This window comes from Pedobacter sp. MR2016-19 (assembly GCF_014947265.1).
Taxonomy (GTDB): Bacteria; Bacteroidota; Bacteroidia; order Sphingobacteriales; family Sphingobacteriaceae; genus Pedobacter.
On the sequence record NZ_JADCNK010000002.1, the window covers coordinates 1 to 57,671 of the forward strand.

The following is a 57,671-nucleotide window of genomic DNA, read 5'->3' on the forward strand; positions in this document are numbered from 1 at the left end:
CTAATACGTTAGAAAGCGTATATAGGACGTCATTCCTGTTTTTTTCAGGCCACAGACCTGATGGTTACTCGCAATGACGACCATTATATTGTAGTCTGTCTATGATGGCGTAATGGATTGCTTTTATTATTTCGATTTAAGCATTCCCCTAATTGCTTATTTTAAAGTTACATCCAGGTAAACAGAATGACGGCCATATGTTTCATAAAATGGTTTAAAAACAACGTTGTCAATCGTGAATCTTAGCTGCTTTGGATCACCCTCAATGGTTTTGCTAATGTCTTGTGCATTTAAGGTGATTTTACGCCATTCTTTTCTTGCTTCTGGTTCCTGGGCAGCAAGCAGTATGGGGCCATAAAATAAGCTGGCTATGTTCTGCTGGTCCATAACCGGATCAAGGTGGAATTGGAATGGCATTTTTAATTCTATCATATCGCCGTCTTTCCAATTACGGCTAATTTTCAGGTAACTGCCCGGGTTGGCCTGGAGCTTTTGTTCTTTACCATTAATTTTTACAAAAAAACCTTTAGTTGCCCATCCCGGTACCCGTACATTGAGGTCAAATTTTCCACTCCCTTTAATCGTTAGTTTGGTGTGGTCTTCTTTTGGGAAATCTGTTGTTTGTTCTATTCTTATATTGCGCGCTTTCCAGTCTAGTGTAGAAGGGATATACAGATTAACGTAAAGCGCCTGGTTATCCTTGCTTTTAAAATAAATTGAATTTTGTAATTTGGTACTGCTCTCTAATGCTGTACCGTTACAACAGGTAAAGCCTTTCATGTCCGGATTGCTAAATTGTTTAACAGAACCTGGTCTGAGCGGCACGTGATAGGTATTTGCCGGACTTTTTTCGGCAACTGATGCCAGGATATGATTGTACAGGCCACGTTCATAATAATCCATCAACTCTGCCTTTTGGTCGAAGAGGAACAGATCGCCTGTTAACTTAAGCATATTGTAGGTCGCACAGGTTTCATTCTGGCCCCCTTCAGAGAAACCATTTTCATACAGTGTTGATGGCTGGGCAGTAAAACACTCGGCATTAGCCGGATTACGTGCACCTGCAACACCTCCGATACTATACATGTATTCATTCACCATTTTGTGCCAAAAATTATCTGCCACTTTGTAATACTCAGGATTGTTGGCAACACGATACATTTCTATACTTCCCACCACCTGTGGGATATGTTGATTGGCATGCAACCCACGGAAATTGTCGACATTTTTCGCCAGGCCATTCGAATGTGCGGTATCGCCAAAGAATACTTTAATGTTATCAAATAATTGTGCTGTTTTAAGGTAGCGCTGTTCGCCAGTGATGCTGTACATGCGGGCCATTGACTCGTTCATTCCGCCAAACTCGCCGGCAATGTAGGTGTTCCACATCTTGATGAGCGTTTCTTGTGGCAACTGGCTTAAACGGGCATATACCCAGTCGCTCATGTTTACCGCTATTTTGAGGGCCTTTTTATTGCCACTTACTTCGTAAACATCAATTAAGCCTGCCAGGATTTTATGCAAGGTATAATAAGGTGCCCAGATCTGGTTATTCTGTCCGCCGTATTTAGCTCCTTTTTCCAGCATGATAAATTGATCGGGAGGGTAAGCGCTGATAAATCCTTTTCCCCAGTTCCAGTAATCGGTGCGGATGCCCTTATCGCTAAGGTCTGAATCAAAATCCGATTTGCCGGCTCCATGCGGAACAGCTGTAGGATCGGATACATATGGGCCGCCAGGGTTTTGTGGCTTTCCCGATAACATGGATAACTCGTAAAGTGTATTGATCATATCGTCCATCTTTTTCGCGAAATTAGCGTGGAGTGCCTTATCATAGCCTGTACCGGCATAAGCCTGTGCAATGGCAGAAAGATAATGGCCTGTAGCATGCCCTCTTAATTTAGTATCCTGACTATCCCAAACACCTAAGGGTTCTGCACCTTGAGGTTGTTTTTGACCAAAAGCATGGCGAAACATATACAAAAAGGAATTTGGATCGGTTTGAGCTAATGTTCTGATAAATTTATCACGGTTTTCGATAAATTTAGTTTCGTGTCCATGCGCATCGGTTTTAAGTGAAACCTGGTCCAGATGAAAAGCTTCCAGATTTGAAACCGGAGTGGTCTGCTCTTTTGACGCATTTATGGTAACAAATGCCTTTGGTTTAAAATCTGTTCCGGAAACCCGTCCGGTTACAGTATATTTTCCCGGTTTGAGAACAGCCGTATTGTCTATGTCAGAAGGCCATAACACCCGTACTTTTGGGCCTTTCAATCCGTTCTTGTAAGTCCCCTTAAGGTAACCTGGTAATCGCGGTAAATTCCCAACTGCTGTTTCTATTTCAATATCCTCAACATGCGTGAGGTAACTATTGTAAAGCTGTGCCTGGTTTCTATTAAAATGTGGAAGATCGTCCTCGCTTTTACCAACATTCACCGCAGTCTGCTGCGCGCCTTTCTGCGAATTGTTGTAAATTCCAGCAATCTGTCTGCTGGTAAGTGGAATGCGATAAATGCGGAAATCGTGCAACATGGCATTAAGATAGGGTGCGCCTGCCAACATCGATTTTCCGATATAGAGCAGTTTTTTGTCTTTTGATTGCTGATCAAATACGGCCGTCAGTTCTTGTGTGATATCTTTTGCTTCGGCTACAGGCTTGCCATTTACATAAGTGCTCATTGATTTTGAAGGCGCATCAATGACTACCGTAAGATAGACCCACTTGTTCATTTCGATGGCTGCCGAAACCGCTTCTTTGCTGTTGCGCTCATTCGTTTTTAGCTGCGCCAGGAAACCTTTCCGGATTTTGGTGCCTAGGGGTGCTGCAAAAAAATGTTTGCCGGCATCCTTTCCGAAATCAAAAAACGATTGTCCAACCTGGCCCGACCGTAAGTAGATCCATCCGGATATGCTGAGCGATTCTACATCAGCCAGTGCCTCTGATGGGATTGTAATAAAGGAATTGTCGTTCCCGGAAAGCGATAAAACCTTTCCAAAACGATTATCATTAACAAACTCGGGGTTGGTGCCCTGAAATTTGGCATGCAGATTATTTCTTGACCAGTCTTTTAAATCTCCATTAAAGATATACCGTGCACTCATTCCTGTTTCACCGATGCCATCAAGGATCTGGTCCCCATTTTGTGCAAGAACCGTGTTACTTGCCGCTGTAAAAACAGCAAGATATAGAATGGAGCGGAGCACTTTGTAAATTTTCATATTTAAGCTATTATCAATAATGAGGTCGTATCATAAAATAAGTTTTCCTGAGCGTTGTTACCCTGCGCTAAACCTTTACTGAGTTTGGCGATGTATCGAAATACCTCAGGTGGTGTTATGGCAGGTCTATCAGCTAGCGATGACAATTCTATATGATGATGCTCCCCGTAAATGTATCTGTTTATGCTATTTTTGGTTCATAAGGTTTTTTGCCGATCACCTTAATGAAGTTTAAAAGGTTATTTCCTAAAGATAAAATTAAGCAAAAGTAGTAAGGTATAAAGCGCTATAAATTGCAGGTATTGTGCATATTTTAACCTTATTTTATAATGGGGATCCAAAATTATTACCTATAGCGGTGTGAATTGATTCCCTTTGATCTTTTTTGTATCGTGTTATTCAGACTGCTATTTCCAGATACCAATAGTACTGAAAAATGCTTCAGGTTGATCTTCCACATTTATTACTAAAATATTCCAGGTACAAAAGGTTAAAATATTGATACTATACATTAATATACAACGGTAATCTGGGGTTTACTTCGTCTATATTTACATGCAGACCTATAAAGCCGTTTCCTAAAATTTGAGGTAACACTTAACTATGAAGAAAAAATATCTAAAGCCATTCATTTTATTCCTGTTGTGTTTTACTTTTCAAATCGTACTGGCGCAATCTGCAAAGGAGGCTGTGCTACATGGAAATCCAATTATCCCGGGTTATTTTGCAGATCCAACAGTAAAGAAGTTCGGAGATACCTATTATATATACGCTACAACAGATGGTAACGGTGGTGGTTTCGGTCCTTCTCAGGTATGGACATCTAAAGATTTTGTGAATTGGACCATGCAGGATATGAACTGGCCAACCACGCACTACTACTGGGCGCCAGATGTAACCCAGGGTGCTGACAGTAAATACTATTTGTATTATTGCCAGCCTGTTGAGATTTTTGGTGCTTCATCTGATACTCCTGTTGGTCCCTGGACATCGCTATTGCCTAAGGGTAAACCGATTGTATCTAATTTTATGGTGCCAAATGTGATTACGCTTGATGGACAGACTTTTAAAGATGATGATGGCCAGTATTATATGTATTGGGGCACCTGGGGCATTTATCCCAACCATGGTTGTGGAGTTGGTCTTTTAAATAAAGATATGAAATCCTTTTCCAGGCTGGCGCAGATTCCCAATACTGATGCAAAAGAGTTTTTCGAAGCACCCTTTGTGTTTAAAAGAAAAGGAATTTATTATTTGACCTATTCCTCTGGTTATTGTGAGGATGGCACTTACAGGGTTCAATATGCAACTGCAACCAACCCGATGGGGCCTTTTAAATATGCCGCTAATAACCCGATTTTATCTACAAATAAAGACGGAACGGTGCACGGGCCGGGGCACCAATCTGTATTGCAGCAAGGTGATGATTTTTACCTGGTTTATCACCGGCATAATAATCCGCATAATGATGGCGGTTACCACAGGCAGGTTGCAGTTGATAAAATGCTGTTTGATGATGAAGGGAATATACTGAAGATTTTACCTACACATACCGGAATTGGTTATCTGGCGAAAAATGCCAATCCACATCCAAATTTAGCACAAGGTAAAAAAGTGTCTGCATCCTCCAGCTATGATGAAAATTTTAAAGCAGAATTTGCTTTTGATGATGACAATGGAACATTATGGAAAGGTAAAAGTAATGTAGGGCCTGCCTGGGTGCAGGTAGATTTGGGAAAAACAGCGCATGTTAAAAGTATCCATACGCAGTTTGAATATGCCACCTGGTACTATCAATATAAGATCATGTATTCGGTTGACGGGAAAACATGGAAAACATATGCCGATCGCAGCAGAAATACACAACATGGGAGCCCAATGATTGATTTCGGAAATATTAAGGCGAGGTATCTTCGCACAATGGTTTTACAGACGGAATATCCGGGATTGAATAAAGCGATATGGAATATTAAGGTTTTCGATGATGCGGAATATCATCCGGTAATGAATACCAAAATTAAAAAATGGCAACCTTTAAAAGCTTTTGAACCAAAAGGTTTATTGGTAGACCTGGCATTAGATAATCTCCGTACGGGCGCCGTTATAGCAAGCGTTCAAAATAAAGGAAAGTTGGGAGGGGATTTTGTGGCTGGTGGAATAACTAAACCCATTACCTCCATGATTGGAGGCAAAAAAGCATTGATTTTTACTGGTCAGGAGCGCTTATCTTCATCAGTTCCTGCACCACAGTCACTGCTTGGAAACAGCAGTTATAGTGTAAGTATGTGGGTTTTAAATCCGGAGATTGATAAAGAAGAAACCATTATTTCGTGGACAGGGCGGGGAGGGGTTAATTTAAGTAATGCTGCTGTTGGTTATGGGAATAGTAAGACTGCCGGCGCAATAACCCACCTGGGATGGGCAGATTTAGGATATAAGCATTTGCCAAAAGCTAATGAATGGCATCTGATCAGCATTGTTTTTGACGGTACAATGGAGCATATCTATGTTGACGGGGAATTGGATAGGAGCGAAAGAAGGATGCTTTTTATCAATAAGCTCAAACATTTTCTAATCGGCGGAAATGAAGATGGAAGTGCAGGATTTTCAGGTGCATTGGCTTCATTAAAAATTTATGATGTGCCGCTAAGCCATGAAGAAATTAAAGCGACCTATCAAAAAGGGCTACGCAATAATACCGCGCTATATGTAGAGGCGAAAAATCTCGACTATGGCAATCTAAATAAATGGACCAACAACGGGGCTGCTTTAGGGGAACTTGTAATTAGGGGAAAGGCAGAAGTTGCTGATGTAAATGGGAAAATAGCGGTGGTGTTGCACAGTAAGGGTAAATTGCTTCTTAGCAATGAAATGTCTGAAACACCAGATTTTTCAAAACCTTTTTGCGCCATTTTTTCATTGTATTCGCAAGCCGGATCAAAAGCAGATTTATTTTTCGGCAAAGGAAATAAAACCGCCAGGATAGCGGGAACCGGAAAGTGGCAGCAGGTGATCTGTACTTATTATAAAAGGAAATTCAAGGTTTTTGTAAATGGTAAATTAGCCGGAAATATTGATTCCCCTAAAAGGCAAAAAGATCAGCGTATTTTAATCGGATCTGCAACGAAAGGAACTTCAGTAGCCATATCTTCAATTTCTGTGTTTAATTATGGCCTTGATGATAGCAGTTGTAAGACGGAATTTAATTTTTGGAAACAGACACTAAATAACCACCTCACAAATGCATCATTCGCCTCTAAACCATCAGCTGTTACGCCAAATATGGTTGATATGGCTGCGGATAAACCAATGTTGCCGGGTACCAATTTTGAATACCTTTTTAAACGTGATGGGGATGAAAATGCCCAAAAATGGTTAAGGTCTTCAGTTTATACTGATTTTACTGTTGCGCCAGAAAAGCACTATACTTACACCGTAAAGGTTAGAGATAACTTTGGCAATGTTACCAAAACCTCTTTGCCTTCCGCCGTTACAACAGATTCTACACTTTTTGTAATCAGAAAGCAAAATGGAGCGGCATTATCAGTTCCGGCAAGAGCAGATGGTTTGAAAGGAACTTCCTGGTACGGTTTGATGGGAAATGCGGACACCGTTGCCCAGCATTCCGGGGCATTGAAGTTGGTCTCGCACAATACATTTTGGGATGGATCAATGGCAACAGGGCCATTTGCTTACAACAAAGTGGAAGGCGATTTTACTGCCGAGGTAGTGCTATCGGATATGTTAGGGCTGAACCAAAAGAAAACTTATGGTGCAAATGAGGCCGGTATAATGGTCAAAGAACCATCAAGTAAAGCTAAGCTTGTACAAAATGGCGTTATGCCAGGCTGGGGTGTCGGAAACATCGTAACTGATTTTAACTCGGGGGAACGCAAACAGTTGAATAACCTAGCGGGATGGGCTTTTTATCGTCATTTACAAATACAAAGGCAGGGAAATCTATTTTTTATGCGTGGCAGCCATGATGGAAAGGCCTGGGTAAATCTTCCCGGCAGTCCGATCAAAAGAGATGATATGAGTAGCGGAGTTTTAGAGGTGGGCGTTTATCATGCTACCTATGGTGATATTTCTGGTTATGCATCATTCAGTGATTTTAAGATCATCCAAAAGAAATAAAAGAGACAAATAAATAATTGTTATTGAGAGTGGCTGACCAAATTTGTCGTTAAGTTAAGCGCCGCGGTTGGTCAGTCTGAGCGTAGTCGAAGACTTCCTGAGATTTTGATAAATTGCAAATAAATGCCCTTCGACTACGCTACCATAGACAGAATCTATCAGTACGGTCGTAATTCTCGCGCAGGCGGGAATCTTAAAGCGCTTGTATTACGATTATTCATAAGTTTCCCTTGTTTCAAAGGCATTCATGAGCACTCTGTGGTTCCCAATCAAGTTGGGAATGACGATTCCTCGCAGCCTATAATCTATAATCCGCTAAAAAATCTTTCATTCATGTTGATTTTAAACCATAAATTACCCCTCAGGGTGATATCTTTTGAGATTTATCCCTTAACTTAATGACATTTACCCGAAGGCTTTGCGAAGCAAAATCTTTTAAATTTGATTTCAATAAATAGTACAAAGATCTCTCCACTCCGCGTTGCTCCGGTCGAGATGAACGCCCATTCTATTGTAATCTGTCAATGAAGCCTTAAAAACGGCCATGTTGTAAACAGAAAACCCAGGACCGTTTTTACACGACCTGGGCCTCATCATTGTTAACTTAACTAACTAAGGTTTTTTCGTAACTGAGGGTATTTGGATCGCTACGGTATAGCTGCCTGCTGCTAAAGCCTTGAAACCAAAAAAAACTGGATTGGCATTTCTGTTCTCTACAGTAAATCTTGCGGGGATCCGGTAATAATTTCCGGTTCCGTTGGCGCCATCTTTAATCGGAAAGCCGTTAGGAAGATCAAGGAACTCCCATTCTAATGCAGAGGATGTTCTTACAAGTGGAAAATAGGGGTTCATCTGAGAAAAGTTACCTCGATCGCCTCTGGTAGTTACCTGTCCGGCAGAAGGATCAAAAGCCGCACCATTTTTGTCTAAAAATACAAACCTGATCTTATTAGGGCCTTTATTGTCGTATGTAACGGTTATGGGCAAGTTTATCCTGTCGCTGAAGCCTGTTTCAGCATCCGGATCAGAGGTGGTCACAAACGGTCCAGCGTCCAGGGCAAAATACGTCTTTGGCAATAGCTGTATCCTGCATGCATTTAAAATCTGGCGGGTACCTTTGATGTTGCTCACCTCCACATCAATTACATAATTGCCGGTAGCAACAAATGCTGTTGCCTGGGAGAGTGATATTCTTCCCCCAATTTCACTCACCTCCAGGGGTAAAGCTGGTTTAAGTGTGATTTTTTTATTTACCAATGCAACGGTTGAATCTGCACTGGTAATCTGACCAAGAAACTGTTTAATCGTAAACTCTTTTGTCATTTCGGGGGCCGGCTGCCCGGTATCTGAGTTCCTAACGGCAAGAAGTTTAACCTTTACCGGTCCGGTGGTTCCGTCTAATTCAATCGAGTTAGAATTTGTTACATTTCCCTGGGTAGCAATTAAAGGGTTTGGACTGTAAAACATATAGTCGCTGATGAAACCCTTTTCCACCTTTTTACAACCGAAAAAAATGCCGGTCAAAGTTAGCGCAGATATGGATGAAATTAATAATATTTTCTTCATGATTTTTACCTGTTATGATTCCACGTTAGAATCTGATGAATGTATGGTTGTTGCTCAGCACATGTAGCATGCCGCCAGATGATGGTTCTATATCGGTGGTCTGGCATTGTGCTTTAAGGTCTACGTTTGGATCATTGGGCTGTGCAGTTACATTTGGCGGATCCAGACTCCCCCTTACCCTGATGTAATAAAGATAATATATCGGTGCTGATGACCAGGATTCAGAAGGTTTTGGTTGAAGAATGCGTTGTACCGCCGTTTTTGTATTCGCACTATTGGGTACCACAGTGGCCTCCATGGGTGTAGATGCAAGGGTAACGCGGCTTTTTGACATGTATATACGCAACGAATCAGCAGTAATGTCTTTATACATATCCGTTAGCGTATAGTTATTGTTTTCATTAATTAACCTTACTGAATCTCTTTTTATTTTCAGGTACCTGTTTATTGAATAGTTAGTTGGTGCAAAAAATGTGGCCGTTTCGTCCACTTCATTTTTCAGATTATAGTGATCAATCACCATAATCAACGTATCAAACAGATGATATTTATGTTGCTTTAAATATTCATAGGTGGTTAATGGTGATTTAGCATTACTCAAACCCCCATCAGTAAGGTAACTGCTTTTTTTGCAGCTGTTCAGGTAGATCAACCCGAAACAGCCGATTATAAGATATATTAATTTATGCTTCATGTTTTTATAGCTTGGAACTCCAAAAAGGGGTTTGTGTTAATTTTTTATTAATAACCATCAAGGCTGGATCAAGTGGCCAATAGTATTTACCTGCATCAAAATCTGATTTATTCATTTTGTTGTCACCGAAATTCATTATCCCGGTTTGTCTCCCCAAGCGTACCAGGTCATAAAACCGGTGACCCTCTAAAAAGAGTTCTCTGCCTCTTTCTGCAATTACCTCAGCAAACAGATCCGCATCGTTACCTGACCAGGCCGATAAACCGGCTTGGCTACGTACTTCGTTCAGCACTGTTCTTGAAGATACATTTTCACCCAATGCAGCCAGTGCCTCAGCTTTTAATAATTTAATATCAGCCAGGCGAAAAATGATGATATTGTTATGAGCTATCGGTATTACCACATTCTGTCCGTTTGCATAAGTAATGTTCGAATACTTAATGCAGATCGGATCTGTAGAACTTGTCAAAGCAAATGCATTTTGAAACCTTTTATCTGACTGATCACTGAAAAGTGCAGTTAAAGTGGTTTTATTTAAGGTGAACAGGGCATTATCCGTTCTGGTGGTCAGGTAGGGAGCCTTTAAGGTGAAATTGGCGATTCCGCCGGTACTTCCTTCATTCTCATCACTTTGCGCAATCTCAAAAATACCTTCTGTAGATCTCCCTTTGAAAATGGTAAGGTAATTATCGCGGTTTACGTATTGGTAAAAATTCTGCCCGATAAGCTTATCGATGGTATCATTACAATTCCGGTAATCTCCTTGCCAGGCATAGATATGAGCGAGCAGGGCATAAGCAGCACCCTTATTGGCTCTTACTGCTTTGTTAGCCGGATTGGTATAGTTCCAACTTAAAATGCTTATGGCCATATTCACATCTGAAATACATTGGCTGATGACATCTGCTGCTTTAGTACGCGGTATATCCACGGCATCAGCTATAGCCATAGACTTGGTAACTAAAGGTACATCACCCCAAATGCGTGTCATGTAAAAATAATTGAAAGCCCTTAAAAAATAAGCTTCACCTATCAGGCTGTTTTTTGTGGTAGATGAAGAAAACTTATCATCAGGAATGGTAGGTATAAAGCTGAGACACCGGTTTGCCTGGTCAATGGCGCTATAAAAAGTATCATATCTTCTCATCTGCATCATGTTGTCGTCAGTATTGGAACTTGGTACCGATATAGCCCATTCTATGCGGTTAATATTGTCAAACCGGTAAAAATTAGCTGCCGAGAATTCATCAGTAGGAAGATCTCCATAAGCATAAAAGGCTAAACCCGAAGCTTTATTTAAAGTTTTTCGCAGTAAAGCATAACCACTGGCAATGCCCTTGTCTGCATCCGCTTCATTTTTCCAGAAAGTCTGATCCGTTGAAACACTAACTGGTTTCAGATCCAGAAACTTTTTACAGGAGGCTGCTGCAAATACGGATAGTGCGCAGCAGGTATATATTATTAATTTTTTCATTGTAGTCAAATTAGAATGTTAAATCGAGTCCGAAGGTGTATTTTTTAGGGATTGGGTAATCATTTCCACCAGAGTAACCATCAATTCCAACAGCTTCGGGATCTGGGACAGAAGAACGCGACCATACTTTAACGTTATCCATTACACCATAAAACCTGATCATATTTAAACCCAGTTTTTTGGTTAGTTTCTGAGGCAGCATATATCCTAGCCTGATGTTCTTGATTCTGATAAAACTGGCATCTTCTACATATATACTTTGGGCAATGTGCCATTTATCTACACTATTGGTAATCAACCCCGGAAATTTTGTTACATCACCTGGTTTCGACCAGAAATTGCTCACATCAAAGTTAGAGGCGGGGCCTGAACGTGGCCCCCAGTAATAGTACGGGTTATCTGTTCCGGCATCCTGAAGCTTATCAGAAAGATAACCGTTCTTTAAACTCCTGCCGGAGATAAAGGTTACCAATACATCAAGCGAAAATCCTTTGTATGAAAAAGAGTTGTTTAAACCACCGATAATGTCTGGATTAGGATTACCATAAGAAATGTAATCATTGTAATCAATGTTATAATCCCCGTTCTGGTCTATCCTGATCGGATCGCCTGCAGAAAACTGGCTTCCTCCAAACTGGGTGATTCTTTTACCGGTTTTGGGATCAACTGGCACATCTGAATCTCTTGAATACACGCCCCTTACATCCCACACTTTATAAGTGAAAAGTGGTTCGCCCACACTAAGTGTTTGCTGTAGCCATGGTGGACCAAAGGTAAAATCTCTTCCACCGTTAGGTAGCTTGGTTACAAAGTTATTGTTATAAGCGAGATTGAAGTTAGTACTCCATTGAAATTTGGACGATTGACCCAGATTCCGGGTGGTCAGCGTGAGCTCAATTCCGGTATTTCTCAAATCAACAAAGTTGTTTGAAATTTGCGAATAACCCGATGTTAATGGTACAGCTACCTGGAAAACTTTACTTTTAGAGTCGCGAATATAATAATCTGCCGTCAAAGTGATCCTGTCTTTCAAGAAACCTAAATCTATACCGGCATTAAACTGAGGGCTTCTTTCCCAGGTGATAGATGTAGAAGAAGCAGGAGAATAATAGTCGGGATATAGTACCTGCGTACCATTATAAGTAGTTTGTGAGCCAAATTGTCCATTACCTAATACAGATGTAGTGTAATTGGCATTTGATATTAAAGGCTGGTATTGTGCGTAATAAGCGCCTGGGTCGTTTCCAGTAATACCATAGCTTGCCCTGAATTTTAAGTAAGAAACAATATTTTTAACGGGGTTGAAAAAGCTTTCTTCTGATGCATTCCAGCCTGCTGATATTGATGGAAATGCGCCCCACCGATTATTGGCTGCATATCTGGAAGAAGCATCTGCCCGGTAAACAGCCTGCAATAAATATCTGCCTTTATAGTCATATACAAAACTACCCATCCAGGATAAACGCGAACGTTCCTGTACATCGTTAGAAACAAATAAATTAGGGCCTGATGCAATGCCGGTAACTGTTTTTACTGCATCAGCATTGCCAACGCTGCTACTGTAGCTGTTGTTCGCAATATTTTTTTCCATTCCCTGCAATAAAACTACGTTGAAATTATGGCCGCTTTTCAACGATTTTGAATAATTTAAAGTGTTTTCAAGTTCCCAGCGATTATTTTGGTAAATAAAACCATATGCTTCATTTTGTCCACTGTTACTTAGCAGGTAGGGTTTAAAATAACTTCGTGTATTATTATTAATGTTATAAGATATGGTACTCTTCAGGTTTAATCCGGGTAATATGGTGTATTGTGCCATTGTATTTCCGTTTAAACTTGTTGTACGGTCATCATCACGCAGTTCAGCGTATCTTCCGGTATACAATTGTTGCTCGGCGTCGCCTATTTTCCAGAAAGAGGATGGAAATCCCCACGTGGTAAAGGGATATTTATTCTGATCACCCTGTCCATGTTTGGCTTTGGTTAAACCCACAAAAAGATTGGTTTGTACCAATAAGTTTTTAGTGGGTAACACTTGTAGAAATAAACTTGGTGTGGTTCGGGTAATGTCATATCCTTTCATTACTCCCTCCTCATAATACCGGTTAAAAGAAAAGCGGTAAGAAAATTTATCGCTCGCTGCTGCAATGCTGGCATCTATGTTACTAATTTGCCCCGTTTGAAGGAAAAGGCCTTGCCAGTCGGTATTGTTATTAAAGGCGCTATTTAAACTATCAGTAAGCATCATGTTTAAATTGCCTAACTTGTCATACGGTGCATTGCCGCCGTAAAGCAAGTCCATTTTAAGCCTTCTTTCAGCCGTTCCGGTTTGAATAGGTTTTAGTGCCGGTTTGTTAGCAATACCAAAATAACTTGCTACCCTGATCTGAGGTGGAGCGCCCATAACTGCACGCTTTGTCTTTACAATAATAACACCGTTGGCCGCCCTGGCACCATAAACGGCTGAGGCAGATGCATCCTTAAGTACATCGACAGATTCGATGTCGTTGGGATTGATTGCCTGTAAGGGGCTGCTTCCATAGGCTGACCCAATATCATTGACATCATAAATCACACCATCGATAACGTATAAGGGCGAACTGCTTTGGCCTAGGTTTACATTACTTGCTCCACGGATGTTAACGATGTTGTTTCCTCCGGGCTCTCCCGAAGTACTCAAGACCGTCAGGCCCGCAACCCTTCCCTGCAGCATGGCATCAAATGTAGAGTAAGGTGTATTTTCAAAATCTTTTCCTTTTACAGAAGATATAGCGCCAGCTGTTTTTTTTCTCTGGATATTCTGATAACCTATGGCAACCACCTCATCCAAAGAGTTGTTATCTTCCGCAAGCTCAATATTAATGCTTGTCTGGCCTGCAGCAGAAACTTCTTTTGACTTATAGCCAACAATGCTTATCGTCAACATTGAAGAGCCTTCTTTTAAGGTCAGCGAGAAGTTTCCCTTGGTATCCGAAGAGGTACCGTTTGTTGTACCCTTTTGTTTGATAGATGCCCCGGGTAAAGGCTGATTTTTTCCGTCAGTTACTGTTCCGGTAACTTTGTTTTGTGCGAAGCTAAGAAAGGGTACCATGAGGAATATGATGATGCCCAGGAACTTACTCCGCCTTAAAGTAAGGTTTAATTTCATTAGTTTATTGGTTAGTTTAAGCGTTGTAGTAACGTTTATAAATTTACCCATTAATGACTTGCTGGTAATGAATATTTTACCCTATTCGAATCATTTTTTAACCAGTTTAAAGGAAAATAAATCTCCTCGCTTTGTTACCTTATCATCTGATTTAAGCTTTTCTATTATTTATTGACACCAGATATTATTGAAAGTATTTCTAACAAAAAAACTCCCTATTCCATTAAAGAAATAGGGAGTTTTTTTGTCATTAGTGATTATTCTACCGTCCACTCATGCACGCCTGTTGCTTGTTCTACCGGAAGCCTTATTTCCATCCTTAAAGCAGAAGTACTTACTGGTTTGAATTTTACCACATTCCATTTATCCTTGCTGATCTCATAAGGAGATATTGATTCTACGGGGATCCATTGTTCGCCTTTTTTGTAAAGCAGCCTGTAAGAGGCTGGAATTCGACAGCCGCCCCAGGGGCCATCATCATACCAGTAAACTTTAGATTCGCTGACAGTCTGCTCCGATTCAAAATTATATTGCAGAAATTCGTCGGTGTTTTTTGCGGGCCACCAGTGCAGGTAGGGAAAATTTGTATCTTTTGAATTGGCAGGTTCGTACTGATCTTTGATTGCCGAGAGCATTCTCTTGTTTTTTATTGAGCCTGATACCTGACTTCTGCTTGCTATGGTTGGTGCAGGTTTTGGCATTGCTGCTGATTGCTCATAAGGTATCCATACTGTCATTTCGCTTGGCCCCCTGTTTGCCCAGGCATAATATGGAATGGCCTTAACATCCTGAGCGGTTACCAAAAGGCTGTCGCTTTTTATTTGCCGTTTTGTACTTTGGCCTTTAATATTGATTACTTCTACACCATCGAGAAGGTTTTGCTCGTAATGAGAAGAAGCAATTGCATTCTTACCGACCATAATATTCTGTACCAGGCTGTCTTTGTTGTCTGGGCCTTCAAGGCAGTAAACAACAGGTCCGCGTTGCAGTACAAAACGTGAAGCATCGTCTTTAACGTTTTTGTTAGCGATCACTTTGTCAGTTTCCATGGGTAGATTTAAGAAAACTTTATCGCCTTTTTTCCATTTTCTTGTTAAAACAGCATAGCCTTTTTCTGGAATAAACGAAGTGGCCTCCCCATTGATTGAAATCTTTACCGGAGTTGATTTTTTATCTATAAATGAATAAAGACTTCCAGGCGATGCCTCTTGGGCTGCCCAGCCCGGAATCCGGATTCTTAAAGTAAAAACAGCAGTTTTTTCCGGGTCGATATTGATGGTTACCTCTCCTTTCCAGGGATAGTCTGTAGTTTGTGTGATTTCTACCTTGGTAGCGGCAAGGGCAATTGTACTGGTGTTGCCCATAAACAGGTTTACATACAGGTCGTTTTTATCCTGTGCATACACATAACCTGGCAGAGAAGGTAAAAAGCGGGCCATATTACTAATGCAACATGCGCAACTGATCCACGCGCTCCGCTGATGCTGAAACATGGATGCTAATGGGTTTGGATAAAAGAAACGATCGCCATTTAACGAAACGCCAGATAATAATCCATTATATAAAGTTCTTTCCAATACGTCAACGTATTTAGAATCCCCATGCAACAGGAACATTCTTTCATTCCAGTAAACATTTCCAATGGCGGCGCAGGTTTCCGCATAAGCGGACATATTTGGTAATTGGTAAGCTTCTCCGAAAGCCTCACCAGCTCCTGTAGCACCAATACCACCGGTAATATATAATTTTTTATTTACTACGTCTCCCCAAATATCGTCAATAGCAGACAGGTATTTTGTATCTCCGGTAAGCGCAGCAATATCTGCCATTCCCGTATACATATAGGCTGCTCTCACGGCATGGCCAACAGCTGTATGCTGATCGGTAACTTTTTCATGTGCCTGATTATATTCATCGCCTTTCGGACCCCTCACGTCCAGGAAAAACTTTGCAAGGTCCAGATATTTTTGATTACCGGTAACCCGGTACATTTTGGATAGCCCGATTTCTACAATCTGGTGGCCCGGGTATTCTTCTATTTTTCCGGGACCGAAGGTTTTTACCAAAAGGTTTGCATTTCTAATGGCAATGTTTAATAGTGTTTTTTTACCGGTTGCCTGATAATGGGCCACAGCAGCCTCGTAAAGGTGTCCTGCATTATAAAGCTCGTGACTTAATACCTCTTCTTTCTCCCAACGTTTAGCGCCGATCCATTCGTGTGGTTTTTTTGCATTAACCGTTCTGAAAGTAAATAAATATCCATCGGGTTCTTGTGCACCGCCAATTATGCTGATAAGCGTATCAATATAAGCTTCAAGCTTTGGATTTGCTTTATTCTGAATCGAATAGGATGCGCCCTCAATTGCTTTGTATACATCGGTATCATCAAACGGAAATTCACTCATCTTATCTCCACTCATTTTTTTTCCTGCCCTCAGAAAATTATCCATTCTGCCATTTGCTTTACATTGTGCAATTACATAGGGGATAGTTACTTGTGCATTGATCTCCATTTTTGGCTGCCAAAAGTTATCCTCAACATGAACCTTTGTAAACGCCACGGGCTTGATCGGATAATCTTTCTTTTGCGCAAACGTATTGAATGCCAATGAGATTAATAATGTGCAAAATAGGAGTAACTGATTTGTTTTATTCTTCATGCCTATCTGGTTATTTAAGGATTTTGTGTTCATTGTATAAAGCTGACTATTCAAAATAGTACATAAGCTGAGCAGTACAGCTTTTCGGTTATATTTTGAACCATCCGAAGCTAGCGCATTTGAAAATAAAATTCTTAGTGTTTTTTTGCAGGTCGTAGCAAGATTTTACCTCAATCTGGGTATGTGAAAACATTCTACTGCTCTGATTTACCAAGATACAGCCTTTCATATAATAAAACAGGCTCCTAATATTATTTTAGAAGCCTGTAGATATTTAGTTACAAAGATTTTAACCAATCAACAACCTGTTCACGGGTTTTTCCTGTTTTTTGTTGCAGTTTGCCATAAAGTTCATCATCTTTTCCCTCCTCATACTTTAGATCGTCTTCGGTTAGATCTGCGTAAGCCTGTTTAACTTTTCCTTTTAGTTCATTCCAGGCGCCTTTTAATTCTAATTTGTCCATTATTTTAGTATTTGTGATTTAATATTCTGTTAATTTTTTTTAGCTATTCGTGTCCTTAATTTTTGGTTACAAAAAGCATCGGGCTATACCTTATCTATTCGGAATATCCTTTGCAGCATATACGCTATCTACAACGTACCTGCTAAATCCTCTCCAGGGCAGGCTTTTCTTGTATTCTTTGTAATGCAGTTCATAAAACTTACCACTGTTTCCCATCATCTGTTTTGCTATACTTTCATCAGATACAGAAAATTCAAATTCATTGTTCTCCAGCGTACCAGTTTGTCTGGAACGGACTCCGCTTTGGATTAGTTTTCCCTCATTCGTTTTGAAAATATATCCTTTTTTTACGATGTAATTCAGCTCCCCGGCTTTTACCCCTTCACCAAAAACGAAAAAGTAATTGTAATAAATCAAGCCGATAACCAGCAAAGTGCCGGCTATTGCTGCAACGGTTCCGATTTTTTTTCCTGTAGTCATTGCTTAGATGAGTTTGATTAAATTCTTTCCTCTGATCTGATTTCAATAGTTTTTATTCGTTTTTTAGAGGCTACAATTGCTCCAAACGCCGCGCTAACCGCACCGAGTATCATCCCAAAAAAGGAGAATATAGCGAATTTAGAAAGTGCCGAAGCCATTTCATCACCAACTACCCTGGCTTTTGCTTCAGCCTGGGCTTTTACCTCCCTGATCTTTTCTTTAGTAGTTTTCAGGGTACTTACCCAATTTTCTACGATCTGCTCTGATTCTGCCTGACTTTTTCCGGTTCTGTTTTTAACGATGTTGACCAAAGCCTCTTTATCTACTGCATTGAAAGTAGAATCGTTTTCTGAAAACAGTTTGGAGAACAGGGTATCTACCTTCTGCTGTGCTTCTTGCGGGTTTTCCAGAACAGCCTTTCCTGTCGATTTACCCTGGCCAGCGGCCTTATCTAATTTTTTATCAAGTGCACCAGGCTGTAATTCTTTCTTTTCAGTCTGCTTCAATAATAATTGAGCTTCCTGTTTCATTTTTCCGAAAGTGTTTTCATCTACGTTCACCTGATCCTTGATCATGTTTCCGGCTTCTGGTGCTGCAGCCTTGATCCCTTCCCCGGCAAGTGAAAATCCTTTGGTAATTACAGTACCCACTCCTCCGATAACTTTTCCAACCGAAGAAGTAATTAAATACATGTTCAGGAAAGTTAACAAGCACCACGTGAGCAGTCCATGCAGGATCAGATCTGTTTTTTGGATGTGGTTTGAAAACCAGCCAGCTACCCACCCACCAGTAAATACTGAGATAAGCATAGTAACGATCCACCAGACCAATGCTCCGGTGCCAAGGCCACTAAACGGTTTAGCTTCCTCAAGAGGGTTTATGCTGCCAAAGCCAATGCCGAGGCCTAAAAAACTAAGGAGGAGTTGAACTGCTATAGCAATGAGTACTCCTGAAATTATTGCACTCCAGGATAAACGGCTGATAAACCCAATTGAGGATTTGTCGGCCACGATATGAACTTTGTTTTCCATAAATTATGATAATTGGTTAGATGATGTAATAATTTAGTCCTTTAAAAAAGAAGCTGCTTTCCATCCGAAAGCAGCTTCTGTACTTGTAGATTTAATTGGTGATATCTCTTTTAACTTTGTTAGCCATTCTTTGTCCTGGCAAATAGATCTGAAATCCAAAAGACAGGTTCAGGTTACTCTGGGTTGTTGAGCTCCCAAAACCAACCAGACCGTTGTATTTTAACAATGTCTCAAGACCAATATTTGGTGTAATGAAATAGGCAAAACCCGGACCAACGCTTAAGTTTAATCCGTTTGTATTATCTCCACCATTACTTACATTAACTCCACCAATACCAACAGTAGCTTCAGCAAATAAACGGCCATGGCGTAGAACTTCAACGTCTTTTCCAGTATAATAACGGCCCAATGCACCTACCCCATAACTGGTGGTTGTATTTGTGTTTTTGGCCGTTTTTAAACCGAAATTTACATAACCTCCCACTGCAACATTATCCTGAATAAACCAGGCTGCTTTTGGGGTGATGTCTACACTAAATATTTTTGGATCATCCAATCCAAGGTTAATGTTGGTTAGGTTTCCCCCAACCATTACGTTGCCTTTTTGAATCTGCGCATTTGCTGCAAGAATAGTAGTTGCAGAAATAATTACTGTTGCTAAAAATTTTTTCATGATAGATAATTTATAAAGATTAATATAATGTGAATTCTACGCGACGGTTTTCCTGACGACCTGCCGCAGTTTTATTAGTAGATATAGGTTGATCTGGTCCATAACCTGTTGCCTCTACTCTGGATGCATTTACACCTTGTGAAACCAAATACGTTTTTACCGATTCAGCTCTTTCTTTAGACAAGCGCAGGTTTAATGCTCTTCCACCTGTATTGTCGGTATGACCGGCTAACTTCAGGCTGAAGTTTTTCTCGATTAACAATGCTGCAACACGGTTTAATGTGGTATAAGATTTGGCACGAATGGTTGATTTACCTAAATCAAATTCAAGATTTGAAATCGCATCTCTTACAATTTTGCGGTCAGCTTCGGTTACAACAGTCGTTTCTTTAATCACGGTTTTGGTAACTGATATCGGACAGCCTGATCCATCTACAACTGTTCCTGCTGTAGTTCCCGGGCATTTATCAAATTTGTTTGCCACACCATCATTGTCATCATCACCTAAATCTTTGGCATATTGTTCCCGATCTCTGGCGGCGTTTTGCTCTGCTGTAGATAATGCTCTTCTTAATTCGGCACTTTCTTCAGCACTTTGTTTTCTCAGGTCTGCAACCGCACTGTAGTTTTGTAATTGAGAATTTTCTTTGTTTCCAAGTGCAAATTCCAGTCCTGCGTGCGCATAAGAGAACCTGCTTTCGTGGTATGCATTTTTAACTGTAGGAGAGGATTTGATGAAATTAATATCGTAACCTAAATCAATATTGATTCCTTTGGCTACGCCCAATTTAAATCCAACTCCTGTTGGGATATACCATCCTTCTCTTTCGGTAAACACATCAATGTTAGCTAATTTTGAATCTGATGACATGTATCCGGCACCCGCTTTAACGTAAGGGATCAGTACCGCATTTTGTGTATTTAGACTAAAGTTGGCAACATTTAATACTGCTGTTAGGGAGCCAGACCAGTTGATACTATTTACTTGCTCAATCGTGCTGGTATTATTTAAGGTTCTGATCTCTCCACGAAGAAAATCTGCCTGTAATCCTAATGCTGGCAAAATTTGCTTTTTGATAAAGGCACCATATCCAATACTTTTAAATTCTCTGGCTTTAACACTCCCGCCACCCAAAAATGTATTCTGGCTTAGTATACCTCCATGAGCACCAACACTCCATGTTCTTAAAGATTGTTTGCCGAATCTTTCTGAAGTTGTTGGCGTTTCCTGGGCAAACAGTTGAGTTGATAGGCTTACTAAAGCGATCAACATCGTAGATTTTGTAAAATTATTATTCATCTTGTTTTATTTTTTTGTTGGATGAATAACAGCCTTGGTATACAAATGTTCCAGGTTTGTTACATAAAAAACCACTCCTAAAAGAGTTAAATTTTTTGAAATCCGATGAAGAATTAATAGCGTATATGTTAGGTTTCGCTATAAATTATTTGGAGAATAAAATTTGAATAAGTTGAGTCAATCCTGCCAGAAATTAATTAAGCAAGTGTGTTGGAGAATCAGCGTAAAGAAATCGTCATGGCTGAAGGCTTTTTCAGCCGCCAGCCCGCCCTGGATTTTAGGGAAACAATCTTTCATGCTAGAAATGACGACATTGCTTAGATATCTGTTATTGAGGTTAGAATTTTCAAATACATTTGAGGGTTGATGACAGATATTCAAGGGGTGTCATTTCGACCGTAGTGGAGAACCCGAAGACTCTGCGAAGCAAAATCTTTTAAATATGATTTCAATAAATAGTCCAAAGATCTCTCCACTCCGCGTTGCTCCGGAGATGACGGCCATTCTATTCCATGCCCTCCTGTGGAGCTATTTTATTTTGCCACGATTACATTTGCTCCGCCTGGTAAAAGTTTTACTTTCAATTGTTTTGCCTTATTTAATTTCAGCTGTTTTATTTGAGGTGAACGGTCGTCGGCATCAGAGTATAAGGTAATTTCAGCACCAGATAACATTGGCAGCGAAATGTCTATTGTTTTCTCCGTAGTTTCCGCATTTATAGCTGTAATATACCAGGTATCGCCATGGCGGCGTGCCAATACACAATATTTTCCGGGATATCCATCAAGAAAAACAGTATTATCCCAGGTTGTGGGCACATTTTTCATAAAATCGATCACATGAGGCGCAACATCGCTGAGGTTATTTGGGGTGATACCAAAATTCTGCACTGGATTCTGGAAAAGAATAGCGGTTGCCAATTGGAAAGTTTCTGTTGTTTTTCTAATTGTTCCTCCGTCATTTTTCTTGTTATGGCGCTTATTTAAAAGAACTGGTCCGAAATCCATTGCGCCTATGGTATTTCGGATAAAGGGATGAAGGCTGGCATTGATGGCTTCGGTGTCATTTGCATGTTGGGTAAATATCAGGTTCTCTGATGCCAATACCGCCTCACTTCCAACATAATTTGGATACATTCTTTCCCAACCTCTAGGCACTGTGCAGCCATGAAAGATTACCGTTAAGCCAAAAGTGTTGGCGTCAGATAAAATATCTTCATAAAGTTTCATGGTTTCCTGTTTGTCGCCACCAAAGAAATCTACCTTAATTCCTTTCACACCAATCTGCTGCATCCACGCCATTTCCTGTTTCCTCGCCGAGGCTGTATTCATTTTATATTTAGGTCCTTGTGGGGCATCGTTCCAAAAACCATTAGAGTTATACCATAAGGAAATACCAACTTTTTTCTCTTTTCCGTAGGCAACCAGTTCCTCGATTTTTTTCCGTCCGATCTTGGTATCCCACCAGTTATCAATCAGTACAAACTCATAACCCATTGCCGCAGAAAGATCAATAAACTTTTTCTGATCCTCGAAATTAATACTTTCATCTTGCCATAACAGCCAGCTCCAGGTAGACCGGCCAAAGGTATAATTCTTCGATGCGGCATACTGTGGCGCTACAACATCGAATGGAACAGTAGTTTCAACAATCGGTTTAAGTGTACGTCCGACAGTAATGGTACGCCAGGGCGTATTGCCGGGTAATGATATCGTTGGATTTGCACTCCCGATGCCATTATTTTCTCCCTTCTCCGGGAAAGCAATTTTATAATTTCCATCTTTAGTGCCTTCGCTTAGTCTGGAACCACAGTATAGTGAATTTACGCCAGTTTCTGAGAGTAATACCCAGCCATCATTCCCCAAATGAAAAAGAGCGGGAAAAGTATAACCTATGCCATATTTTGAAGGAACACCCATGGCCTGATCGCGGTTATATTCTTCTTCATAGCTAGGCTTGGTTTTCATCCAGCCAATCATGGGGGTAGCCTGCGGGCTTAAAAATGTAGTGGTATTTGCCGGAAATTTGTATCCGCTCAATTCTTCTTCAATGACAAAGCTTGCGGCTTCACCGGTCTGAGGAACCTGATATCTAAAGGCAATGTCGTTATTGCTCACGCGGAATACTACTTCAATCTGGTTCTTTTTGGCATTCTCAAACTTGCAGATGAGCTCATTTGCCTGGTAGTTTACACTACTGATCTTGATTTTTGGTTCATTGTAACGCTCATCGATTTTTCGTGATTGTTTACCGGTTAGCTTGAGACCAGACGATAAATCCATCTGGCTTCCGCGAAGCCCCAGAGGAGAGCGCTCAATCATTTCTTTTCCCTGTAATACTACATTGTAATAAAGTTTACCCTCGTTTAAATAAAGTTTAACCATCAATTTCTGATCTGGACTTGTAACGTTCAGGTCCTGGGCAAAAGATAACACGTGGCTGGCAACCAATGCCATTACCAGTAAAATGCCTTTAAAATAATTCATAGCTAAAGATTTGTGGAGTAATTTTGGAATATTCATCACAATGGAATAAACTTATTTGGGTTAGATTTATCTGATCAGTTTTCGAAAATGAAAATTAGGTAATATTTTTAAATGTTATGGTAACGTTTATAATTTTTTTACATAATCTTTTTCGTCTGTACCAGTGGTGGAACAAAGCCAGTGTGATGTTTCCAATCAAACATTAGCAATTTGTTGAAAAACTTAAGTCCTGGGTAAGTTGAAGCCAAATATTTAGCTTGACGACTTTGAGGTGATTGAAAAGAACTTAGAGAATGTTTAAATTTTTTCAGCAAATATCACACAGTATTTTGCTGTCACGTTGAGCGTAACTGATTGCTTTATTAATGCGTTGAAATGGTCTTCGACTATGCTACCATTGACAGATCTTATAAAGAAAGGTCGTCATTGCGAGGCACGAAGATAACCGAACGAAGTGAGCTCATGAATACCTTTAAAAACAACTGCAAAAATGAATAATCTTAAAGCGCACGCTGTTAGCGATCGTTGTAAGATTGCTTCGTCGGCTGAAAAAGCCTTCTCGCAATGACGATTCCTCGCCAGAACATAGCAATAGAACCCTCTGTCACTCATATTTATGTTAAACAATTAAAATTAACCCTCAGACTGACATGCGAATTAATTTTATTTAATTTTTAAACAGGCTCTAAAATAATTAACTGAATAGGATTAGATTAAGCAATTTTCCGTTTTTATGACTTTAAAACAATTTTGGATAGTTAAATCTCTGGAATGATTAAAATGGAATAAAACAATTAGAAATTAGCATTTAACTCAAAGGCCCCACAACCAAAAGTTTTATCAATCCGGATTTACTTTTTTATCATCTTCCACCAGTCTAAACTGAATATCCCCTCTTTAAATACCAGGAATAGGTCGTGCTCTCCCTTTACCTGATTAAGCGTACAGGAGATTGTTTCCCATGTAATATCTTTACTTTTTACCGGAAGTGTTCCGATTAACCTGCCATTTTGATCATCAATCCTGATTTCCAGCTTTCCTCCGCCGGTAAGGGAAGTTAAACTGGCTTCGAACTTTTTAGCACCACTTTTAAAATCGACACCTTTAATTTTGATGAAGGCACCTTCCTGTTTATTGGTGGTGAAAATACGCCCGTTTACAGCGTCTTTTTCTGCTTTAATGCCTTCTGCCCAGTTTATTGTTTCAGCTTCGGTACGTTTGAAAGGACTCAAATTACCGACTTGTTTCACTCCGGTTTCCGACCACCATGGCAACTCCTGGATGGTGCCATCCGGGTTGTAGCTGAGTTCTTCCACACAAACTGAGCGCCTTTCATGGTGTTTATCGGTGATCATAAAATTTAACCGGAAATTAAAACCAAACAAATATGATTTACCCTTATAATCAATAATTCCGGGGTGATTTCCTGAAGATTTTTCATTTGGTTTCATCAGGTAACCCTTATAGTCCCAGGAACCGGTTGCATTTTTGCTCATCGCGTAAGCAATCCCTTCCGGGCAACAAGTAGAGGCATAGGCGAGATAATAATGGTCATTACGTTTATAAGTCCACGGGCCTTCCTGGTAATGGTAAGTATCAACTTTGGTTTGCCCTTTTTCTTTACCTACATCTTTTACTTTAACGATTTCCCCAGAATACGAAATCATGTCCTTATTTAACTTTACATACCAAAGGTTTGGATTGCCCCAATATAGATAGGCTTGTCCGTCATCATCAATAAACACAGTGGGATCAATATCATTCCACAGATGGTCATCATCAATAAGCCTTTTTCCTATAGGGTCTTTGAATGGTCCATAAGGACTGTCTGCTACCAGGACACCAATGCCACTTCCCTGTACCGGACAATACAGGTAGAATTTTCCATTACGCTCAATACATTGCGGTGCCCAGGCTCCGTTATCCTGCTTTCCCCAGGCGAAGTTTTTCAGAGATGCGACAGCGCCGTGGTCTGTCCAGTTTACCATGTCTGTTGAAGTATAAAGAAGCCAATCCTTCATCAGGAATTTACCCATTCCTGGACCCGCATTATCTTCATCATGGGAGGTGTACAGGTATACGGTATCTTTATATACCATTGGTGCAGGATCGGCCGTAAATTTAGTCTGTATAATAGGATTTTGGGCTAAAGTACCCAGCGTTATGAAACTTAAAAGTAAGCTTGCGCCTATTCTGAATTTCTTTACCATTTTTATAGGTGTTATTTCCATTTGGTTTTATTTTAAGGGCTGATGTGGATTTTTCTATCCATCATTCCATTTAATTTGCTTAGCTCCTGATCAAGAAACCGCAGTTAAACATCTTAATGTGAGCTCCGCAGCGCTGGAACCTGAGGTAATTAAATGACCTGCTATTAGCGGATCAAACGCCAGGAGTCAAAATTAAAGAGGTTGTTGCCTTCACCTTTAAATACCAAATACAGGTCGTGTACACCGGTAATCTGGTTTATTTTACAAAGCTGGGCTTTCCAATCCTGAGTATTTTTGGTTGATTTTACTTCCAGTTTTCCCAGTAGCTTGCCGTTTAAACTGTCTGCCCGAAGTTCTATATTTCCTTTTGAGGATAGAGAGGCTACGGTTGCTTCAAACTTTGTAGCGCCTTTGCCAAAATCTACACTGCGGATTTTGATGTAATCACCATTGTCAATATTGGATACATAAATGGCCCCTGCTAGGCTATCTTTGGCGGTTTTTACACCTTCTGACCAGGCTATGGTTTCGGCTTCAACATGGGTAAAAGGATCTAAGTTTGAGGCGCTTTTGAGTACACCTGATTTTGTGCGGTTAATTCTCGGAATGGATCCATCTGGGTTAAAACTGAATGGTTCGATACAAACCGAACGTTTGAAGCCTCCGCCACCAGGTAAATCCCCGTCATGATAAAATAGATAAGACTGACCTTTGAAATCGATATAGCCGGGGTGGTTGGTGAATGCACCACGATCTTCAATCACTTTCATAATGGTATCTCCATATATCCAGGGGCCTGTTGGACCTTTACTGGTAGAATATGCCAAATGTTCAGGAACGCCACCGGCCGGATAGAGCAGGTAATATTTGCTTTTTCGCTTAAAGAACCATGGTCCTTCCTCGTATTCTGATGGTCTTTTATCGGGATCTTTTTTTCTGGCACTAAATCCTTCCTTGTTTAGCGGCACTTTCACAATGCCAACTTTTTCATCATAAGAGATCATATCCTTATTCAGTTTTACATAATATAATTGGGGATTGCCCCAATACAGGTAGGCCTGCCCGTCATCATCGATAAAAACAGTTGGATCAATGTAGCCAAAGCCTGAAAGCAATGGCTTGCCTATTGCATCTTTAAAGCCTGCTGTAGGCGTGTCTGAAATTGCAACACCAATGGCGTTCCCGCCATTTTTTTGGTTAACGGGTAAGTAGTAGTAGAATTTTCCATCCCTGAATATGCACTGGCCTGCCCATGCGTCACCGCGCGACCAGCTAAAAGCTTTATAGGATAAAATGGCTCCATGATCAGTCCAGTTAACCATATCCTTTGAAGAATAACACCGCCAATCGTTCATGGTGAAAAAGTTTTTCACCGTAACATCTTCATCATGTGAAGTGTATAGATAAACGGTTCCATTGTGTACCATTGGTGCCGGATCAGCCGTATAATAGGTCTGAACGATCGGGTTCTGGGCGAAACTTGCCGATACTGACAGCAGGCCCGTCAAAAGTGATATTCCAAATGTTTTTTTCTGCATTTTTTGATGTTATTTTAATAGGGAAAGCATGGTTTTAGCATAACGCTCGCCAAGCATGCGGTAGCCCTGTGCATTGAAATGCAGATTATCTGCCGCATCGGTACAGCCAGCTGATGATATGATGTGTGCATTAGGAATTGTTTCTGGCAAGGTTGCAATAATTTTATTCATTGATGCGCATATCCCTCCCTGATCCGCATTAACTACCTCGCCGGCAAGGAGTGGCGTGGATGCCGGATTTAAATTCAAATCTCTGATTAGATTCTCATAAACTGCCTTCACTTTTTTTGGCCATTCCTGATCGCCGGTGTTGGATTCTCCCTGGTGCATCATAATACCTTTGATAACGCCGGATTGCTGTGCAATTTTGGCTAACTCCACTAAACGGCCGTACGGGTTTCCGCCATATTCGTTTAAAGCCGACTTCATCCATTCTGGCGCAGTTGCAGTATAGGTTTGGTAATTGTTTTTATCAAATAACTCAATTTTGCAACCACCAACTGCTACATTAATAATCCCGATGCGCACATCTTTGGGAAGTGAATCCAATAGGGTTCTTCCGAAATAGTCCATTGGCGTTAAACCGGTTTTGCACCGGCACAAAGGTGGTTTAGCTGTGTACCAATTTCCTTTTGTTCTACCTAACTCCGGACAGTCAACTGCCTGCAGAACGCTGAATCTGTTATTTACTGTTGTATCCTGAGGTTCGAAAGGCGCATTTCCTTCCATATTAGATTGACCGAAGCTCAGGAAAACATATAATTTAGGGTTCTGAGCGTATGATTTTGCGCTAGTGCACCACAAAAATGCAAGCAACAAGGCAATTCCTAATGGTTTGCTGCAGGCTTTAGGTTTGATTAATTTCAGCGCAACGTTATTCAGGTTGGTGGCTATCGTTATTGTCGAATATTTTAGTCCTTTTGTGATGATTTGTTTCATATTAATTTCCATCGTTTAACCTGAGCTAAAATATTAAACGCTGCAGATTGTGAATAGCATTTTTCATCATAAAAAATGCTCAAATGGGCAAAATTAAAGGCCAGTCTGATAGCTGCAATAAATTAATTCAGCCAGTTTAAATAAAAGATTATAAGCTAAAGCATTGAAAAAAGTGGGCGCTATACCTGTTTTTTAAATTTATAATCAACATTTCTGCTATCATATTATTCAAAGTTTCCATACTAAATTCTTCTTTTAACATAGTTTTATCCTTTGCCTATCTATAGTTTTCGAATCTGTTTTATCCGAAAAATTGCGGCAAAATTTTAACCAAATAAATGAACATTAAAGATGAAATGTTGCATTTCGAAAGATTGAGAATTGCTTTTCATCAATAATAAGTTTGTGATCAGGAAAACAATACATAATTAGAATATTAAAATAATTAAAGCAAATGGAAGCAGTGTCAATGAAAGTTACTATCGTAACTGGTGGTGCATCCGGACTAGGGTTGGCAATTTCGAGGTTACTTTATGTAAACCATCGCGCATCCTGAATGGAATAATTTTTTATAACCGTATATAACCAAAAATGAATAATAATGAATCTAAAAATTAAAAGCCAGTCTATTTTGGCCGTTGCGCTAATTGCTGCTTTAGGTAGTTCGTGCCAGGAAAGAAGCAAGCATTCAGAAAAAAATGAAGCTACAAAAACTAAAGCAAAACACTACCTTTCTGAGCCATTGGTGAAGGAAATTTATACTGCAGATCCTTCTGCACATGTTTTCAATGGTAAAATTTACATCTATCCATCGCACGATATAGAATCGGGCGTAAAGGAAAATGACAACGGGGATCATTTTGATATGAAAGATTATCGGATTCTTAGTATGGACAGTATAGGTGGCAAGGTGACTATTCATGATACCGCACTCTCCGTAAGTGATATTCCATGGGCGGGCAGGCAATTATGGGCGCCTGATGCGGCCTATAAAAATGGTACATACTATCTCTATTTTCCTGTGAAGGATAAAAATGATGTCTTCAGGATAGGGGTAGCAACTTCCAAGGATCCGGCTGGACCATTCAAAGCAGCCAAAGAGCCAATTGAAGGCAGTTTTAGTATTGATCCTGCGGTTTTTACCGATACTGACGGCAGCAGCTACATGTATTTTGGTGGGATCTGGGGCGGACAGCTTCAACGCTGGAAAGACGGAAAATATGATCCGAATGGTTCTAAAACTGATTCTGAAAAGGAAAATGAACCTGCTTTGAGTGCAAAAGTTGTAAAACTAAGCAAGGATATGACTGCTTTTGACGGTAAAGTAAGAGATGTTGTAATCTTAGATCAGCAAGGAAAACCTCTTCTTACCAAGGATCATGCCCGTAGATTCTTTGAAGGCGCCTGGATGCACAAATATAATGGGAAGTATTATTTTACTTATTCAACAGGCGACACTCATTTTCTGGCATCGGCAATATCGGATAATCCATGGGGACCTTTTAAATATCAGGGCACTTTCATGACTCCTGTTGAGGGCTGGACTACTCATCATTCCATTGTTGAAGTCAAAGGTAAGTGGTATATCTTTTATCATGATACACAACTTTCTGGAAAAACACATTTAAGAAACGTGAAAGTAACTGAACTTAATCACCTTAAAGATGGTACAATTGAGTTGATAAAGCCCAATAAGGATTAAGTTAGCAAGTAAGAATTAAGTTAAACCTTTCTAAAAAAGAAGCACTGGTATTACAAAGCCAGGTTTTCTGAATTTTTTCTCTTCAGGCTCAGCTCGTGCTGAGCCTGAAGATTATCAAGATGTTCTATATCGTATTATTGAAGATACTTCGACTATGCTATCATAAACAGGTTGCAATAGAAAAATCGTCATTGCGAGGAACGAAGCAATCTTAATGCGCACGCTGGTAGCGATCGTTGTAAGATTGCTTCGTCGGCTGAAAAAGCCTTCTCGCAATGACGATTTCTCGGGGAGATCTACAACATTAAATTCTCCTGTCTCTCATATTAATTTTATTCTATAAATTACCTCTACCATAGACATGATTTCACTAGCACGGCCGTCATTCCCGCGCATGCGGGAATCTTAAAGTGCTTGCATTACGATCCCCAATCGAGTTGGGAATGACGATCTAGCGCAGCCTACCATTTGCCAAAAAGATCTGTCTTTAATATTAATTTTATTCCATAAATTACCTCTCAGGATGACAATTAAAAATGCCCTGCTCTCCATCCGGTAGCTACCGGATGGAGAGCAGGGCATTTAAACTGATTATACGACTTAGTGTCGCCTGTTATTTTGAGTGATAGATTTTATCGTTACCGCTATAATCCAGCCACTTAAAACTTGCGGTATTATCGCTCTGCTGGCCGGAAGACGTTGCGTACAAGGCGAACAGCGATCCAATAAATCCGCCGGCCGCCTGGGTACTTAAATATTTACCGTCAACATCATTTTTTAAAGTAAGCCAGCCTTCGTTCCCTTGTTTATATTTAAAATCATATAAACCTCCCTTAGCTTCAATTTCCAGTTGTATAGCTGCCGATGGATTTGAAAGCGGTAATTCAGTAATTAATATCATATTTCCGGCCTTTTTATCGCCTTTAAAAAGCTGAATGACCGTTTTGTTTTCTTTAATGGATTTGCACATGAAGTAAAAATTAAATTCTCCCTGGAAAATCATTAATCCTGCTTTTTCATTTTCGGATTTCGGAGTGAATTGAAGCGCTGTGCTGGCTTTACAGAACATGTGCTGCTGACGTTTTCCAAGAAACGCCGGATTGGTTTTCTCCATAACGGTTTCAGGCTTAAGTTTCATCGTGAACCCATTTTTCTTGCTTAAGCTATACCATGAGCTGTCGTTTTTCCTTAAAAAAAGTAAAGATTGGTCTAACTTTTTATCAAATGTAGTCCTGTAAGAGAAGTTTCCGTTTTGTGGTGGCGCGCCTGCTTGCTTGATTTCTTTATAATCTGCTGAATACTGATATTGAACTTCCTTAAGATCAGGATTAATTACAGGCCATCCATTTGTCCATTTAACCGGTGCAATAAAGGTTTCTCTTCCGGTGTTGTAAAAATTTCCCTCGTATGGACGCACGGCAAGAAAAATAGCGTAAGTTTTTCCATCAGGTCCTTCTACCAGTTCTGCGTGACCTGTAGAGGTTATCGGATTCGGACGGTTTGGATCTAAATCCCGTTGGGTTAGGATTGGATTGTTTTCGTAAGGAACATATGGACCAGTAGCTGATTTGCTTCTAAGGATAACCTGGGAATGATTTACACTTGTTCCACCCTCAGCAGCGCAGATGTAATACCAATTTTCACGTTTAAAAATATGTGGTCCCTCAATCCATACCGGTTTTTTAGAAATATCCACTCCACCATTTACAAGCAAATGTTCTTCTCCGCTAACTTTGAGCGTTACTGGATCGAATTCGTACGTCCGGATGGTGCGGTGGCCACTGTAAAGTGGTTTATTGTCCGGGGCATCACTATTGTAAACGATATAGGCTTTATCTTGATCGAAGAATAAAGATGGATCAATCCCTTTTACATCACGAAGCCATACCGGATCGCTCCATGGGCCTGCAGGATTTTTAGCGGTCATGACAAAATTTCCCCCCTTATCTATATTGGTACAAGTCATATAAAAGGTTCCTTTATGGTAATTAATGGAAGGCGCGAACAAACCACGCGAGGTTCCATCGCCCAGAAAAGTCATCTGCGTATTTCGCTCAATTACATTTCCAATCTGTTTCCAGTTTTTTAAATCCTTGCTGTGAAAAACAGGGATGCCCGGAAAATAGGAAAAAGTAGAGTTAACCAGGTAATAGTCAGTACCTACTTTAGTGATACTTGGATCTGGATAAAAACCAGCAAGAATTGGATTTGTAAATTTTATTTGTGCAAATGCTTGTGAGGTGAAGCAGAGCAAGAATAAATAAAGGAGTTTTTTCATAATTGTATATTTGGCTATTGAAGAAAATATGGTCAAGATTTTTATTGATTTTTTTACTTTTAATCTCAACCTAAAAATTGCTGCATGTATTTAATGATGTAAGTTTTCGGTTTTTAAAGTTTCGCTGATCCCCAATTCGAGTCCCCGTAGTTCGGCAAGTCCTTTCAGTCTTCCTATGGCAGAATAGCCGGGGTAAGGGCTTTTATCCAGATCATCAAGCATTTGGTGGCCATGATCAGGACGCATATAGATGGATCTGTTCCCGGCGCGCATGAGTTTTACGATTGCAGTGACCAAAGCACTCATATCTGCATTTCCTTCCAGGTGATTGGCTTCATAAAAATTGCCATTATCTTCTCGTTGAACGCTTCGCAGATGTAGAAAATGTATTTTGTTTCCCAATCGTTCAATCATTCCCTTTAGGTCATTATCTGGCCGGGCACCAAAAGAACCGCTACAAAAACAAATTCCATTGGACGGCGCAGGCACAGCTTTTAATATTTTATGCGCATGCTCTTCCGTACTCATAATTCTTGGCAAACCTAAAATCGGGTAGGGAGGATCGTCCGGATGAATGGCTAACTGTAGCCCGCTTTGATCAGCCGTAGGGGTTATTTCCTGCAAAAAACTGATTAAATTATTGCTCAGTATTTCTGCAGAAATGTTTTTATATCCTTCCAGTAAAGTAAGCACCTGATCTTTAGTGAAATGATCTTTGCTTCCCGGAAGGCCCTGCAGGCAGTTACTCATCAAAGTGCGCTGCTCTTGTGGATTAAGTTTAATAAAGAAGCTTTTGGCATCTTCCAATTCCTGGGGTGTATAGTCATTGGCAGCTCCGGGTCGGTTTAACAAATAAAGGTCAAAAGCAATAAATGCGGTTTTCTCAAATCTTAAAGCAAGTGCGCCGGTGTGGGTTTTAAATTTTAAATCGGTCCGCATCCAGTCTAACACCGGCATGAAATTGTAGGTGATTACTTTGATTCCGCAGTTTGCCAGATTTTTCAGGCTGACTTTATAATTTTCAATCCATAACTGATATTCGCCCTGCCTCTTTTTGATGTCCTCATGTACCGGCAGACTTTCGACCACCTCCCAGGTTAGTCCACTGGACTCAATAATCGCCTTACGGGCTAATATTTCTTCCTCCGGCCAGATTTCGCCAACGGCGATGTGATGTAAAGCAGTTACCACTCCTGTACAGCCTGCCTGCAGAATATCGGCTAGCGTAACAATATCATCGGGGCCATACCAGCGCATTGTCTGAGTCATTTTCATAGCAGAGCGGTATTGTTTTGAAGTATCTTTTGATTGCAAATCATCATATTTCTAATTTGCTTTTTTAAGTTGATCTGCAATATTTTCCATTTCTTTTTTAATGGTCTGTTTCATATTTGGTTTTTTAGCTCCTGGTCTTATAAAGAAAAGATATTTCGCCTGCAGTTTCTGCCGTGCAATCGATTGCCAAAAACGTTGCATAGCTTTTAATTTTTTCTTAGCTTAGTGAAGTTTAAGGTCAATTATTTTTCGAAATGCGCTCTGGTTCGGTCTCTTTATAAATTATCTATAGCCTAAGTTCATTAAAGATTTTTAAATAAATGATGATTTGTTCCGCCCAATGGTATTTTTGAACATTTTTTCCATCAATATAATCAATGGTTCCATCGTCATGCGGTGCATGCACTTAAGTTTGTAGTAATAATTAATTTCTGGCGGCTAATCAATTAATCCTGCCAACCAACTCTAACCAATTAAAATGAAAAGATTAATCTCCATCTTAGCAACACTAATTTTTATTCAAACTACAGTTTTCGCGCAAAAGCAGATTCCTGTGGCTCCTGCAGGTTTTGACCTTAGTCAGGCTGAAATCCCCCACGGAAAAATAGATACGATACAATATGCGTCAAAAACGGTCGGAACAACCAGAAAAGCCACTATTTATTTCCCGCCAGGTTATCTTAAAACTAAAAAATATCCGGTTTTATACCTGCTCCATGGCATTGGTGGGGATGAAAAGGAATGGCTGAATGGTGGGAAACCTCAGGTGATCTTCGACAACCTCTATGCTTCGGGCAAGCTTGAACCCATGTTGGTTGTGATGCCAAACGGCAGGGCGATGAAAGATGACCGTGCCACGGGAAATATTATGGCTCCGGAAAAAGTTGCCGCCTTTGCAAATTTTGAAAAGGACTTGCTTCTGGATCTGATTCCATACGTGGAAAAAAATTATAATGTTTTTAAAGACAGAAACCACCGTGCCCTTGCCGGCTTGTCTATGGGTGGGGGACAGTCCTTGAATTTTGGATTAGGTAATTTAGATACATTTGCCTGGGTTGGTGGCTTTTCTTCTGCTCCAAACACCAAGGTGCCTGCAGAATTATTACCAGATCCGGCAAAAGGTAAAGCGATGCTTAAATTGCTTTGGATTTCTTGCGGTGATAATGATCGATTGCTTAACTTCTCTCAACGTACCCATGAGTATCTGGCAGATAAAAATGTGCCACATATTTATTATATCGAACCAGGCGTGCACGATTTTAAAGTATGGAAGAATGATCTGTACCTGTTTAGTCAGTTGTTATTTAAACCTGTTGATCAGGCTTCTTTCCAAAATTATAGTCTCAACCCTTAACGCCTGATGTTCTTCTCCATGAAAAACTTTGTGCTACTGCTGCTCTTCATCCATGTTGTTTTCTCAGGTGCTGCCCGGCAAAAACCAAAACCAAAATTAAAATTATGGTATAATAGCCCGTCTGGACAAATTTGGGAGAACGCATTACCGGTTGGTAACGGGCGGCTTGGCGCAATGGTTTACGGAAATGTTGTTAATGAAATTATTCAGTTAAATGAGCATACCCTATGGAGTGGTAGCCCCAACAGAAATGATAATCCTTTAGCCTTAGATTCGCTGGCCCGCATTAGAGCGCTTATTTTTCAGGGTAAACAAAAGCAGGCAGAATTGCTCTCCAATAAAGTTATTATCAGCAAAAAGTCTCAGGGGCAGATTTTTCAACCCGTTGCAGATTTACACCTGGATTTTGCCGGCCATGAAGCCTACACAGACTTTTACCGCGAGCTGGATATCAGTAATGCGGTAACCACCACCAGTTATAAGGTAAAAGATGTTGTTTATACCAGGCGTGTTCTGGCCTCACTGGCCAATGGTGTAATTGCGATAGAGCTTCGCTCAAGTAAACCAGGTGCGCTAAGTTTTACATCTTCATTATCTTCCCTGCAGCCTTCTGCAAAAATCAACACACAAGTGCCGGGGCAAATTGAAATTACCGGAACCTCAACTGCACATGAAGGCGTGCCTGGCCTTGTCCGTTTCAATGGGATCGCTGCATTTAAGCACATTGGTGGTAAAATCTCCAGCACGGAGCGTACAATTGTTGTCGAAAATGCTAACGCGGTAACTATTTATTTATCTATTGCCACAAACTTTATCAATTACAAAGATATTAGAGGGAATGAAAAGTTAAAGGCCAGGGAAATGCTGAACCGTGCATTCCCGAAAAAATTTAAGACAATTTTAAAAGCCCATCAATTACAATATCACAAATATTTTGATCGGGTAGATTTATCCCTGGGCGCTGCGGATTTTGAAAATGTGCCTACTGATGTCAGACTTAAGAATTTCAATTCCGTTAACGACCCGCAGTTTGCAGCGTTATATTTTCAATATGGACGTTACCTGCTCATTTCGAGTTCTCAGCCTGGTGGTCAGCCTGCTAACCTGCAAGGCATATGGAATAATAAATTATATCCGGCCTGGGACAGCAAATACACCATCAATATTAACGCGGAAATGAATTACTGGCCAGCAGAGAAAACCAATCTTACTGAAATGCATGAGCCTTTTTTGAAAATGGTCAAAGAACTGAGCGAAACGGGAAAGCAAACTGCTCATGATATGTATGGTGCCAGGGGATGGATGGCACATCACAACACCGACATCTGGAGAGCTACCGGCGCTGTAGACGGCGCATTTTGGGGTACATGGAATCACGGTGGAGGCTGGGCCAGTCAGCATCTGTGGGAGCATTATCTTTATAGCGGAGATCAGGCATTTCTTAAATTAGCCTATCCAACCTTAAAAGGAGCGGCAATGTTTTATGTTGATTTCCTGGTTAAAGATCCTAAAAGAGGCTATCTGGTCATTAATCCGGATATGTCGCCTGAAAATGCTCCTGCAGCACATCAGGGCTCTTCGCTTGATGCAGGAACCACAATGAGTAATCAAATTGTATATGATGTTTTTAGCACCGTCATTCGTGCGGGAGAAATTCTCGGTGAAGATAAAGCGTTTGCAGATACCTTGAAAAAAATGCGCAGCCAGCTCCCGCCAATGCAGGTTGGGCAATACGGCCAGTTGCAGGAATGGATTGATGATATTGACGATCCAAAAGATAACCACCGGCATGTATCTCATTTATATGGTTTATTTCCATCCGCTCAAATATCGCCATACCAAACCCCTGAATTGTATTTAGCAGCCAAAAAGACCCTGATCCAGCGTGGCGATGTTTCTACAGGATGGAGCATGGGATGGAAAGTGAACTGGTGGGCAAGACTGTTGGATGGAAACCATGCGTACAAACTTATTCAGAACCAGTTAACGCCCGTGGGTGGAAACCGGGCGGGTGGCGGCACTTACAATAATCTTTTTGATGCGCATCCGCCTTTTCAGATTGACGGCAATTTTGGATGCACTTCCGGTATAGCAGAGATGCTTATGCAATCAGATAATGGCGCCATTCAACTTCTGCCTGCACTGCCCGATGTCTGGAAATCAAATGGACATGTTAGTGGTTTACGGGCAAAGGGAGGATTTGAGATTGTTAAACTGGAATGGGTAAATGGCATGATCACTAAACTGGTGATTAAATCGGACCTGGGCGGAAATTTACGGATCAGGGTGCCTAATGAATTAAATTTATCCAAACTTGAAGCCAAAAATGCAATGGGTGAGAATCAAAATCCTTTTTTCTTCATGACAAAAACGCCAAAACCAATAGTTTCCAAACTGGCACCTGGCGGATCTGTTGATTTGCCTGAAACCCAATTATATGATATTAAAACAGATGTAGGAAAAGTCTACACCCTGTATAAAAAAATAAAATGATTATAACACAATTTATGATTCGTAAACCAAAACTGAACGCCGTAACGAGAAAGCATATTTTTTATCTTTTGGGTTTTATGATCAGCTGGACTGCCAATGCAAATGGCCAGGATAGATTATATGCCAATGAATTCCCGCTTCAGTCAGTTCGGCTTTTAGATGGACCCTTTAAACATGCCCAGGACCTGAATTTAAAAACACTGCTCGAATATGATGTTGACAGATTGTTGGCGCCTTACCTGAAGCAGGCTGGTCTGAAACCTAAAAAAAGTTCCTATGAAAACTGGGATGGTTTGGATGGCCATGTAGGAGGTCATTATCTTTCTGCACTTTCAACAACTTATGCTGCAACAGGAGATGGGGAGTGTAAAAAAAGATTGGATTATATGATTAAAGAGCTCAAAGCTTGTCAGCTTGCAAATGCCGTAAATCATCCCGGTTGGGCGATTGGATATGTTGGAGGCGTGCCTAACAGTGCTGAAATCTGGTCAACTTTCAAAACAGGTGATTTTAAAGCATTCAGTAAAGCCTGGGTTCCCTGGTATAACGTTCATAAAATGTTTGCAGGCCTGCGCGACGCCTGGCTGTATTCAGCTAATGAGGATGCTAAAAAAATGTTTATAGGTTTCTGTGACTGGAGTCTTGAGATCACATCTAAATTGTCTGACAAGCAAATGCAAAGCATGCTGGGTACCGAACAAGGCGGGATGAATGAGGTTCTTGCAGATGCTTACCAGATTACCGGAAATAAAAAGTATTTGAATGCTGCTATGCGTTTTTCTCATCATCAGTTACTTGATCCAATGTCGCACAGGGAAGATAACCTGAACAATAAACACGCAAATACCCAGGTGCCCAAAGCGATCGGTTTTCAGCGTATAGGCGAATTAAGTCATGCAGATAATTACAAGCAGGCCGGTCTCTTTTTTTGGGAAACCGTTTCACATAACCGCACACTTGCTTTAGGTGGAAACAGCAGGAGAGAGTTTTTTCCAAGCCCGGCTTCTGCGCCTGATTTTATCAATGATGTAGAAGGGCCGGAAAGCTGTAATACCTACAATATGTTAAAGCTTTCTGAAGGACTTTTCCGTGATCAGCCGTTTGGAAAATATATGGACTTTTATGAAAAAGCTTTGTTTAACCACATTTTGTCTGCCCAACATCCCGTTCACGGTGGCTATGTTTATTTTACACCTGCCCGGCCAAGGCATTATCGGGTATATTCTGCCCCAAACAAAGCCATGTGGTGTTGTGTAGGGAGTGGAATGGAGAATTATGGTAAGCTTGGGCAGGTAATTTATACCCACAGCAAAGATTCGCTTTTTCTAAACTTATTTATAGCCTCGCAGCTTGACTGGCAGAAAAAAGGTATTAAACTTGTACAAAAAACTTCTTTTCCTGATGCTGAAAGAACCAGAATCGAGATTGAAAAGGGGAATGCAGACTTTACCCTTATGGTAAGATATCCGGCATGGGTAAAACCAGGGGAGCTAAAAATACGCGTCAATAATAAAGAAGTAAAAAGCGATGCAGATGCCTCATCTTATGCTGGAATAAAAAGAAGCTGGAAGAAAGGAGATATTGTGGAGATTGAATTGCCTATGCATACCAGCCTGGAGCAATTGCCAAATCTGCAGGTTTACAGCGCAATACTCCATGGGCCGATATTGCTTGCTGCGAAAACCGGAACTCAGGATTTGAAAGGACTTGTAGCGGATCAGAGCCGCTGGGGGCATATTGCCAGTGGTGAAAAGCTGCCTGTTGATCAGGCACCGATATTGATAGCAAACGGCGCTGAACAGGTGATCTCCAGCGTAGTACCTGAAAAAGGAAAGCCAATGGAATTCAGCTTTGCAAACCTCAAAATCATTAATCCTGCCAAGTTAGATCTTGAGCCATTTTATAAAATTCACGATTCCAGGTATATGATGTACTGGATGACACTGAGCCAGGGCCAGTACAAGAACTATCTGGATTCCCTGCAGACTTTGGAAAAAGTAAAACTTTTACTTGAAAAAAGAACGGTAGATTTTGTAGCGCCAGGAGAACAACAGCCAGAGGTGGATCACCAGTTGCTCCAAAGCGCTTCCCAAACCGGAACTTTCGCAGACCAGTTCTGGCGTTCAGCCAATAATGGTGGATATTTTAGCTATCTGCTTGAAACCAGAGGGGAAACCGATCTTAAAATTTCGCTTAAGTATTGGGGCGCCGAATGGGGAAAGAAAGTTTTTGATATTTACATTGACGATAAAAAACTGCTGACCGTAGATAATTCAGAGAAATGGAATACTTCTGAATTCAAGACTGAGGAATATGCAATACCTCGCGAGTTGCTTTCAGGAAAGAAAAATATCAGGCTTCGGATTCAGACTTCGCAGGGAAATACATCGAGTGCAATTTATTATATACGCCTGCTTAAGAATGTCGGTAATAAATAACCACTCCTCAAACAGCACATTTACTTCAACATGAAAATAACGAAAATATTAATTGGGCTCATCAGCCTGGTCATAGGGGCGAAGGCATCTGTGGCACAAACAGACCAGCAGCGTATATTTAGTCCTGATAAGAAACTGGAGCTGGTGTGTAGTCCGAAAAAATTAAGTTATACAGTTTCTTACAATGGTGAGCAGGTACTCGCTGATTCAAAGCTTGGCCTTATCCGGGAAGATGACGATTTTTCAAAGGAGCTTACCCTAATCAAAATTTCAAAACCAACTCTGGTAACGCAGGACTATACAATGGTTAATGCCAAAAAAAGTTCGATTTCCTACAAAGCAAGCCAGGCAGTTTTAGAATTTAAAACCTCTAAAGGCAGCCGTATGAACATCATTTTTAATGTTTCTAACGATGGGATAGCATTCAGGTACGAGTTTCCGGAACAAAATAAAGACTTAAAACGAATAACAAAAGAGTCGACCAGTTTCCGTTTTTTAGCTGGAACCAGGGCCTGGATGCAACCTAAAGCCGATGCACAAACGGGGTTTGAACACACTAATCCATCTTATGAGGCCCATTATAATATGGATATACCGGTGGGAACGCCATCAAGCAGTTCAAATGGCTGGGTATATCCGGCTTTATTTAAATCAGGTCAGGTTTGGATGCTCCTCACCGAAGCAGATCTGGGGCGAGGCTACTGCGGAACATCTCTTGCTCAAAACTCGGTTGATAATGAGTATAAGGTTAATTTCCCTCAGCCAGCCGAAGGTATTCCGGGTGCTGCTATACTGCCTGAATCGGCTTTGCCATGGAAAACGCCCTGGAGAATTATGGCCATTGGCGATTTAAAAACGATTTCTGAATCTACCCTGGGAACTGATCTTGCCCAGCCAGCTCTAGCAATGGATAAAGCATTTATTCAGCCTGGAAAGGCCGCATGGAGTTGGGTGCTGGAAAAAGATGCGGCAACGATCTATCCCGTACAGAAAAAATATGTTGATTATGCGGCCAGCATGAACTGGCAATACAGTTTAATCGATGCTAACTGGGATAAAACCATCGGGTACGACTCTATTGCTGTGCTTGCCAAATATGCAAAGGAAAAACATGTTGGACTGCTGCTTTGGTACAATTCTGCCGGAAAGTGGAATACGGTAAAATTTACGCCCAGAGATAAACTGTTAACTCATCAAAGCAGGGTTCAGGAATTTGCCCGTTTAAAAGAAATGGGGATAAAAGGCGTAAAAATAGATTTTTTTGCCGGAGATGGACTGTCGATGATCAATTATTATCGGGATATTTTGGAAGACGCCGCCAGTTACCAATTACTGGTTAATTTTCACGGCGCCACGCTGCCAAGGGGATTGCAAAGAACCTATCCTAATTTGATGACCACTGAGGCAGTATTTGGATACGAAATGATTTCCTTTGGCCAGGATGCAGCAAATAAGGCCCCTTCACATTCCGTGATGAGCGCAATGGTGCGAAATGTATTCGATCCAATGGATTTTACGCCAATGGTATTGTATAAAATTCCTGGAGTAAAACGGGTGACTACGTCCGCTTTTGAACTGGCTACTTCCGTTGTTTTCCTTTCCGGCATCCAGCATTTTGCAGAAACACCTTCCGGTATGTCTCATGTTCCGGATTTTGTTAAAACCTTCCTCATGGAATTGCCAAACAACTGGGATGATACCCGGTTTATTGACGGTTACCCAGGTCAATTTTATATCGTAGCCAGAAGAAGCGGCAAAAAATGGTATGTTTCTGGTATTAATGGCGAAAGTAAACAAAGAGACTTATCGCTCAATTTAGCTTTCCTGGCGAATAAAAAAGCGAAGTTGATTTTTTCAGAAGGATCTGATGAGGTTAATTTAAAATCTAAGGAAATAACAGTAGGCTCTGATGGGAAATTGGATTTAAGCTTAAAAGGGAATGATGGTTTTGTGCTGGTTTTTGAAGATTAATTAGCGACTGGAAACTTATTATCGTCCTAGTGAGATTGCTTCGTTTATTATAATAACATTCCTGTAAATAATTGATTATCAGTGTATTTTTGAGGTCTCATTCATATTTTTTTTAGGAATGAGACCTGATGGCTACTCGCAAAGACGATGCAGTGGAGAAAAGATTAATCACCAAGACACAAAGAGCACCAAAATATTAGGCGCAATGCCTTATATGCTCTTACATTTCTTATATGGTGAAAAACTATAATAAAAGTAAGACCCTGAAACAAGTTCAGGGTGACGGACCGAAAGAATAATCATCCTGGCGAGAAGGCTTTTTCAGCCGACAGCCTGCCCCGATTTTCGGGGAAGCAATCTTGATCGTGAGGTTTGAGCGTAAAAGATTGCTTCGTCGTTCCTCCTCGCATCCGATAGCTATCGGATGACGACTTTTCTATTTGAATTTGTAATTGCGACCGTAGTGGAGAATCCGAAAGCTCTACGAAGCAAAATCTTCTAAATTTGATTCATAACTCGGTACAAAGATCTCTCCATTTCGCTGCGCTGCAGTCGAGATGACGACGATCTATTGGAATCGGTTGGCATAACACAATCTTTTTTATTGATAATCCCTGCTTTTAGTTAATTCTTTAAGCGATTGAAGATCATGTACAGGGCGCTCAATGTCAAATGGAATCTCCCTTTTACTAAACTGCTGGAAATACAGCAGACAGGCATCTTTCCATATTTGCGCATCTCTCGACTGGGTTCTAAGTTTCGACTGTACTTCCTGAAACCTTTCCTTGTCTATTGCGCCGTCCATTCTATCCCAGTCTTTTTGAAAAGACCTCACTTTATTAACACCCCGATCATAGCGCAGGCAGAGCTCAGTCCATAAATCATTTCCACTTTTTAATCGGTAAGACCATGGCACGTGGTGAAACCAAAGCAGATAAATTTCAGGACAGCTGGAGAGGTTATTAAAGGTTGAACTCAATGGCTCATGGTATTGGTCAACCGCATCACTTCCGTTACGGGTTCTGTCAAAACCAATTCCCTGCTCGTCCGCTTTATGGTAATATACTGAAGTCCAGTCTGCACGGATTTTATCATTAGAAAACCATGGCGCAGGTCCGTAATGATGACCTTCAGCGAAAATATGGTGTAAACCCAGGGGCATCATATAATCAACGGCTGCATCCCTGCTCTCCATCATTATCTCCTGAACAGTTTTAACAAATTTAGCGTCGGTTTTTTTTGCTTTATTATCAAGAAAGGTTTGTTTAATCCATTCTGCAGCAATTACTTTACTTTCAAGTTTATTATTCCAAGCAAGCCTCCCAAATGCGTACCAGTTGGCTTGCGCAAAGGTGTGTCCGGTCCAGTTTATATCATTACCAATGTTAGCCACTCCAGCAATGGCGGTAAAATCAGTTTTGCTTAATGAGCCATCGGTGCAGGCGGCAACAGTGCTGCCCTTCCCATTTTTAAAAGTTTCACTATTTAAACACTCTTCCCATAAGGTAGAGAGGAAAACAAGTTGCTTTGAGCCACCCAGGTACTCCTGGGTAATTTGAAATTCAGGCATAACGGGCGTTTTTGTCATTCCTCCAAATAAGGGACTGAAAGGTTCCCTCGGCTGAAAATCAAGTGGGCCATTTTTTACCTGTAGGATTACATTTTTTCTGAACGCTCCGTCCAGCGGTAAAAATTCTTTATAAGCTTGTTTGGTTCTGTCCTCGGGAGATGGATTGTAAACAAAGGCACGCCACATCACAATTCCGCCGAAGGGTTCCAGCGCATCGGCCATCATATTGGCACCATCTACATGGGTTCTGCCATAATCCTGTGGACCTGGTTGTCCTTCACTGTTTGCCTTCACCAGAAATCCACCGAAGTCAGGGATAAGTTTATAAATTTCCGCTACTTTATCTTTCCACCATTGTTGAACCTGGGGATCTAACGGATCGGCTTTTTTTAATTTGCCTATAAGCACAGGCGAAGAAAAATTGACTGATAAATAAGTTTTTATCCCGTAAGGGCGTAAACGCTCAGCGATCGCACGTACTTTCTCTAAATAAGGCTTAGAGAGAATTTTGGCGGATGCATTGACATTATTTAAAACCGAACCATTGATACCAATAGATGCATTTGCCCTTGCGTAAGCTGTCCATTTCTCTTTATCCTGCTCTGTAATACTCAGTCCGTTTTCTTTTTCTCCCCAGAATATTGAACGACCAGCATAACCTCTTTCGATGCTGCCGTCAAGGTTATCCCAATGGTTCAGGATTCTTCTGGAGTAGGAAGGGTTTGAAACGAACCTTCGGTTAGTAACGCCAAGATATTGACTTCTGAGCAGCTCGTAAGCGCCGTACAATAAACCCAGTTCTGTTCTGGCGCTTATCGAGGATTCTTCCAGTTGAAATCCATCACCTTTAATTGCCGGATTGTCGCTAATCCTGAGGTTTAGAACCATATCCGGTTTTCCGCGCCAGCCTCTTTTAAGCTCAGCAATCGCGATGTCGACTACAGGTGAGTGACCAGGGCCGGAAATGGTCACTTTAATATTGGAATTGCCTCTCAGCCACAGGGCCTGGCCATCCTCTGCTTTCAATAGCGCTGAACTACCTAATAGCAAAAATGCAATGATAATCAGTTTGTTTATATATGCTTTCATTTTCCCGTTTTGATAATGCAAAGTTTATGCTTAGAACTACTTTTATAGCACAGCATCACTTTAATTTCATAGTTCTGTTAGTTTATCGTTGCTGAAAACTCCACCAGTCTATATCTAAAGACGCAGATGGGTTTGAGCTGGTTACCAAAAGATAAATACCAACTTTGCCCTTTACCTCCCCGGTTTTAACTGATAAAGTTTGTAAGCCACTTTCGTCTTTTTTCGAAGATACCATTTTTGCAATTTGCTTTCCCGTTATACTTCCTATGCGCACTTCCAGGCTTGAGCCTGAAGAAAGTCCGCTCAATCTGGCACTAAAGGATTTTGGCCCTTTTTTTCCGAAGTCTACACCTTGAATTTTAATCCAGGCATTATTCTTTAATCCCGTAACCAGCATCCCACCATCGTCATTGTTTTTAGTCGCAACCCCGTTTTGATCCTGCAACATTTCAGCCTGATTGCGCTCATAAGGATTTACCGCGCCAATTTGTGTTACGCCGTTTTCGGTATAAATCACCTGGGCAATTGTACCATCAGCATTATAATTCAATTCTTCTATGGCCAGGTTTCGTTTATAAACCGGAGGAATACCTTTTTTAATAGCGACAACTCTGTTATGATAGGCATGGTACCACTTTCCTTTAAATTCAAATATGCCGTGGTGATTATTGTTGTTGTTATTGGGTGGTTGTGCACCTATAACGCCTTTGTAAACAAATCCGGTAGTTGGACTTTTACTCATCATATAATCAATCCTCATTTCTGCTTTCGGATTTGAGGAATAGGAAAAATAGTAATTTCCATTTCGTTTATGCATCCAAGAAGCTTCAAAAAAGGAAGGTACATGAAAAGAAGTTGCCCGACCATTCAAACTAATCATATCTTCATTGAGTTTAATTAACCGCATATTATCTTCACCATTGCCCCCAAAGTATAAATAGGCCTGTCCGTCATCATCTAAAAAGGTCATTGGATCAAATAACCACATATTTTTTGCAGGCTGTACACCAGGGGTTTCGTTATCAATTAACTTTTTGCCTAATGGATCTTTGAATGGCCCAGTTGGAGAGGAAGCTGTGGCTACACCAATCCCTGATCCGCCATTACCAAAATAAAGATAAATTTTACCATTTCTGGCGATAACTGAGGGTGCCCAGGTTCTGTTGGCCCAGGTTACGTCTCTTGGCGCCTCAAACACAACACCATGATCCGTCCAGTTTTTCATGTCACTGCTTGAAATACAAACAATCGATTTCATTTTATATCCACTATCCTTATCGTTTGAATTGTCATCATCGTTGGATGCATATAAATAAACTCTTCCGTTATAGACCAGTGTAGCCGGATCTGCCAGGTGCCGGTGGCTGGCAATATGATCATCGGCAAAGGAATTTTTTGCCAATGTGAATAACAAACAAAACAGGAGCGCGAGTTTAAAGTATTTTTGGTTTAGTTCTTTCATTAAAGTTGTTTCTAAGGTGTTGTCGATTATTTTATCACGGCACTTAAGTTTAGTTTACCCGGATAACTTTTTTCATAATATTTCCGCTTTTTGGAGATAACTCATCGGGCTGACTGCCGCCAACAGCTAATGTAATACTGCCTTTGTAAAATTGTCTTGAGCCATCCTGACCGATATAAGACAGATCATTTGCTTTTAAGCTGAATTTAACCAGTTTACTTTGTCCGGGTTCAAGACTAATGCGTTTAAATCCTTTCAGGGCCTTTGCTGCTGATTTGATGGATTTTTGGTTGTTGAGTTGGTATAACTGAACCACCTCATCACTCCTAAACTTTCCTTTATTGCTCACCATAACCGACACCTCTGTGCCTTTGCCTGCTTTTAATGCCGCAGGAGCAACAAATTTTTCATATAAAAAAGAAGAATAGCTAAGCCCATAACCAAATCCATAAAGCGGTTTGCCTTTAAAATACCGGTATGTCCTGTTTTTCATGCTATAATCGCTAAAATCCCCAAGGTCCTTATCGCTCGCATAAAAAGTTACAGGCAATCTTCCTGAAGGGCTGTAGTCTCCAAAAAGAATATCAGCTACTGCTTCACCTGTAGCCTGTCCGCCATACCATGCATTCAGAATAGCGGGAATGTTTTCAGCTTCCCATGGTATCGCAATGGCGCTACCGGTCATCATCACAAAAACGACTGGTTTTCCACTTTCTTTCAGGGATTTCATTAATGCGGTCTGAGCTGCAGGCAACATAATTGAAGTTCTGTCCCCACCGCTAAATCCGGGATAATCGACCCTCATCTCCTCGCCTTCCAGCTGCGGAGAAATCCCGCCGACAAATACGAAGGCGTCAGCATCTGCATGGGTTTTAACAAGCGCTTTGAAATCAGTTCTGATATAGGTGCCTGCCCTTAAACGGACGTTTGCACTTCCCTCGCCCTGCCAGTATTCTATAACCAGGTTGTAAACCGAATCTTTCGATGTTTCTAATTTATAAGTTTTAGCGCCCCAACGGTTTCTCGACCATGCGTCAATTACATTTTTGCCGTTAATGATAAAACGGTATCCATCATCAGCATTCAATTCGAAGGTGATGGAACCAGTGCTTGTGGGCTTGAATGTGGTGCTGTATCTGGCAGAAAAATTATTAGCGGTTAATTTATCTGCAATTTTTTCGCCTTCCTGCCAGCTGTTTTCAAGTTTAGGCTCAGTCCTGGTTAACACCGGTTTACCTTCCAATGAAATGTTGCTAAAATATTCTGACTTAAAGCCCTGAACACCGTCAATTTTATATTCACTATTTAAATCCAGGTAACTTAACAGTGTATCATTGGTGAAAGAAACAGCCTGCTGGTAAACAACCTCGGTCTGTTTACCAACCTTATCACGGATGCCTTGTAAAACAGTGGTGATTTTGGAGGGAATGCCATTATAATTTCCCAGTACGGAGATTGAGTTATCTGCATTAGGCCCCAGTACAACGATTTTTTTGAGATTCTTTTTTAAAGGCAGCGTATGTGATTCATTTCTGAGCAATACCATCGATTCACGTGCCATTTTAAGTGCATGTGCCTTATGCTCGCTATTTTCCAGCACACTACTCGGGGTATTGGCGTATTTAACCATCGAGGATGGATCGAACATACCCAGTCTGAAACGGATCATGAACAACCTTTTCACTGAAACATCAATATCTTTTTCTTTAATAATTCCTGTTTTCACAGCGGTAATCAAAGCCTTATAAGCTTCTGTACCACAATCGAGATCGGTTCCATGAAAAACGGCATCTGCAGCAGCTGATGCCGCATTTGGATGTGTTTTGTGGTTTTTGTAAAAGTCATCTATGGCCCAGCAGTCTGAGGTTACATAGCCCTTAAAGTTCCATTTCCTGCGCAGAATATCCGTCATTAAAAGATCATTCGCGCAACAAGGCTGTCCTTGAAAAGCGTTATATGCGCACATTACACCTGCAACTTTTGATTGTGTAACCAGTTTTTCAAATGCCGGTAAATAGGTATCCCAGAGATCAAAATCGCTTACTGTAGTATTAAACACATGTCGAAGCGGTTCAGGACCGCTATGTACCGCATAGTGTTTGGCACAGGCGGCAGCCTTGAGGTATTTTGGGTCATCACCTTGCAAGCCCCTTACAAAAGCATCTCCCAGGGTACCTGTCAGGTAAGGATCTTCACCGTAGGTTTCCTGACCTCTTCCCCAGCGCGGATCGCGAAAGATATTGATGTTTGGCGTCCAGTAGGTTAAGCCAAGATAGCGTTCATTTGTTCTGCCCTGTTCTAGTGCTTTATTGTAAATAGCCCTTCCTTCTAAAGCCGAATAGTCGGCCATTTTATAAAGCGCTGAAGGATCGAAGGTTGCAGCCATGGCAATTGCCTGAGGATAAACGGTCACTTTAAAAGGTGTTCTCGCTACTCCGTGTAACGTTTCATTCCACCAATCGTACGCCGGAATCTTAAATCGCGGAATCGCCGGTGCAGCATTAAGCATTTGCATTACCTTTTCATCCAGGCTAAGCCTTGAAACCAAATCATCTACCCTTTTTTCAAATGGAAGTTTGTAGTCCTGGAAAGGGTATTCCTGGGCTTTCACCAAACTGCATAAATTGCAGAAAAGGATTACAAGAAGTAATTTTTTAAAGTAGTTGTGTTTTCTCATAATTGGGCTGCTAAAAATTCATTGATAAGAATTTTCTTTACATCTGTTCGCTTTACAGATAAGGAAGATTCCAATGATTTTGATAGATTTATTTGGTTAATATTATTGTGAATAGACTAAAAGCCTGTTTAAAATTAAATTTATTTCGTATGTCAGTCTGAGCGTAGTCTAAGACCATTTCAACGCATTAATAAGGCTCTAAAAACTTTTTGACGGGTTCCGCACTAATTTTAAAACGTGATTTAATGAGTACCTGTCCTGACAATGTAAGGTAAACCTATTCATTAGAATTTTATCACCTCGAAAAATGCTTTTTTAGGCATTAGATTTTTATCGAACAACAGCGGATAATTTTTAGGTCCGCGATTGTCCAGCCAGCTGTACCGATCTGATAAATTCCAGAATGTAACGCCGGTAATGTTGGCTTTGTATTTGCGCAGCACTTCAAAAATCATTTTATATTGGCTGAGTTGCTTTTCTTCCATTTCCGGAGTGAATGGTTCAACCTCGCTGCTTGCATTGCCCTTAATTAACCGTCCGCCCTGGTTACCACTATAAACCGATACATCAAGCTCGGTGATTTGAACTTTAAGTCCCAGCGACGAAAATAGTGCAATGGATTTTTCCAGTTCAGAACGGCTAGGGTTATTTATCGACCAGTGCCCCTGGAGGCCAACGCCATGTATTGGAACACCCTTAGCCAACAAACCCTTAAGCATTCTGTAAATTTTATCACGCTTTAATGGCTGTTCTGTATTGTAATCGTTGTAAAACAGTTGGGCCTTTGGGTCGGCCTGGTGGGCATACCTGAACGCCATTTCTACAAAATCCTCACCTGCGATCTGATAGAGTGGCGATTTCCTGAAATAAGCAGAATCGTCCGCAATCACTTCATTTACTACATCCCAGGCGTAAATGTCTTTCTTATACCTGTTTACCACTGTATTGATGTGCTCCCGGATCCGTTTTAATAAAATTTCTTTCGAAACCATATTTCCGTCTTCGCCTTTAAACAACCAGTTTGGCGTTTGCTTGTGCCATACCAGGCAATGGCCACGTAACTTTAAACCATTAATCCTGGCGAAAGCGGCTATAGAATCTGCAATTTTCCAGTTGTAGGTATTTTCCATGGGATGAATAGGACCCATTTTCATTGCATTTTCAGCTGTGATGCTGTTGAACTGGTTAAGAATCAAATTCCGTTTATCTCCACTAAGGTCCCATGGCGTAATAGCTACTCCTATGGGGAAATATTTTTGGTAGTAGTCTTTCAGTCCTTTGGCATTAACTTCCTGGCTTTTATATGCGCTAAAAACTATTCCGGTAGCCAAGAGTAAGACGGCCAGGTAGGGGATGATATTCGGTTTTCTCATATTTGATCAGGGTAATGCTAAAAGTTTGCAAAATCGCATGTTTTCGAGGCTGACCAGGCTTCTTATCGTCAATTTTATGAAACAAATGTCATGTAATGAATTTATGACATGATTGCCCGGTTGCTTATCTTGTGATCAACTCTGCTTATTTGTGCCTTTTTAAACATCTGTTCTTATGTTTATAACAAATATGACTGTTGATCTATCTACTTAGGCCTAAATTTACTCGATTTTTTTCTGCATTGATCATAGAATGAAATCGAATTGCCATTTAACCAAATATAATGCGTAAAACTAAATTTCTCATTGCCGTCTTTACTGTTGCTCTTTTCGCAGCTTTTTCCAGCTGTGGCAGTTACACCAGGGCTAAAAAAAATAACCCCGGCTTAAAAGATTATTATCAGTCTTACTTCAACATTGGGGTTGCGGTTTCTTCCCAAACCATAAAGGGAGAGCAGGGTGCTTTACTTTTAAAGGAATTTAATAGTATAACGCCCGAGAATGCGATGAAAATGCAACCCATTCATCCTCGTGAGGATGTTTATAATTGGACTGAAGCCGATGCACTGGTTAATTTTGCACTTAACAACCGGATTAAAATAAGGGGGCATACCTTGTGCTGGCATGAGCAGGTACCGGGCTGGATTTTTAAGAACAGTTCGGGAGGACGGGTTGATAAAGAGTTGTTGCTTAAACGGCTTAAAGACCATATCACAACCGTTGTGGGAAGATACAAGGGGAAGGTATATGCCTGGGATGTGGTTAATGAAGTTATTGGTGATGAAGATGATCAATATTTGAGACCTTCTTTATGGAAGGAGATCTGTGGAGAGGAGTTTATTGCCAAGGCCTTCGAATATGCACATCAGGCTGATCCTGATGCATTGCTTTTTTATAATGACTACAACTCGGAACGACCTGCAAAAAGAGCAAAAATTTATAAAATGCTTAAAAAACTGGTTGATGCTAAGGTGCCTGTTCATGGAGTAGGCTTGCAGGGACATTGGTCTGTTTTTGAGCCCAGCGACACCGAGTTAAGGGAATCTTTAAAATTATATGCTTCTCTTGGCCTGCAGATTCAGATCACAGAAATGGATATGTCTATCTATAAATGGGAGAAAAATTTAAGAGCAAAGAAACCCGGTGAGCCCGACAGCCTGACCGCAGTGCTGGAAAAAAAGCAAAGTGACAGATACGCCAGGCTTTTTTCTATTTTCAGGGAATTTAAAAAGAATATCAGCAGTGTAACTTTCTGGAATCTTTCAGATCGCTCTACATGGCTCGATCAATATCCGGTACCCGGAAGGAAAAATTACCCACTGCTCTTTGATCAAAACCTGCAAAGAAAGAAAGCTTATCGGGGTGTGGTTAATTTTTAGTGAATAATCAGTTTTATCTAAATAATGAAGAAAATGTACCATTCAAGCTGTTATGTTGCGATGAACTAAATTAGTTTTTTTATCTTACCGCCACTAAACCAAATAGATCATGTATCCAAATAATTTTGACTCTTCATCAGATTTTAGCTCATTTTGCAGCCATTCAACGCCTTTGAAGTTAAAATTTTATTAATACAGCAAAATACTTATTATGCTCAAAGGGTCTGCATATCGATCATTAGTTCTATTTATCTATGTGCTTTTTAGCGCTGTAAGTGCTGTGGCACAACCGAAAACGCAGCAGCCAGAATTGCGTTTCACCTCGCTCACCTCTAAAAACGGGTTATCTTCTAATAATGTAACCGTAATTTTCAAAGATAAATATGGCTTGATGTGGTTTGGTACCGAAGACGGATTAAATAAATTTGATGGCACTAACTTTACAACCTATAAACACCAGGCAAACGATTCTTCGAGTATTCAGGCAAACGAGGTTAAGTCAATTCACGAAGACCGGCGGGGAAATCTTTGGATTGGTACCAGTGGAGGTTCGCTTGCGCTTTTTGACAGAAGGAAAAACGCTTTCATTAACTATCCTGCTTCAAATACCCCAACAGGATTCAGTCACAGCCTGATCAGGTATATCACCAGTGATTATTTAGGTAAAATATGGGTGGCTACCTTTACGGGGCTCGATGTTTTTGATCCGGACACTAAAAAGGTTTCCAAATTTCCAATAGCCGCCAACCAGTTTGGAAAACTTCCGCCAGTAATGATCAACATCCTGATGGAAGACAGCAAGCACAGGATGTGGGTGGGAACGGAGGACGGATTATTCCTTTTTAACCGAAAAAACTCTTCTTTTACCAGAATAGGGTCTGCAGCCGATAAACCCGTGCACCTGGCAGGAACTATGGTGAAGTCTTTAGCTGAAGATGATAGTGGAAATATCTGGATCGGCACTACCTCTGGCCTGAGTATGCTTAAACCGGATGGTATGGGGTTTGTGAATTACAAGCATATTCCGGGGGATCCCAATTCGCTGAGCAGCAATGTTGTTCAAAGTATAGCTCTATCAAAAAATGGTCAGTTATGGCTCGGCACCGAAGATGGACTTAACGTTTTTGATCTCCGTACTAAAAAAGTAACGGTATACCGGCCAAATCCACGCAACTCTTACAGTCTGCGCGGAACCAGTGTAAAATATGTGTATATAGATAAGCAAGGAATATACTGGCTGGGCTTATACCGGGAGGGGATTAATAAGTTTGATAGTAACCTCAACCTTTTCAACCTGATCCGAAGTAATGTTTTCGATGTATATGGTTTAGATGCCCCCGTGGTAACTTCATTTGCAACTAAAAATAACAACAATATATATGTAGCTACTGAAGGCGGTGGCTTGAGTATCTTCAACAGAAATACGGCCCTGTTCCACAAGGTAGACCTGAAGAAACTTGGTCTGCAATCACCGGTACCCCTGATGTCTTTGTTTGTCAGTTCAGCTAAGAAACTTTATGTGGGTACCTTCAGCTATGGCCTGATTGTTCTGGATTCAACGTTAACCAAAGCGACCTCTATCAGGAAAACAAATAAAGATTCTGGACTTAATTCAGACGATGTGTTTTGCATCAACCAGGATAAAAGTGGGTTGATATGGGTGGGTACCAATGGTGGTGGGATCAATGTTATGGATGCTGATCATAAGGTAGTTTTGAGATACACAAACAAAGTTAAGTCACCCATAGACCGCAAACTTCCGCTTAATAATTATATACGTTTTATTAAAGAAGACCGGTTTGCAAACGTATGGATAGGTTCTCATGGTTCTGGCTTGGCCATGATTAATGCGGATAAGACCATTATTAAACATTATGACGAGCTAAATTCGGGCCTTCATGGTGAGATTGCGCAGGCTTTTCTTGAAGATTCGAAAGGGCGGATCTGGATCGGAACTGCAGGTGGTGGCTTGAATTTACTGGATCAAAAAACAGGTAAATTTATAAATTTTGCCGAACGTGAGGGGCTGGCAAGTGCTGTTGTCGATGCCATCGTGGAAGATGACAATCATAATCTTTGGTTAAGTACTAACAAAGGAATCAGCCGGTTTGATCCTAAAACCCGAAAATTTAGCAACTATGGCGTATACAATGGGGTGCAGAACAATAACTTTATCAGGGGAGCAGCGCTGAAATGTAAAGACGGTGAAATATTCTTTGGTGGGGCAGAAGGAATGAATTACTTCAATCCGGCCGGATTCAGAAAAATTCAAAATGTACCCCCGGTTCTTTTTACCGAGTTAAAGATTTCCAACAGTACCATCGAGGCCAGCGATGAAGGGCCGATAACCGAACATATTTCTGTTGCAAAAAGAATTGACCTGGATTACAAGCAAAATTTTTCACTGAGTTTTGTGAGTGTAAATTATACTGCACCAGAACAAAACCGTTACAGTTACAAACTCGAAGGTTTTAATAAAGAATGGATTGATGCGGGTACTACTAAAACAGTTTCCTATACCAATCTCGATCCCGGAGAATATATTTTCCATGTGCGGGCGAGTAACAATGATGGTGTATGGAATACAACGGAGTCTTCAATAAAAATAATTGTTCACCCACCGTGGTGGCGAACCATATATGCTTATGCTTTTTACCTGCTCGTTATTGCCGGTACCTTGCTTTACATTCGTCACCGGGGGATTAAAAACCTGGAGAGAAAGTTTGCACTGCTTCAGGAGAAAACAAAAATTGAGCAGCAAATTTTGCAGGATAGAAAAGAGGCAGAGCGGCTGCATGAACTGGATTCGTTAAAGATTAAATTTCTCACCAACCTCAGCCATGAGTTTCGTACGCCGCTATCACTGATCCTGGGGCCGGTGGAGAAGCTCATTTCCGAAGAGGAGGGAGATGCTAAAAACGCTTCTCTTAAAATAGTGAAGCGAAATGCCCGTCGCTTGCTCAACCTGGTGAACCAAATCCTTGATTTTCGCAAAATTGAAGAAAATGAACTCAAGATAAATAATAAGAAAGGTGAGCTGGTTTCCTTTATCGCTGATGTAATAGAATCTTTCAACGATTTAAGCGAACGTAAATCTATATGTCTTTCTTTTCAAACCCAGTTTGACAGTTATCCAACTGAGTTTGACCACGACAAACTGGAACGTGTTTTATTTAACCTGCTCTCTAATGCCTTTAAATTTACACCATCAGGCGGTACTATCACCGTTGATTTGAAGAAAAATCAGCGCAATGAGCAGGGAGAAACTGTTTTAATTACCGTTAGCGATACCGGAATCGGCATTAGCGAAGAAGAACAGCAGAAAGTATTTGAAAGGTTTTTTCAGGCCGATACCGAAGTTTCCATTCTCAACCAGGGAAGTGGGATTGGGCTCTCCATCATTAAAGAATTTGTCAAAATCCAGGGAGGAACTATTGATTTGCAAAGCGAAGTTGGAAAAGGTACACATTTCAAAATAGCTCTGCCTTTGCCCCTGCTAGACCATATCGAAAAGCTTAATCTGGATTTTTCCAGTCCGGAAATACCATTTGAAGTTCAGGAGGAAGCTTCAGATAAAGCACTGAGCGAAACAGATGCAGAAATCCATACCATTCTTCTGGTAGAAGATAATCAGGACCTCAGGGAATATCTTCGGGATAATTTGAAGTCCAATTACCGTATTGTGGAAGCGGCTGACGGTAAGGAGGGCTGGCAAAAAACGTTGGCAAACCACCCTGAACTCATCGTTAGCGATATTAGTATGCCAAATATGACGGGGATTGAACTGTGCAAAAAAATAAAAGAAGATAAAAGGACAAAACATATTCCGGTTATTCTATTAACCGCGCTCACCGGCGAACAGGAACAATTAACCGGGCTCGAAATCGGGGCTAATGACTACCTCACCAAGCCCTTTAATATTGATATCCTCAATGTTAAAATCAAAAACCTTTTGGTTCTCAACCGGACCCTGAAAAACACTTATACCAAACAGATCAAAATGGAGACAGCAGAAATTTTAGTTGAATCCCACGGTGATAAGTTACTCAAGAATATTCTGAAGTATATTGAAGATAATATCAATAATTCACAATTGTCGGTTGAGGATTTAAGTAAAAATGTAGGGATGAGCCGGGGCTCGCTTTATCATAAAGTTCTTGAACTAACCGGCCTTTCGCCTGTTGAATATATACGTTCGGTTAAACTTGATAAAGCAGCTGCCTTATTAGTTAAAAGTGATTTGAACATTTCTCAGATTGCCTATCTGGTAGGTTTTGCAACACCCAATTATTTTGCCAAATCATTTAAGTTAAAATTCGGAATGCAACCTTCAGAATATTTAAATCTGCACCGTAAACAAGATAATCCTGCCTGATGGTAAATCCCGGAACACATTAATGGGAAAACGAAGTAAAGAGAACAGGCATAATTGAACATTAATCGCAGCATTATATTCAAACGATCAGGAAAAGATCAGTACTGTTGGATAATTTTGAATTGATAAGATGTATTTGCATTATGATGGATAACATCCTGCATGTTTATCATGTGTAAATAGAAATGCTGAAAATGGGCTTAAGAGATCAGACAAAAAAACTTTGTCTAACCTAACATTATGAGAACAAAATTAATTTTATGCTGCTTCACCTGGCTACTGGTTTTCAGTTTTTCGGTTTCTGGCAACGTTACTTTACCCCAGTTGGTATCCAGCCACATGGTGCTTCAACGCGAAACTCCCTTAACGATATGGGGCTGGGCGGCAGCAAAAGAAAAAATAACGATCAGTTTTAACGGGAAAACGTATAAGGCTATCACCGATGAACAAGGCTCATGGTCAGTAAAAATGACAAAGATGAAAGCCGGCGGCCCTTTTAAAATGATTGTTAAAGGTGAAAATACAATTACCCTTGATGATATTATGCTGGGAGATGTGTGGTTTTGTTCGGGACAATCCAATATGGCCCTGCCAATGGAGCGGTTAAAAGAAGCTTATCCTAAGGTAATAGAAAAGGATCATTTTCCTTTGATCAGAAACTTTTTCGTTCCAACCAAATCAAACCTGTCTGGAGAATCGATCGATCTTCCTCCGGGCAAATGGGTTCCGGCTACTGGTGCAGGGATATTGAGCTTCGGAGGAACAAGTTATTTTTTCGCAAAAACACTCTTTCAAAAATATAACATTCCAATAGGCATCATCAATTCAAGCGTCGGCGGTACCCCGATTGAGGCCTGGATGAGTCGTGATGCATTTTTGACGAATCCGGCACAGACGAAAAAAATAAACAATTTCAGAGATTCGGCATTTATGGCCAATTATCAAAAAAGGCTTAAAGAGAAGAACTTAGCAAGGCCTACAACAGTTCCTGTAGTTGATGAAGGTCTTTTGGGTCCGGTAAAATGGATCGATCCGGATTTTAATGCCAGCGGCTGGCGAAAATTCTGGATGCCGGGTTATTGGGCTGATCAGGGGATCCGGAACTTCAACGGGATATTTTATTTCAGAAAAGAACTGCAAATCCCCGCAGAAATGAGCGGACAGCAGGCTAAGCTTTACCTTGGCCGCATCATCGATGCAGATTCTGTGTTCCTTAATGGTAAATTTATTGGCAACACTACCTATCAATATCCTCCACGCAGGTATGTTATTCCTGCCGGGCTGTTGAAAAGCGGAAAAAACATCCTGATCGTTAAAGTTGTGAGTAGTAGCGGTAAAGGGGGCTTTGTGCCAGATAAAAACTATTCCTTGCTCACTCCGGAAAGGAAAATAGACTTACGTGGGGAATGGAGTTTCGAAGTAGGTTATGCTCAGCCAAAGCAAAACCAGGCTTTCCGCGGTGAGACCGAAATGCCGTTAGTTGCGCAGAATGAACCAACCGGATTATTTAATACCATGGTTTCGCCCGCCGTACGGTTTGCAATAAAAGGTTTTGTCTGGTACCAGGGTGAATCGAATACCGGAGATCCGAAAGCATACGGGCAATTGTTACCGGCGCTGATAAAAGACTGGCGCAATAAATGGAAGCAGGGAGATCTGCCGTTTATTTATGCACAGTTGCCTAATTTTATGGAAGCCAGCTATTTGCCTGAAGAAAGTAATTGGGCGGAGTTCAGGCAAAGCCAGCTGCAGGCACTTTCAGTACCAAACACAGGAATGGCTGTGGCTATTGATGCTGGTGAATGGAATGATATTCATCCGCTGGATAAAAAAGACGTAGGAGAACGTTTGGCGCTATGGGCCTCACATTTAGCTTACCATGACCAGGAGATTATTTATTCGGGACCTATTTATAAATCAAATCATGTAAGTGGATCTGAAGTAACCATAAATTTTGACCATAGCAAGCCCGGGCTAATGATTAAAGGAGCTGATAAACTGACCGGTTTTGCCATTGCGGGTGAGGATAAGGTTTTTTATTGGGCACAGGCCAGGATAGTGGGAGATACTGTTGTGCTCTCAAGCCCTTTGGTTGTAAAGCCTGTCTTTATCCGTTATGCCTGGGCAGATAATCCCGATAGGGCAAATTTGTATAACAAAGCCAATTTACCGGCTTCGCCTTTTGAAGCAGAAGTTGATCAATCAAGATAATCAAT

The 57,671-nt window shown here is 40.8% G+C and carries 31 protein-coding genes; 9 read left to right on the plus strand and 22 right to left on the minus strand.

The annotated features are described in order from the left end of the window. Nucleotides 1-156 precede the first annotated feature (156 nt). On the minus strand, nucleotides 157-3,219 hold the full coding sequence (locus IM793_RS02505; protein WP_193419594.1) for a beta-L-arabinofuranosidase domain-containing protein: 3,063 nt from the start codon (nucleotides 3,217-3,219) through the stop codon (nucleotides 157-159). A gap of 603 nt (nucleotides 3,220-3,822) precedes the next feature. Between IM793_RS02505 and IM793_RS02510 the strand changes: the two genes are divergently transcribed. After that, nucleotides 3,823-7,356: a family 43 glycosylhydrolase gene (locus tag IM793_RS02510; RefSeq protein WP_193419595.1), complete on the plus strand. Its 3,534-nt coding sequence runs from the start codon at nucleotides 3,823-3,825 to the stop codon at nucleotides 7,354-7,356. A 612-nt stretch (nucleotides 7,357-7,968) separates the two neighbouring features. On the opposite strand, the gene IM793_RS02515 is transcribed toward IM793_RS02510, so the two are convergent. The 14 genes from IM793_RS02515 to IM793_RS02580 all read right to left on the minus strand — a co-directional run bounded on the left by IM793_RS02515 (nucleotide 7,969) and on the right by IM793_RS02580 (nucleotide 28,019). Continuing rightward, nucleotides 7,969-8,922 carry a hypothetical protein gene (locus tag IM793_RS02515; protein ID WP_193419596.1) on the minus strand — a complete coding sequence of 318 codons (954 nt, stop codon included), beginning with the start codon at nucleotides 8,920-8,922 and terminating at the stop codon, nucleotides 7,969-7,971. 25 nt (nucleotides 8,923-8,947) lie between these two features. Continuing rightward, nucleotides 8,948-9,616, minus strand: a complete 669-nt coding sequence (locus IM793_RS02520) for a hypothetical protein (protein ID WP_193419597.1) — start codon at nucleotides 9,614-9,616, stop codon at nucleotides 8,948-8,950. A 4-nt stretch (nucleotides 9,617-9,620) separates the two neighbouring features. Beyond that, a complete protein-coding gene (locus tag IM793_RS02525; protein ID WP_193419598.1) occupies nucleotides 9,621-11,090 on the minus strand; it encodes a RagB/SusD family nutrient uptake outer membrane protein in 1,470 nt (489 codons plus the stop codon). 10 nt (nucleotides 11,091-11,100) lie between these two features. Then, nucleotides 11,101-14,238 (minus strand): SusC/RagA family TonB-linked outer membrane protein, encoded by a 3,138-nt coding sequence (locus IM793_RS02530; RefSeq protein ID WP_193419599.1) that lies wholly within the window; start codon nucleotides 14,236-14,238, stop codon nucleotides 11,101-11,103. A gap of 257 nt (nucleotides 14,239-14,495) precedes the next feature. After that, nucleotides 14,496-16,898 carry a glycoside hydrolase family 127 protein gene (locus IM793_RS02535; protein ID WP_193419600.1) on the minus strand — a complete coding sequence of 801 codons (2,403 nt, stop codon included), beginning with the start codon at nucleotides 16,896-16,898 and terminating at the stop codon, nucleotides 14,496-14,498. Nucleotides 16,899-17,176: 278 nt separating this feature from the next. Beyond that, complete coding sequence (locus IM793_RS02540) at nucleotides 17,177-17,362, minus strand: CsbD family protein (protein ID WP_055909662.1); 186 nt, start codon at nucleotides 17,360-17,362, stop codon at nucleotides 17,177-17,179. A gap of 90 nt (nucleotides 17,363-17,452) precedes the next feature. Continuing rightward, the gene (locus IM793_RS02545) at nucleotides 17,453-17,842 is read right to left on the minus strand and encodes a hypothetical protein (RefSeq protein ID WP_193419601.1); all 390 of its coding nucleotides are present in this window, start codon (nucleotides 17,840-17,842) and stop codon (nucleotides 17,453-17,455) included. A gap of 17 nt (nucleotides 17,843-17,859) precedes the next feature. Beyond that, the gene (locus tag IM793_RS02550) at nucleotides 17,860-18,873 is read right to left on the minus strand and encodes a hypothetical protein (protein ID WP_193419602.1); all 1,014 of its coding nucleotides are present in this window, start codon (nucleotides 18,871-18,873) and stop codon (nucleotides 17,860-17,862) included. 91 nt (nucleotides 18,874-18,964) lie between these two features. Further along, complete coding sequence (locus tag IM793_RS02555; protein WP_193419603.1) at nucleotides 18,965-19,546, minus strand: outer membrane beta-barrel protein; 582 nt, start codon at nucleotides 19,544-19,546, stop codon at nucleotides 18,965-18,967. Between the two features lie 19 nt (nucleotides 19,547-19,565). Beyond that, nucleotides 19,566-20,846, minus strand: coding sequence for an OmpA family protein (locus IM793_RS02560; RefSeq protein ID WP_193419604.1), 1,281 nt, complete (start codon nucleotides 20,844-20,846; stop codon nucleotides 19,566-19,568). Between the two features lie 533 nt (nucleotides 20,847-21,379). After that, nucleotides 21,380-23,332, minus strand: coding sequence for a glycoside hydrolase family 97 protein (locus tag IM793_RS02565; RefSeq protein ID WP_193419605.1), 1,953 nt, complete (start codon nucleotides 23,330-23,332; stop codon nucleotides 21,380-21,382). A gap of 851 nt (nucleotides 23,333-24,183) precedes the next feature. Continuing rightward, a complete protein-coding gene (locus tag IM793_RS02570; RefSeq protein ID WP_227256110.1) occupies nucleotides 24,184-25,563 on the minus strand; it encodes a glycoside hydrolase family 43 protein in 1,380 nt (459 codons plus the stop codon). Between the two features lie 143 nt (nucleotides 25,564-25,706). Continuing rightward, nucleotides 25,707-27,080, minus strand: coding sequence for a glycoside hydrolase family 43 protein (locus tag IM793_RS02575; protein WP_193419606.1), 1,374 nt, complete (start codon nucleotides 27,078-27,080; stop codon nucleotides 25,707-25,709). Between the two features lie 9 nt (nucleotides 27,081-27,089). After that, nucleotides 27,090-28,019: a sialate O-acetylesterase gene (locus IM793_RS02580; RefSeq protein WP_193419607.1), complete on the minus strand. Its 930-nt coding sequence runs from the start codon at nucleotides 28,017-28,019 to the stop codon at nucleotides 27,090-27,092. Between the two features lie 601 nt (nucleotides 28,020-28,620). On the opposite strand from IM793_RS02580, the gene IM793_RS02585 reads away from it, so the two are divergent. After that, the gene (locus IM793_RS02585) at nucleotides 28,621-29,721 is read left to right on the plus strand and encodes a glycoside hydrolase family 43 protein (RefSeq protein WP_193419608.1); all 1,101 of its coding nucleotides are present in this window, start codon (nucleotides 28,621-28,623) and stop codon (nucleotides 29,719-29,721) included. Nucleotides 29,722-30,334: 613 nt separating this feature from the next. On the opposite strand, the gene IM793_RS02590 is transcribed toward IM793_RS02585, so the two are convergent. From IM793_RS02590 to IM793_RS02600, 3 genes are all read right to left on the minus strand, one after another. After that, nucleotides 30,335-31,999 (minus strand): glycoside hydrolase family 43 protein, encoded by a 1,665-nt coding sequence (locus IM793_RS02590; RefSeq protein ID WP_193419609.1) that lies wholly within the window; start codon nucleotides 31,997-31,999, stop codon nucleotides 30,335-30,337. Nucleotides 32,000-32,089: 90 nt separating this feature from the next. Continuing rightward, the gene (gene uxuA / locus IM793_RS02595; RefSeq protein WP_193419610.1) at nucleotides 32,090-33,274 is read right to left on the minus strand and encodes a mannonate dehydratase; all 1,185 of its coding nucleotides are present in this window, start codon (nucleotides 33,272-33,274) and stop codon (nucleotides 32,090-32,092) included. A 51-nt stretch (nucleotides 33,275-33,325) separates the two neighbouring features. Next, on the minus strand, nucleotides 33,326-33,475 hold the full coding sequence (locus tag IM793_RS02600) for a hypothetical protein (RefSeq protein ID WP_193419611.1): 150 nt from the start codon (nucleotides 33,473-33,475) through the stop codon (nucleotides 33,326-33,328). A 277-nt stretch (nucleotides 33,476-33,752) separates the two neighbouring features. Between IM793_RS02600 and IM793_RS02605 the strand changes: the two genes are divergently transcribed. The 4 genes from IM793_RS02605 to IM793_RS02620 are packed head-to-tail and all read left to right on the plus strand — an operon-like array spanning nucleotide 33,753 to nucleotide 41,530. After that, nucleotides 33,753-34,628, plus strand: a complete 876-nt coding sequence (locus IM793_RS02605; protein ID WP_193419612.1) for an esterase family protein — start codon at nucleotides 33,753-33,755, stop codon at nucleotides 34,626-34,628. An 18-nt stretch (nucleotides 34,629-34,646) separates the two neighbouring features. Continuing rightward, complete coding sequence (locus IM793_RS02610; RefSeq protein ID WP_227256111.1) at nucleotides 34,647-37,121, plus strand: glycoside hydrolase N-terminal domain-containing protein; 2,475 nt, start codon at nucleotides 34,647-34,649, stop codon at nucleotides 37,119-37,121. Next, nucleotides 37,118-39,559, plus strand: coding sequence for a beta-L-arabinofuranosidase domain-containing protein (locus IM793_RS02615; protein ID WP_227256112.1), 2,442 nt, complete (start codon nucleotides 37,118-37,120; stop codon nucleotides 39,557-39,559). Before IM793_RS02610 ends, IM793_RS02615 begins: the two co-directional genes overlap by 4 nt. Nucleotides 39,560-39,589: 30 nt before the next feature. Next, the gene (locus tag IM793_RS02620; protein ID WP_193419614.1) at nucleotides 39,590-41,530 is read left to right on the plus strand and encodes a glycoside hydrolase family 97 protein; all 1,941 of its coding nucleotides are present in this window, start codon (nucleotides 39,590-39,592) and stop codon (nucleotides 41,528-41,530) included. A 601-nt stretch (nucleotides 41,531-42,131) separates the two neighbouring features. On the opposite strand, the gene IM793_RS02625 is transcribed toward IM793_RS02620, so the two are convergent. The 4 genes from IM793_RS02625 to IM793_RS02640 all read right to left on the minus strand — a co-directional run bounded on the left by IM793_RS02625 (nucleotide 42,132) and on the right by IM793_RS02640 (nucleotide 49,701). Further along, complete coding sequence (locus IM793_RS02625; RefSeq protein WP_193419615.1) at nucleotides 42,132-44,189, minus strand: alpha-glucuronidase; 2,058 nt, start codon at nucleotides 44,187-44,189, stop codon at nucleotides 42,132-42,134. A gap of 82 nt (nucleotides 44,190-44,271) precedes the next feature. Beyond that, entirely contained in the window at nucleotides 44,272-45,651 is a 1,380-nt protein-coding gene (locus IM793_RS02630; RefSeq protein ID WP_193419616.1) for a glycoside hydrolase family 43 protein, read from the minus strand. A 49-nt stretch (nucleotides 45,652-45,700) separates the two neighbouring features. After that, a complete protein-coding gene (locus IM793_RS02635; protein ID WP_193419617.1) occupies nucleotides 45,701-48,328 on the minus strand; it encodes a glycoside hydrolase family 3 C-terminal domain-containing protein in 2,628 nt (875 codons plus the stop codon). 284 nt (nucleotides 48,329-48,612) lie between these two features. Then, nucleotides 48,613-49,701 (minus strand): endo-1,4-beta-xylanase, encoded by a 1,089-nt coding sequence (locus IM793_RS02640; RefSeq protein ID WP_193419618.1) that lies wholly within the window; start codon nucleotides 49,699-49,701, stop codon nucleotides 48,613-48,615. A 284-nt stretch (nucleotides 49,702-49,985) separates the two neighbouring features. On the opposite strand from IM793_RS02640, the gene IM793_RS02645 reads away from it, so the two are divergent. From IM793_RS02645 to IM793_RS02655, 3 genes are all read left to right on the plus strand, one after another. Then, nucleotides 49,986-51,080, plus strand: coding sequence for an endo-1,4-beta-xylanase (locus IM793_RS02645; RefSeq protein ID WP_193419619.1), 1,095 nt, complete (start codon nucleotides 49,986-49,988; stop codon nucleotides 51,078-51,080). Nucleotides 51,081-51,291: 211 nt separating this feature from the next. Then, nucleotides 51,292-55,455 carry a two-component regulator propeller domain-containing protein gene (locus IM793_RS02650; protein ID WP_193419620.1) on the plus strand — a complete coding sequence of 1,388 codons (4,164 nt, stop codon included), beginning with the start codon at nucleotides 51,292-51,294 and terminating at the stop codon, nucleotides 55,453-55,455. A gap of 240 nt (nucleotides 55,456-55,695) precedes the next feature. Continuing rightward, nucleotides 55,696-57,666 (plus strand): sialate O-acetylesterase, encoded by a 1,971-nt coding sequence (locus tag IM793_RS02655; protein ID WP_193419621.1) that lies wholly within the window; start codon nucleotides 55,696-55,698, stop codon nucleotides 57,664-57,666. Nucleotides 57,667-57,671: the final 5 nt, after the last annotated feature.

Excerpts from the sequence above, each read along its gene's own strand:
- uxuA (WP_193419610.1), bottom strand. The coding sequence starts at position 33,274 with ATGAAAATGACTCAGACAATGCGCTGGTATGGCCCCGATGATATTGTT.
- IM793_RS02515 (WP_193419596.1), bottom strand. The coding sequence starts at position 8,922 with ATGAAGAAAATATTATTAATTTCATCCATATCTGCGCTAACTTTGACC.
- IM793_RS02550 (WP_193419602.1), bottom strand. The coding sequence starts at position 18,873 with ATGGAAAACAAAGTTCATATCGTGGCCGACAAATCCTCAATTGGGTTT.
- IM793_RS02510 (WP_193419595.1), top strand. The coding sequence starts at position 3,823 with ATGAAGAAAAAATATCTAAAGCCATTCATTTTATTCCTGTTGTGTTTT.
- IM793_RS02610 (WP_227256111.1), top strand. The coding sequence starts at position 34,647 with ATGAAAAACTTTGTGCTACTGCTGCTCTTCATCCATGTTGTTTTCTCA.
- IM793_RS02645 (WP_193419619.1), top strand. The coding sequence starts at position 49,986 with ATGCGTAAAACTAAATTTCTCATTGCCGTCTTTACTGTTGCTCTTTTC.
- IM793_RS02630 (WP_193419616.1), bottom strand. The coding sequence starts at position 45,651 with ATGAAAGAACTAAACCAAAAATACTTTAAACTCGCGCTCCTGTTTTGT.
- IM793_RS02545 (WP_193419601.1), bottom strand. The coding sequence starts at position 17,842 with ATGACTACAGGAAAAAAAATCGGAACCGTTGCAGCAATAGCCGGCACT.
- IM793_RS02505 (WP_193419594.1), bottom strand. The coding sequence starts at position 3,219 with ATGAAAATTTACAAAGTGCTCCGCTCCATTCTATATCTTGCTGTTTTT.
- IM793_RS02560 (WP_193419604.1), bottom strand. The coding sequence starts at position 20,846 with ATGAATAATAATTTTACAAAATCTACGATGTTGATCGCTTTAGTAAGC.
- IM793_RS02555 (WP_193419603.1), bottom strand. The coding sequence starts at position 19,546 with ATGAAAAAATTTTTAGCAACAGTAATTATTTCTGCAACTACTATTCTT.
- IM793_RS02650 (WP_193419620.1), top strand. The coding sequence starts at position 51,292 with ATGCTCAAAGGGTCTGCATATCGATCATTAGTTCTATTTATCTATGTG.
- IM793_RS02565 (WP_193419605.1), bottom strand. The coding sequence starts at position 23,332 with ATGAATTATTTTAAAGGCATTTTACTGGTAATGGCATTGGTTGCCAGC.
- IM793_RS02605 (WP_193419612.1), top strand. The coding sequence starts at position 33,753 with ATGAAAAGATTAATCTCCATCTTAGCAACACTAATTTTTATTCAAACT.
- IM793_RS02530 (WP_193419599.1), bottom strand. The coding sequence starts at position 14,238 with ATGAAATTAAACCTTACTTTAAGGCGGAGTAAGTTCCTGGGCATCATC.
- IM793_RS02590 (WP_193419609.1), bottom strand. The coding sequence starts at position 31,999 with ATGAAAAAACTCCTTTATTTATTCTTGCTCTGCTTCACCTCACAAGCA.
- IM793_RS02525 (WP_193419598.1), bottom strand. The coding sequence starts at position 11,090 with ATGAAAAAATTAATAATATATACCTGCTGCGCACTATCCGTATTTGCA.
- IM793_RS02580 (WP_193419607.1), bottom strand. The coding sequence starts at position 28,019 with ATGAAACAAATCATCACAAAAGGACTAAAATATTCGACAATAACGATA.
- IM793_RS02620 (WP_193419614.1), top strand. The coding sequence starts at position 39,590 with ATGAAAATAACGAAAATATTAATTGGGCTCATCAGCCTGGTCATAGGG.
- IM793_RS02535 (WP_193419600.1), bottom strand. The coding sequence starts at position 16,898 with ATGAAGAATAAAACAAATCAGTTACTCCTATTTTGCACATTATTAATC.
- IM793_RS02615 (WP_227256112.1), top strand. The coding sequence starts at position 37,118 with ATGATTATAACACAATTTATGATTCGTAAACCAAAACTGAACGCCGTA.
- IM793_RS02585 (WP_193419608.1), top strand. The coding sequence starts at position 28,621 with ATGAATCTAAAAATTAAAAGCCAGTCTATTTTGGCCGTTGCGCTAATT.
- IM793_RS02625 (WP_193419615.1), bottom strand. The coding sequence starts at position 44,189 with ATGAAAGCATATATAAACAAACTGATTATCATTGCATTTTTGCTATTA.
- IM793_RS02600 (WP_193419611.1), bottom strand. The coding sequence starts at position 33,475 with ATGCAACGTTTTTGGCAATCGATTGCACGGCAGAAACTGCAGGCGAAA.
- IM793_RS02640 (WP_193419618.1), bottom strand. The coding sequence starts at position 49,701 with ATGAGAAAACCGAATATCATCCCCTACCTGGCCGTCTTACTCTTGGCT.
- IM793_RS02540 (WP_055909662.1), bottom strand. The coding sequence starts at position 17,362 with ATGGACAAATTAGAATTAAAAGGCGCCTGGAATGAACTAAAAGGAAAA.
- IM793_RS02570 (WP_227256110.1), bottom strand. The coding sequence starts at position 25,563 with ATGGAAATAACACCTATAAAAATGGTAAAGAAATTCAGAATAGGCGCA.
- IM793_RS02575 (WP_193419606.1), bottom strand. The coding sequence starts at position 27,080 with ATGCAGAAAAAAACATTTGGAATATCACTTTTGACGGGCCTGCTGTCA.
- IM793_RS02635 (WP_193419617.1), bottom strand. The coding sequence starts at position 48,328 with ATGAGAAAACACAACTACTTTAAAAAATTACTTCTTGTAATCCTTTTC.
- IM793_RS02520 (WP_193419597.1), bottom strand. The coding sequence starts at position 9,616 with ATGAAGCATAAATTAATATATCTTATAATCGGCTGTTTCGGGTTGATC.
- IM793_RS02655 (WP_193419621.1), top strand. The coding sequence starts at position 55,696 with ATGAGAACAAAATTAATTTTATGCTGCTTCACCTGGCTACTGGTTTTC.